The sequence below is a fragment of the Thermohalobaculum sediminis genome, assembly GCF_023487995.1.
Classification (GTDB): Bacteria; Pseudomonadota; Alphaproteobacteria; order Rhodobacterales; family Rhodobacteraceae; genus Thermohalobaculum; species Thermohalobaculum sediminis.
Genome location: NZ_JAMFKN010000012.1, coordinates 1 through 55,793, shown reverse-complemented (window position 1 = coordinate 55,793; position 55,793 = coordinate 1). Strand labels below are relative to the sequence as shown.

Genomic DNA, 55,793 nt, shown 5'->3' with positions numbered 1-55,793 from the left:
GCCCGAGGAGATGGGGCGCGGCGCCGACGGGGCGATGACCGGCTTCGCCTATCCCGAGATGATGGTCGAGGTGTGCCGCAACCATTTCGCCGGCACGCCCGAACGCGGGCGCGACCTGTTCGACGCCTACCTGCCGCTCGCCCGGCTCGAACAGCAGCCCGGCATCGGGCTCGCGATCCGCAAATATGTGCTCGCGCGGCGCGGCGTGATCGCCGAGCCGGTGCTGCGTCGCCCCGGCGCGCGGCTGAGCGCCGCCGACATCGCCGAGGTCGAGACGCTGATCGCGCGGCAAGAGAGGCGGCTTGCCGAACTCGGGTGACGGTCCGTCCCGGCGGCGGGGCGCCCCTGTGACAGCGGGGCGATCCGGGGTTTTTGGCGTTGGCGGGGTCAGGGGCGCCGCCCTTGGGCGCAGTCGGTCCATCTGCCGCATCGGGCGGCGCTGCCGCGAGGCGGGCCCGGTGCTATGCTGGGCAGGCTGTGCAGAGTATGGAGCGCGAGATGCCGAACCCCTCATCCGGGATGCCGATCGCCGACGACCCCGCCGGAATGCCGATGGAGGCACCCGCCGAGCCCTTTCCGTGGCAGAGCCCCAAGGACCCCTGCGACGACTGCGAGGCGCTCGAGCGCGTGATGGCGACCATGGCACGGCCCAGCTACCGGCTGGCCGATCACGATGTCGACTTCCTGCAGGCCGACGACACCCGCGGTGCGCGCCTGCAACTCGACTATCTCAAGGCCGAGCAGGGTCTCGCCGCGCATGGCATCGCGCACACCATCGTGGTGTTCGGCAGCGCGCGCATCCCCGAGCCGCGCGCGGCGCGGCGCCGGCTCGACGCGGCACGCGAGGCGCTCGATCTCGCGCCCGACGACCCGGCCGCGCGCCGTGCCGTGGCGCTGGCCGAGCGGATCGCCGACAACAGCCGCTACTACGACGTCGCGCGCGAGTTCGCGGCGCTTGTCGGCCGCCTCGACGGGCGCCCCCATGGCGAGCGCATCGCGATGATGACGGGCGGAGGGCCAGGGCTGATGGAGGCCGCGAACCGGGGCGCCTTCCAGGTCGGGATGCAGTCGGTCGGGCTCAACATCAGCCTGCCCTACGAGCAGTATCCCAACCCCTACATCACGCCGGACCTGTGCTTCCAGTTCCACTATTTCGGGATGCGAAAGCTGCACTTCCTGTACCGCGCCTGCGCGCTGGTGGCGTTCCCCGGCGGCTTCGGCACCTTCGACGAGGTGTTCGAGACGCTGACGCTGATCCAGACGCGCAAGATCGCGCCCCTGCCGGTCGTTCTCGTCGGTCGCGCCTTCTGGTCGCGGGCGGTCGACTTCGACTTCCTGGTGGCCGAGGGGATGATCGCGGGCGAGGATCTCGAACTCTTTTCGGTGGTCGAGACCGCCGAGGAAATCCAGGCCCGGATCGCCGCGTGGCACGAGGCGCGCGGCGCGCCGCTGTTTCCCTGAACGGGGCGCGGCGGCCAGCGAAGGAGGCGGGGGCGATGGAGATCGCGTTTCACGGCGCCGCGCGGCAGGTCACGGGGTCATGCCACCTGGTGACCTGCGCGGGCACGCGGATCCTGATCGACTGCGGCATCTTCCAGGGGGGGCACGAGCTCGACGAGGACAACGCCGCGCCCTTCGGCTTCGAGCCCCCGACGGTCGATTTCCTGCTGCTGACCCACGCGCATCTCGATCACTGCGGACGCTTGCCGCTGCTTGTGCGGCGCGGCTTCGACGGCGAGGTGATCGCGACGGCGCCGACGCGCGAGCTGGCGCGGCTGGTGCTGCTCGATGCCGGAAAGCTGCAGGAGGAGGAGGCGAAGCGCTGGCGCAAGCGCGGGCGGGCGGCTCCCACCGCCGACGGTCCGCTCTACGACACGCTCGACGTGCTGAACGCCTTCGACCGCTTCGGCCGGACCGCGCGCTATGGCACCCGCATCCAGCTGCGCGAGGGGATCGCCGCGACCTTCTTCGACGCGGGCCACATCCTCGGCTCGGCCTCGATCCTGCTGGAGCTGACCGAGCGGGGGCAGACGCGCCGGGTGCTGTTCTCGGGCGATCTGGGCGGGCGCGAAAGCCCGCTGTTCCTGTCGCCCGAGCCGCCGGGGCCCGTCGATGCCGTGGTGATGGAGACGACCTATGGCGACCGCGACCACCGCTCGCGCGCGGCGTCGGTGGCCGAGCTCTACGGCGCGATCCGCGCCACGCTCGAGCGCGGCGGCAACGTCGTGATCCCGTCCTTCGCGATGGAGCGCGCGCAGGAGATCCTGTTCCATCTCGGCGAGGGCAAGCGCCATGGGAAGGTGCCCAAGACCTTGCAGGTGTTCCTCGACTCGCCGATGGCGATCTCGGCCACCGAGATCTTCCGCCGCCACCCCGATGCCTACCGCCACGAGATCGCGCAGATCTTTGCCGCCGGGCACGACCCGTTCGAGCTGCCGGGCTTGCACCTCGTTTCCGAGGCGGGCGAGTCTGCGGCCCTCAACCAGATCCGATCGGGCGCGCTGATCCTGGCCGGGTCGGGCATGTGCACCGGGGGCCGCATCCGTCATCACCTGCGGCACAACCTGCCGCATGCCGATTGCAGCGTCGTCTTCGTGGGCTTCGCCGCCGAGGGCACGCTGGCGCGGCGCATCATCGACGGGGCGCAGAAGGTGAGGATCTTCGGCGACGAGGTGCCGGTGCGGGCCCGGATCCACACCATCAACGGCTTCTCGGCGCATGCCGACGCGAGCGAGCTGCGCGCCTGGCACGCCCGCCTGGGCGGGCCGGGGACAACCTTCCTCGTGCATGGCGAGCCGTCCTCGATGACCGCGCTGGCCGAGGGGCTGGGCACCGGCGCGGTGGTCATGCCCGCGATGCACGAGGCCTTCGAGATCTGACCCCCCGCGCGTAGCGCGCGCGGCGCCACGGAGGGGCTCCGCGCGCGCCTCAGCGGAAGACGCGCATCCAGCCGAGGCCGTCGCCCGTCGCGCCGCGCGGGCGGTATTCGGCGCCGAAGAAGCCGTCATGGCCAAGCGCCGCGATCGCCGGCAGCAGGCGATCATAGGCGATCTCGCCCTCGTCGGGCGCGCCGCGGTCCGGGACGCCCGCGAACTGCACATGCCCGGTCACCGGCGCGAGGCGCTGGAAAAGGCGCGTGAGATCGCCGTGGAGGATCTGCAGGTGATAGCAGTCGAACATCAGCCGCACCTCGGGCCGGCCCAGGGCCGCGATGATCCCGGCCGCCTGGTCCGCGCCGGCGAGGAAGTAGCCGGGCGCGTCGCGCGGGTTGAGCGGCTCGATTAGAACGCCCATCCGTTCGCGCCGGGCACGCTCGGCGGCATGGGCGAGGGTGTCGAGATAGGCGTCATGCGCGGCGGGACCCGCGGCCACGCCCGCCATGACATGGACGTGGCGCGCGCCGATCGCGGCGCCATAGTCGAAGGCCTGCCCGCTCGCCGCCCGCGCCTCGGCCTCGCGGCCGGGCAGGGCGCCAAGCCCGTTCTCGCCGCGCGCGGGATCGCCGCGCGGCGTGTTCAGCGACAGCACCGGCAGCCCCGTCTCGTCCAGCGCGCCCCGCACCTCGGCCGCGGGCACGTCATAGGGCCAGTGCAACTCGACCGCGTCGAAGCCCGCCGCCGCCGCAGCGCGGATCGCGTCCGGCAGCCGCAGGTCGGTCCAGAGAAAGCCGAGATTGGCGGACAGCCGGATCATGCGTCCCACTCCAGTCCAAAGGTCGCGACGAGGTCGCGGATCTGGGCCTCGTTCAGCCCGACCGCACCGGTCGAGCGGGTCAGGAGGGCAAGGCGCGCGGTCTCCTCGAGCTCCTCGATCGCGTTCACCGCCGCCTCGAGGTCCGCGCCCGCGACCACCGGCCCGTGATTGGCCAGCACCACCGCCGAGCGCCGTCCGGCGAGGCTGCGCACCGCCTCGCCCATCGCCGGGTCGCCGGGACGGAAATAGGGCAGCAGCCGGACGCGGCCCAGCCGCATGACCGAATAGGCCGTGAGCGGCGGCAGCAGCCAGTCGGGGTCCGTGCCCGGCAGCATCGACCAGGCGACCGCGTGGGTCGAATGCAGATGCGCCACCGCCCCCGCCTTGTCGCCGCGCGTCTCGTAGAAGGCCGCGTGCAGCGCCATCTCCTTGGTCGGCGCATCGCCATCGAGCAGGCGCCCATGCCGGTCCAGCCGGCTCAGCCGCGCCGGGTCAAGACGGCCGAGGCTCGCTCCCGTGGGCGTGACCAGCAGCCCCCCATCCGGCAGCCGCGCCGACAGGTTGCCCGAGGCGCCGCAGATCAGCCCGCGCCCGAACAGCGAGGCGCCAAGCGCGCAGATCTGCTCGCGCAGCCTCGCCTCGGCGCTCATGCGGCCTCCAGCATGCGGGCGGCCTTCTCGAAGAAGTCCTCGGCGCCGAAATTGCCGGACTTGAGCGCGAGCGCCAGCCCGCCGGCCCTGAGGGCGGGGACGCCGGGGTCGATCTCGGGCCCGATCTCCAGCGCGTCGAGCCCCAGCCCCTCGACCACGGCGCCCGAGGTCTCGCCCCCCGCGGTGACGAGGCGGGTGACGCCCGCCGCGACGACCAGCGACGCCGTGCGCGCAAGCAGCGTCTCGAGCGCGGCCGCGACCGTCTCGCGCCCGAAGCTCTCCTGCGCCGCCCGCACGGCCGCGGGATCGGCCGAGGAATAGGCGAGCGGCAGCCCGTCCGGGTGCGACAGCAGGAAGCGGGCCACCGTCTCGGGCGTCGTCTCGCCCGCCATCACCCGCTCGGCACGGATCTCCATTGCCGGGTGGTGGCGCGCGTGGCGGGCGACCTGCGCGCGCGTGGCGGCCGAGCACGAGCCCGACAGGATCGCGCAGGGGCCGCCGATGCCGTGCCAGGCCATGCCGGCGCCCGCGATCAGCCCCTCGCGCCGGAAATTCGCAGGCAGGCCCAGCGCGACACCCGAGCCGCCGGTGATCAGGGCAAGGTCGCGTGCGGCCTCGCCGATCGCCATCAGGTCCGAGTCCCGGATCGCATCGACCACGACCAGCACGCGGCCCGCGGCGCGCTGCCCCGCCAGCGCGGCGCTGATCGCATCCGCGCCCGCCAGCACCGAGGCCGCCCCGACATGGCCCACGGGGTGGACCGTCTGCGGCGCGAGCCAGCGCCGGATGTCGGGGTCGGTCATCGGCGTCAGCGGATGGCTCTCCATGCCCGACTCGCTCAGCAGGCGGTCATTGACGAACAGATGCCCCTGGTAGACCGAGCGTCCGGCGGCGGGGAATGCCGGGCAGACGATCGCGCAGTCGGTGCCCAGTGCCGCGATCAGCGCGTCGGCCACCGGGCCGATGTTCCCCTCGGGCCGCGAATCGAAGGTCGAGCAGTACTTGAAGAAGAACTGCCTGCACCCTTGCGCGCGCAGCCATTCCAGCGCCGCCAGAGATTGCGCGACCGCCTGGGCCGGCGGGATCGTGCGCGACTTCAGCGCGACCACGCCTGCCTCGACGCCCGGCGCCGCCGGCCCCGACGGGACGCCGCAGTACTGCACGGCGCGCATGCCACCCTTGGCCAGCGTGTTGGCGAGATCCGACGAGCCGGTGAAATCGTCGCCGATGCAGCCCAGCAGCATCACCCCCCTCCCGGCAGTTCGAGGCCCGCGTTCCGGGCATAGACCTTGGCGACCGCGGCGTCGTCCTCGGCGCCATGGCCCGCCCCCGAGGCCGCGAGGAACTGTTGCAGCGCCGCCGAGGCGACCGGCGCCGAGAAGCGCGCGGCGCGCGCAATGTCCGACACGATGCCAAGGTCCTTCACGAAGATGTCGACCGCCGAATGGGGCGTGTAGTCGCCGCGCGCGATGTGCGGCCCGCGGTTCTCGAACATCCACGAGGTGCCCGCGCATTTCGAGATGACCTCGACCGTTCGCGCCGGGTCGAGGCCCAGCTTCATGCCGAAGGTGATGGCCTCGGCTGCGGCCGCGATGTGGACGCCGGCCAGAAGCTGGTTGACCGCCTTCATCGCCGAGCCCGCGCCGGCCTCGTCGCCCAGCTCGAACACCGTCTCGGCCATCGCGTCGAGCGCGGGCCGCGCTGCCGCGAAGGCGGCCTCCGTGCCCGAGGCCATGACGCCGAGCCGCCCCGCCGCCGCCCGTGCCGCGCCACCCGAGATCGGGGCGTCGAGGTAGTGGATGCCGCGCGCCGCCAGCCGCGACGCGCTCGCCCGCGCGTGGTCGGGCGGGACGGTCGTGCAGTTGACCACCACGGCGCCCGGCTTCATCCCCGCGGCGATGCCGCCCTCGCCGAACAGGACCGCGTCGGACTGCGCGGCGTTGACCACGACGATCACGACCGCATCGGCCGCGGCGATGGCCGCCTCGCGCGGCCCGCCGGCGCCGCCGCGCTCGCGCAGCGCCGCCTCCCGCGCGGGGCTGATGTCGACGCCAAGCGTCGGAATGCCCGCGCGGATGAGCGAGCAGGCCATGCCGAAGCCCATCGAGCCAAGACCGACCAGAACAGCTTCCATGCGGCAATCCCTCCCATGCGTGGTGGCGCGGCCGGGCGGCCCCGGCGCGTCGAATGATTGTGTTAGCGCTATCACTTGTCAATCGATTTATGTTTACGCTAACATATCGGTCACTCCGCCAACCGTGCCGGTTGCGGTTCCTGCAGGAAGGGCAAGGGCTTGAGAGGGTGAGCAGTCCCACACTCGCCGATGTCGCGCGCCTCGCCGGGGTCAGCGAGATGACGGTCTCGCGCGCGATCAGCGGCCGGGGCTACGTCTCGGACGAGACGCGCCGGCAGGTCGAGGCCGCGGCGGCGGCAGTCGGCTACACGCCGAACCGCCTCGCCGGCGCATTGGCGAGCGAGCGCACCCCCCTCGTCGCCGTCGTCCTGCCGACGCTGTTCAACGCGGTCTTTCCCGAGGTCCTCGCCGGCATCGGGCAGGGGCTCGAGCCCGGTGGCATGACGCCCGTCTTCGGCGTGACCGAGTATTGTGCCGAGACCGAGGAACGGGTGGTGCGCGAACTGCTGAGCTGGCGCCCCGCGGGGATGATCGTGACCGGGCTCGAGCACAGCGATGGCACGCGCCGCCTTCTGGCCGGCTGCGGCGCGCGGGTGGCCGAGATCATGGACACCGACGGCACGCCGGTCGCCGCGTGCTTCGGCCTCTCGCACCGGGCCGTGGGCGCCGAGATGGCGCGGCATCTGCTGGCAAGGGGCTACCGCCGCTTCGGCTATGCCGGGGCCTTCCTCGACCACGACCTGCGCGCCCGAAAGCGCCGCGACGGCTTCATTGAGGCGGTCCGCGACGCGGGGGCGCGGGTGGTGCGCGAGCTTGCCCCGGCCGAGCGCTCCTCGATGCTGCTGGGCCGGCGGCTGACGGCCGATCTGCTGGCCTGCGGCGAGCGGATCGACGCGATCTTCTTCTCGAACGATGACATGGCGGCGGGCGGGCTGATGCACTGCCTCGCGCACGGCGTCGAGGTGCCCGGCGGCGTCGCGCTCGCAGGCTTCAACGGCCTCGAACTGGGCGAGGCGCTGCCCATCCCGCTCACCACCTTCCGCTCGCCCCGCTTCGAGATCGGCCGCGCCGCCGCCGCCTGGATCGCCGCTGCGGACGACGTGCCCGCGCCGCCCCGCGTGACCCTCGACGGAGAGATCGTGCCGGGCGGCACAAGCTGAGCGGCACACTTGGCGGGGTGCAGGGCGCTCGATCTGTTGCGGTATCTGCAGTCGGGCTCCCGGCCCCTGCGTGTTCCCAAACCCGCTGCGCCCTTGTAAGGTTCTTCGGAATTGCGACGGGACGCGCATAATTCCCTCCAGCGACGGGCGAGAGCATTCGATGTCGATATTGTCGCCCTATCTTTCCCGCGCGAGACAGGCTGTGGTCTCGAGGCATGTCAGGGGAAGCGTTCTCGATATCGGCTGCCAGCATGGGCAGCTCTACGACATGCTGAGGCCGCAGATCTCGCGCTACGCCGGCGTCGATCTCGATGCAGACGCCATCCAGACCGCGCGGCAGAAGCACCGGGACTGCGACTTTCGCGTCATCAACATCGATGATGAACCGCTGGGCTTCGAGAGCGAGTTCGATACCGTCGTCATGATGGCCGTGATCGAGCACATCTTCAACCTCAAGTCCGTGGGTCAATCGCTGGCCCGCGCCCTCAAGCCGGGAGGGGTCGTGCTCGTGACGACACCAACCCCGTTCGGCAACGACATCGTGCATCCCGTAGGCGTTGCGCTGGGCCTGTTCAGCAGGGCCGCGGGCGATGATCACATCGCCATCTTCAACCGCAGGCGGCTCGAGATCTTCGCGCACGAGATAGGGCTTGTGCTGAAGTCGCACCGGACGTTCCAGTTCGGCTGCAATCAGCTGGCGATCCTTCAGAAACCGTGACGCGCGCACGCGGCCCGCGGGTTCCGACGCCCGGAGGAACGGCGCGCGGGCAGGGCCGTGCGCGCGATGCCGCGTCACGGCGCCAGCAGCGCGTCCGCCAGTCCGTGCCATGTGCACCGCGCACGAAGTTCCGCGATCCCCGGATGCATCGCCGCCGCGGCATCGCGCGAGGCGCGCCGCGCGATCGTCTCGGCCAGGGCTTCGGCACTTCCGGCAGTGAACAGCCACCCGGTCACGCCATCGTCGACCGAGGCGGCAAGGCCGGGAACGTCGCTCGCGATGACTGGCCGCTCGTACCATTGCGCAAGGGCGACGACGCCGGACCCCGTTGCAGTCCGGTAGGGCGCGACGACGGCATCACAGCGTGCGAAGTACTCGGCGGCCTCCTCGTCCGGGACGTAGCGCGGCACCAGCTCCACGTGGTCGGCGAGGTCGAGGTCGGCAATAAGCCGGTCCGTGTCGGCGCGTCCGTTCCAGAACTCGCCGACGACGGCCAGCCTCACGTCCCGAAGCCCTGCGAGCTTGAGCGCCCTGAGGGCGATGTCCAGCCCCTTGTAGGGACGGACGATGCCGAAGAACAGAAGCTCGAGGCCGCGCTCGCGCGGCAGTGTCCCTTTCGGCTTCGGATACGTGTCGTACAACGGATGCGGAAACGTTCTCGCCGGAGTGCCCGGCGCCAGCCGCGAGAGGTCCGCGAGGATCGATGCGTTGTGCGTCACGAAGCGGCTGGCCTGAGCAAGCTGAAAGCGCGTTAGGGCCGTCTTCCATGCCGCCTTTTCATGGTCCTCGGCGTTGTGGACGATCATCGCGACGGGAACGCCGGCACGGCGCAGAAGGCGCGCTACGCTGCCAAGGGCGGGCGCGACGAAGCAGGTCCAGGCCGGCAGGATGACGAGGTCGGGCCTCTTTAGGATGATATCTCGCGCGACCCGGTGCCAGTTGAACGGGTTGAGCGCATCGAGCTGGAATGCAACGTCGATCCCCGCCGGAGCTTGCCCCTGCGGGTCCCGCTCGTCGCTTCCGGGGTAGAGCAGCGCCGGATACTGGCGCGCGAACGACACGACGGAGAGCTCGACTCCCGTTCGGGCGGCCAGTGCCGAGGCGAGCGCCGTGGTATGCCGGGCGATGCCGCTGCGATAGGGACTAACCGGGCCGACGACGACGACCTTCATTGGTTTGTCGGATGGGTGAGCCGCCGGGGGCGGGGAGGGATCGGTGCACGCGTCTGGTCGCATCGGGTTCCCCGGCTCGGTTGGCGCGCGGGACCCGGTACTGGGTGCCGCATGGGCACTCCGGCACGACGTCGGATCCAGGTCGCGCAGGCGACGATCAGGGCTTGAACTATCCAATCCCGGCTCGCGACCGCGCAACCCTCTTGCGCGAGGCGCAGGCCGCGGCCCGTCGCCGGACGCGCGAAATCCCGCCCGACTTTGCGATGGAAAGCGGCTGGAAATCCGTCGAGGAACAGGGCAGACCCGAGGAAGCGGAAACCAGGACCGGCGGGACCCGAGTGCCACACGAACCCGGCTACATGACGCCCGACGCGGTCGGGCAGGCGGCGCCCGTGCGTTCCGACACGCCCACTGTCTCGATCGGCCTTCCCGTCTTCAACGGCGAGGCGACGATCGGGGTGGCGATTGCGGCGATCCTCGGCCAGTCCTTCGCCGACATCGAACTCGTCATCTCGGACAACGCCTCGACCGACGCGACGTTGGCGATCTGCGAGGCGGTGGCGCGGCGCGACCTGCGTGTGCGGGTGCTGCGCCAGCCGCGCAACCTCGGGCCGGTCGCGAACTTCGAGGCCGTGCTGCGGGCCGCGCGGGGGCCGTATTTCATGTTCGCCGCCGCCGACGACCGGGTGGCGCCGCACGCCGTGGCCGAGATGCTCGCCATGATCGAGGCCGCGCCGGGGGCGGCCGCCTGCGCGCCGCGCGCGCTCATCGAGTTCGCCGGCGGGCGAACGCGCGAGGCGCGGGGCTCGGGCGCCATCACTGGGCCAGCTTGCCTGCGTCTCGCGCGATTCCTGTTGCGGCCCTCGGACAATACCCGCTTCTACGGGCTCTACCGCACCGGGGTGATGCGCGCGGCCTACATCCCCGGGCGGGCGTTCCACGGCTTCGACTGGGTCGTCTCGGCCCTGACGCTGGCGATGGGCGGGCATCTGCGGTCCGCCTCGATCGTGCTGCGCCGCGAGGGGGCGGCGCCGGGAAAGTATCACCGGCACCTGTTCGCGCAGGAGCGGTCCTGGCTGCACCGCCTGCTGCCGGTCGCGCGCATGTCGGCCGAGTTGCTCGCGCGGCTCGGCCCGCGGCACCGGGTCTGCGTGCTGCCGTCGCTGATCGTCGTCAACCTGCACCAGAGCCTGTTCCTTGTGCTCTCGATGCTGCGCGGAAGGCTGCGGCCGTGAGGATGCCGCGGGGGATGGCACGGTGCTGAAGGCGCTGGGCAACACGGGGGCGAACCTCGTCGGCGGGCTGGTCGTGATGGCCGCGGTACTCGGCTTCAACGCCCTCTACCTGCGGATGGCGCCGGCCGAGGTGTTCGGCGTCATCTCGCTTCTGCTCACCGTCACGCTGATCCTGCCGGCACTCGACTTCGGGGCAGGCCGGACTGCCGGGCGGCTGATCGCCGGGGCACTCGCCATGGGCGCGGAGGCGCCGGGTCTGCGCCGGTCAATCCTGACGCTGCAACTGTGCAGCGCTGCCGTCGGGCTGGGGCTGGGCGCGGCGCTGGCGGGCGCGGCGCCGGCGATCGCGGCGCATTGGCTCGACGCCGGCAGTCTCCCGGCCGGGGGGCTCGCTTCGGCGCTCGGGCTGATCGCCGTCCTGATCCCGCTGATGATGGTGCGCAACTTCGCCTATGCCTGTCTCAACGGCATGCAGCGGCAGGTACTGTCGAACGCCCTGCTGATGAGCTTCGTGCTGGCGGGCGGCGTGGCGGGCGTCCTGGCCCTGCATCTCGATGCCGGGTCGCTGCCCAGCTTCCTCGCGGCCCAGATCGCGGTGCATTCGGCCGAGGCGGTCGTGGCGGTCGCGACCGCATGGCGGCTGATGCCCGGCGCCGGGGCGCCGCGGCCCGACTGGAGCGTCCTGCGGCGGACATGGCGCTTCGCGGGCGGCGATGCGGGCGCGACGATGATCGGGGCGGCGCTTGCGCATGGCGACCGGATCCTCTTGAGCGCGCTGCTGCCGCTGCCGGATTACGGGCCCTATGCGCTGGTCTCGACCGTGGCGGCGGGGTTGGGCCGGCTGACGGGCCCTTTCGCGGCGGCGTTTCTGCCGCATTTCGTCGGGCTGACCGCGGCGGGCCGGCGCGAGGCGCTGCGCGCCGACTATCTGGTCGCGACGCAGCTTCTGGGCTGCGCGATCATTCCGGTCGCTGCGTCGATGATCGCCTTCTCGCCCGAGATCGTGGCCACGGTCCTCGGTGAGGCGGCTGGCAGCACTGCGCTGCCCTGGGTCCTGTCCATGCTGGTCGCGGCGACGGTGCTGAACAACCTGATGCACCTGCCGCACGGGGTTCAGCTTGCCGCCGGCGACTCGGTCACGGCGCTCAGGTTCACGGCGGCGGGAGGGCTGGCCTATTTGGCGATGATGCTGCTGGTGATCGAGCGGATGGGCATCCTCGCGCCGGCGCTGTCGCTGCTCGTCGTGCAAGGGGTCAGCTTCGTGTTCTTCACGCGGGTGACGCATCGGCTGCTCGGCATTCCCGCCGGGCGCTGGATGCTGCGGGCGATGCTGCGTCCGGCGCTGGGGGCCGCGCCTGCGATCGTGGCGGGTGCGGTGCTTCTGCCGCCGGGCATCGGGCTTGGCGCGGGCGCTGCATGGGTTGCCGGGACCGCAATCGCCGGCTGCGCCGGCGCGCTCGCGGTCTCGCCCGGCGCGCGGCGCGCCATCGCGCGGTTCCGCGGCCGGGCCGGGGAGAGCGCCTGACCCGAAAGTCCGAGGACGCGGGGGCCGCTGATGTTCCGTCGCTCACGCCCTGCGTGTGTCCAATTGTTTCACTCCCGCCTTGCTGGCATACTCCCCCGGGTGGGGGAACTTGCTGACGTATGTCATTTCGCATCGAGGAGGGGGAAGATGCTTTCCAGAATATCACGCCGCGTCTGCGTGCTGGGGCTCGTGCTGGCGATGGGGGCCTGTGAGCCACGGACACAAGACGGGCCGACGCTGATGGCGTTGACGGGCTCAGATCCCTTCGGATCCATCGACATGAAGCTGAAGATCAGCGGCATGCAGGCTAAGGAGGCGGTCTCAACGGAACAGAGTCTCGCGGAAGTGCTTGATGCTCTCGATGCGCCGCCGAATAACAATCTCGGCCGCCGAATCAAGGTGCTTCAGAATGCTCCAACGGCCAAGATGCGGGGTCTTGGAGGCGTGCAGGCACGCGCGCTGCTGGATGCTGCCGATGCGGCGCTCGACAAGGACGGCAACTTTGCCGGCCCGCCGGAGGTCGTCACCGTCAAGGGCCAGATCCAGTCAGCGCAAAATGGTGAGCCAGGGTTTCTCTACAAGTCCGGCGAGCCAATGCACATCTGGGTTCAGATGGTGACAACCTCGACGCGAACCAAGGGAAAGAACCCAAAATCCAAGATCAGTGCCGAGATGTTCCGAGTCGAGATCCCGTTCGATCAGATGGAGGTGGAGCCGAAGACCGGCCCAAAGGGCAATCTTTTCCCCGAGTTTGCAAAACTTGCGTTCAATGTTAGTGAGGACATGATCGAAAGCGATCTGGACTTCAAGCTCTGGGCGGTCGGCGCGCACGTCCGTGTCACGGATTATTGGATTGATGATAACGTCAACCCGAACACAGGGCCCGTCTATGCGCCGGGGCGGAAGTACACTGCAAGCAACGCAACCAATGCGCCAAAATACGTCAAAGAAATCTTTGCCGCGGACTCGGAGGCTTGCTTCGACATGATGTTCGCCAAAGACCCGAGTCTTCCATATGACCAGGATGGGGCATTGCAAGATGGTCAGCTTCCGGCGGGATCAGAGCCCCCCTACTACTGCCTCGGCCGGTGCAAGAACCCGCCGATCGTGAACACGCGCTGAGGCGATGGGCCGGGCACGCGGCTCGCGCCCGGCTCAGAGCTCGAGCTCGGTGCCGCCCTGCTGGGTGGCGGCGAGCAGCGCGTTGCGGATGGCCTCGATCGGGCGGTCGTAGAAGCGGATGCTGGTGCCGATCCGGCCTTCCTCGATCGCCTCGAGGGCGGCGAGACCCTCAGTTAGCCGGCCCGTCCTGTGACAGGCATCGGCCAGCAGCGCCTGGCCGTAGCCCAGGATCTGGCGCGATCCCGTGGCGCGGTACTTTTCGAGCCCCGCCTTCAGCCGCTCGATCCCCAGCGCACTGTCGCCGGTCATCGCCATCGCCCAGCCGAAGACGATCTCGGACCAGGCCTCCCAGTAGATGAACCCGTCGCGGCGGCTGAGCTGGCGCGCCCGCGTGGCCAGTTCCAGCGCCGCGTGCGGGTCGCCCAGCGACTGTTGCGCCGAAGCGAGGATCGAGAAGCCGTAGGCCGCGCTGAAATCATGCCCCGAGACCTCGGAGAGCGCATGCGCCCGCTCTATCGCCGCCCGTGCCCTTTCCACCGCGCCGGCGGTGCCGTCGCTGGTCAGCGCCAGCGTCCAGGCCTGCATCGCGCGGTCCACCACCTCGGGGTCGGCGACGTAGTAGCGGCGCAGCGCCTCCATCTCGACGCCGCGCCGAAGCTGGACGGCCTTTTCGAAATGCTCGAGCGCGCCGTCGAAGCTGCCAAGCATGAAGCAGCTCATGCCCAGCGCGTGATGGCTCAGCACCGCGAAGGCGGGCGCGGCGATCCGCGCTGTCAGGGTAAGCATCTTGCGGGCGAAGTCGTGCGCCATCTCGGCCCGCCCGGCGATCAGGTGCTCGCCGCAGAGCCCGTGCAGGATGGTGAAAAGCCGCGTCTCGTCGCCGTGCTCGGCCACGAGGTCGTGCAGCCGGTCGAGGTTGTCGGTGATGTCCTCGGACCCCCAGGCCCGGGCCTCGAGCGGCACGCACAGGGCCTCGCGCAGCCGGATCTCGGTCGCGACGCGCCGCGCCGGGTCGGCATCGGCCGCGTTCTCGCGCAGCGCGGCCGTCAGGTGCGCGATCGCCTCGGAATTGGCCGATCGCGCGATGGCGCGATGGGCCGCGCGCTCCCACAGCGCGATCGCCCGCAGCGGCTCGCCGGCGCGCGCGCAGTGCTGCGCGACCATCTCGGGCCTGCGGTCGACCAGCTCGGGGAAATGGTCCTCCAGCACCTGCGCGATGCGGCCATGCAGCGCGCGCCTGCGGCTCTTGAGCATGCTCTCATAGGCGATGTCCTGCACCAGCGCGTGCTTGAAGGTGTAGTGCGCATCGGGCGGCTGCCCGCGCCGCGTCAGCAGCTCGGCATCGACGAGTTGCTTCAGTGCCTCGGCCAGCACGTTCTCGGGCAGGCCGGTGACGCTCGAGATCGCGCGGTGGCTGAAGGTTCGCCCGATCGCGGCGCCCACCGGCATCACCTTGTCCGCGAGCGGCAGCCGGTCGATCCGCGCCATCAGCGAGTCGCGCAGGGTCGAGGGCAGGGCGAGCGGGTCGACATGGCCCTTGCCGATGCCGGGTCCGCCCTCACGGTCCACACCCACGGCGTCGAGGGCGGCCTTGGTCAGCTCCTCGATGAACAGCGGCACGCCATCGGTCTTCTCGACGATCGCCTCGAGCGGAGCCTTGGCCGCGCCTCGCCCCTGCATCAGGCTTGCGACGATGGCGGCGGATTCGCGCGGCCCCAGCCGGTTGATCTCGATCTGCGTGACATTGGGCAGGCCGCTCCAGCGCGAGACGAAGTCGCGCCGGAAGGTGCAGATCATCAGCACGCGATGGCCCTCGATGCGCTCGACCAGCAGGTCGAGCAGCTCCTGCGTCGTCGGGTCGATCCAGTGCAGATCCTCGAACACCACCAGCACCGGGCGCCGCCCGGCCAGCCGGAACAGGCGGTCGACCAGCGCCCGGATCGTCGCCTCGCGGATCTGCGCGGCGTTCAGCCCCGCAAGCGGCGGCGCCGTCTCGTCATGCGGCAGCGACAGCAGCCGCGCGAAGATCGGCAGGTCGGGGACCGATCCGTCGGGCTCGGCAAGCAGCGTTTCGAGCTTGTGAAGCTTCTCCTCGCCGCTGTCGCTGCCGCGGAAGCGCGCGGCGTATTCCAGATGCGCCGCGACGGGGTAGAGCGGGGTGCCGGTGTAGAGCGCCGAACACTGGTACATCAGCCGCAGGTGAGGCTCGGCCGCCGCCCGCCCCGCCAGCTCGCGCGCGAGGCGCGACTTGCCGATGCCGGCCTCGCCCGACAGCAGAACGACGTTGCCGCGCCCCTCGAGCGCGCGCGCCCAGCGCCGGCGCATCAGGCCCAGTTCCTCGTCGCGGTTGACGAACAGGGTCTGCTTGCCCCGCTGTTGTGACTCGAAGCGCGCGGCGGCCGTGCGCACCTCGCGCAGCCGGTAAGTCTGCACCGGCTCGCGGAAGCCCTTGAGCGCATGGGTTCCCGCGTCCTCGCAGACGAAGGCGTTGCCCAGCAGCCGGTGCGTGTCGGCGCTGACAATCACGCTGCCCGGCTCGGCTAGGGCCTGCAGGCGGGCGGCGAGGTTGGGGGTCTCGCCCACCGCCGCGCGGATGGACTCGAGCCCCTCGTACACGAGGCCGCCGATCAGCACCTCGCCGGTCGCGATGCCGATGCGCGCGGCCAGGGGCCCCGCGCGTTCGTGCGGGATCTGCGGCACCTCGCGCAGCACCGCGAGCGCCGCGAGCGCCGCGCGCTCGGGGTCGTCCTCCTGTGCGGTGGGATAGCCGAAATAGGCCAGCACTCCATCACCCGCGAAATGCGCGACATAGCCGCCATGGCTCGCGACGATCTGAGCGCAGACGTCGTGATAGCTGCGGATCAGGTTCTTGTAGTCCTCGAGGTCGAGCTCGGCCGACAACGCGGTCGAGCCGACGAGGTCGATGAACGCGACCGTCAGGTGGCGAAGCTGTCCCGCCGCGGTGACGTCCGAGAAACCCGGCGGCGTGTCCTCGGCGGGCGGTGCCTCCGGCTCGGCGTCGGCGGGGCCGAGCGCCGCGATCGCGCGCATCAGCCGCTTTCGGTCGCCGAGCGGGATGTCGAGCTTTTCGAGGTCGGCCTCGCTCAGGTCCGGCAGGATGTCGGGCGTGATGCGCTGCCGCTCGAAACGTTCGGCGTACTCGTCGAGTCCGAGAGCGGCCAGCCATGCACCGATCGACCCCGCCACGTCCCCAGCCCCTGAAATCTCCCTATCCCAACGCGGTCAACCCTAACACGAAATTCCCGCGCCGCCAGAGCAGCATCGCGCCCGCGCCGCGCGGCGCCCATCGCCCGCCTCGCGGGAAAACCGACACGGGGGCGTCGCAATCTGAAGCGTCGCGGCGGGGCGCTCCGGGCCACTCTGCGCCGGATGTGGCCGGTCCGCCCGGGGCCCGCGCGGGGCGCGGGCAGGGGCCCGGCCGAAGGCCCTGGGTGCGACCTTGGAAGACGCGAGCTTCGATTACGTGATTGTCGGTGCCGGCTCGGCCGGCTGCGTGCTGGCCGAGCGGCTGTCCGCCGGCGGGCACCACAGCGTGCTGGTGCTCGAGGCCGGCGGCAGCGACCTGCGCTTCTTCGTGCAGATGCCGCTGGGCTACGGCAAGCTGTTCTACGACCCCGCCGTCAACTGGCTCTACCGCGCCGAGCCGGACCCCGGCCTTGCCGGTCAGCGCGATCACTGGCCGCGCGGCAAGATCCTTGGGGGGTCTAGCGCGATCAACGCCATGGTCTACATCCGCGGCCACGCTTCGGACTACGAGGACTGGAAGGCCGCCGGGAATCCGGGCTGGGGCTGGGACGAGGTGCTGCCGGCCTTCCGCGCCATCGAGCACAACGAGGCCGGCGCCGACGAATGGCGCGGGCAGGGCGGGCCACTGTTCGTCTCGGCCAACCGGCGCGACCTGCACCCTCTGTGCGAGGTCTTCATCCGCGCGACCGAGGCCGCGGGCCTGCCGCGCAACCCCGATTTCAACGGCGCCCGGCAGGAGGGGGTGGGCACCTACCAGCTCACGGTGAAGGGCGGCCGGCGCAACTCGGCCGCGCGCGCCTTCCTGCGCCCGGCGATGAAGCGGGCGAACCTGCGGGTGCTGACCCATGCGCAGGCCACGCGCGTGCTGTGGCAAGGGCGCCGGGCGGTGGGGGTCGAGTACCGCCATCGCGGCGCTCTGCGCCGCGTGCGGGCGCGGGCCGAGGTGATCCTTGCGGGCGGCGCGATCAACTCGCCGCAGCTGCTTATGCTCTCGGGCGTGGGGCCGGGCGCGGCGCTGGGCGGGATGGGCATCCCCGTGGTGGCGGACAACGCCAATGTCGGCGCGCACCTCGCGGATCACCAAGGGCTCAACTACACCTACCGGATGCGGGTCCCCACCTACAACGACCTGCTGCGGCCGTGGTGGGGCAAGCTGGCGGCGGGGCTGCGCTACCTTCTGACCGGCCGCGGCCCCCTGTCGATCTCGATCAACCACGGCGGCGGCTTCTTCCGCACCTCGCCCGATCTCGCGCGGCCGAACATGCAGCTCTACATGCAGGCCTTCTCGACGCTGATCCCGCGCGAGGGCGAGCGGCCGATCCTGACGCCCGACCCCTTCCCGGGCATGTCGCTGGGACTGTCGAACTGCCGGCCGACCAGCCGCGGGCGCATCACCCTTGCAAGCCCCGACCCCTTCGCGCATCCCCGCATCGAGGCCAACGCCTACGGCACCCGCCACGACATCGACGAGATGCTTGCGGCGGTCAAGTTCCTGCGCCGGATCGCGGCGGCCGAGCCGCTGGCCCCGCTGATCGCCGAAGAGCTCCGCCCCGGCCCGCAGATCGCTTCGGACGAGGACCTGATCGCCGACATCCGCGCCCGCAGCGGCACCGTCTATCACCCCTCCTGCACCTGCCGGATGGGGCCGGACCCCGCGTCGAGCGTGGTCGGGCCCGACCTTCGCGTGCATGGCGTCGAGGGGCTCAGGGTCTGCGACGCCTCGGCCTTCCCCAGCCTGATTGGCGGCAACACCAACGCGCCCGCGATGATGATGGGTTGGAAGGGAGCCGAGCTGATCCTGCGCGACGCCGCCCGCTGAGGCCCCGCCCCGCGCGCGGGGCGCGGCCCGGCGCCGGCGCGGCAGGATGCTTGCCAAGCGCCGCCCCGCATGCCTAACCTTGGCCCCGGCGGAGGGGAGTGTCTGCATGGCCCGACCGGATGGACGCGGATTGCTGCGAATGGCGGCGGTGGTTTTTCTCGCGTTCCTGGCCATCGTGCTTTCCGGCGCCTTCACCGGGCAGCCCTTCTTTCCTGACATCGCCGAGATGCTGACGCTATTCCTCGCCTGCGGCCTCTTCGTCGCGGGCGTTCTGCAGCGTGAGGGAGCCGCGCGAGACGATCACATCGACCAGGGGCAAAGCCCCGGCAAGGGAGGAGAAACGGCATGATCGACGACAAGGACGCGACCGAGGTGCAATCCGAGGAGCGGCGCAACTTCCTCAAGCTCGCCGGCACCGGCGCCTTCACCGCCGCAGTGGTCGCGGGCGCGGGCGGCGTGCTGCATTCAGGCCAGGCGGTCGCGCAGACCGCCAAGGAAGAGCGAGAGCGCGAGCAGGCGGCGAAATACGTGATGAACCTCGCCACCGAGTATCCCATCGGCACGACGCGCAGCTATCCGATGATGCAGCTCGACGTGAAGGAGAACATCCAGAACGCCACCGACGGCAAGGTCTATGTCAAGCTCTCGCCCGGCGGGCAGCTCGGCATCGGCAGCGCACTCGCGCAGAAGGTGCAGGCGGGCACGGTGCAGGCGGGGCAGTTCTCGCTGTCGAACTTCGCGCCATTCGCGCCCACGGTCGATCTGATCAACCTGCCGTATCTGTGCGGCGCCAACCAGCGCTTCGTGAACCTCGTGACCTCGGATGTCTGGAAGGCCGAGGTCAACAGCCGGGTCGAGGAGCGTGGCTTCCGACCGCTGTTCTATTTCTGCATCGACCCGCGGGTCGTCGCGATCCGCAAGGGCGCGAGCGGCCCCGTCATCAAGCCGGGCGATCTCGCCGGCATGAAGTTCCGGGTTCCCGGCTCGGCGATGCTGCAGCAGTTCTACCGCCTTGTCGGCGCGAACCCCACGCCGGTCGCGTGGGGCGAGACGCCCTCGGCAATCAAGCAGGGCGTGGCGGACGCGCTCGACCCCGCGGTGGGCGCGCTTTATGCCTTCGGCTTCAAGGACATCCTCAGCCACGTGACATTCACGCAGGCGGTGCCCGACAGCCAGTGCTATTCCTGCAACCTCGAATGGTTCAAAACGCTGGACGGGGACGTGCAGGAGGCGATCGACTGGGCGTCCGAGATGTCGTTCCACCAGAATCTCGCCAAGGTGCCCTCGTCGCGCACCTTCGCCATGGCAGAGATGCGCAAGTCGGGGGTCGAGTTCCACTCGCTCACGGCCGACCAGCTTGGCGAATGGCGCGAGGCGGCGGGCTTCCAGCGCAGCGAGTGGGACAGCTTCAAGGTCGATCTCGCGGGCTCGATGGAGAATTTCGCGAAGCTGGTCGAGGCGGCCGAGACCCGCAGCCGGTTCTACGTCCACGACGCCTGAATCCCCGTCCTGACACCGGGCGCGCGCGCCGCGCCCGGCCCTTGCCGCAGCGGGGCCAGCCATGTTCGCAACACTCGATCGCAACGTCGAGCGCTGGGCGCTTCTCGTCTTCTACGTGATGCTGGTCGCCACCATGGCGATCGAGGTGCTGCGGCGCGAGTTGCTCGCCTACTCGTCGGTCTGGGGCGAGGAAATCGTGCGCTATGCCTTCATCTACCTCGCCTGGATCGGCGCGGCGGCGGCGGTGCGCGAGCGGGCGCATATCCGCATTGACGTGATCTATGCCTTCCTCGGCCCGCGGGCGCGGGCGGCGCTCTACATCCTCGGCGACCTGGTCATGCTGGGCGTCGCGCTGATCGCGGTCTACTGGTCGTTCGAGACGGTCCGCGTCTCGTGGCGCTTCGGCTCGGTCAGCGCGGGGCTCAGGGTCTCGATGGTCTGGTTCCTGCTGGCGGTGCCGGTCGGTTTCTCGCTGATGATCTTCCGCCTCGCGCAGTCGCTGAGGCGCGACTTCCGCGATCTCGCCCGGGGCCGCGCGCCCTACGAGGGCGAGCGGCTGTTCGACTGAGGCAGGGCGCATGTGGCAGCTTCACCAGGAAACCTCTCTGGGCTGGGACTTCTACGGCCCGGTGATCCTGTTCGCGGTGCTGATCGCGCTGGGCGTGCCGGTCTGGGCGGCGATCGGGCTGTCGGCCGTGGCGATGCTGCTGGCCTCCGAGGTGCTGCCGCTCTCGCTGTTCGGCGAGGCGCTGTTCGACGGCATCGACGCCTTCGCGCTCACCGCGATCCCGCTGTTCATCCTCACCGGCGACGTGCTGGTGCGCACCGGGCTGTCGCGCAAGTTCCTCGACGTGGCCGAGGCGCTGACCTCGTGGACGCGGGGCGGCTTCGGCTCGGCCACGGTGCTGGTCTGCGGCATGTTCTCGGCCATCTCGGGCTCGGACGCGGCGGGGGCCGCGGCGGTCGGGCGGATGACCATCGACCGGCTGGTCGAGAGCGGCTATCCCCGGCCTTACGCCTGCGCGCTGGTGGCCTCGGGCGCCTGCACCGGCATCCTGATCCCGCCCTCGATCGCCTATATCATCATCGGGCTGGTGCTGGGCATCTCGGCGGCGACGCTGTTCCAGGCGGCGCTGATCCCGGGGCTGATGATCCTCGGTGCCATCCTCGTGACCAACATCCTCGTCAACCGCCGCCACGCCTATGAAAGCGGCGGAGGGATCTCTTGGGCCGAATGGCTGGGAAATGTCGGGCGCGCGCTGGCGCGGGGCTGGTATGCCTTCATCGTGCCGGGGATCATCTTCTACGGCATCTTCTCGGGCCGGCTCACGCCGACCGAGGCGGGCGCGACCGCGGTCACCGTGACCATCGCCATGGGCTTCCTCCTCGGCACGCTGAAGCTTGCGGATTTCCCGGCGATGCTGGTCAGTTCCGCCAAGGTCAGCGGCGTGATCCTGCCGATTATCGCCATGTCGCTGCCGCTGGCGCAGACCATGGCGGCGCTGGGCGTGCCGCAGGGCTTCGTCGCGTCGGTCACGGGGCTCACCGACGACCCGGCGATGCTGGTGCTGCTGATGATCCTGATCCTGATCGCGGCGGGCTGCGTGATGGAGACGACGCCCAACATCGTCATCCTCGCGCCGATCCTGAAGCCGCTGGCCGACGAGATCGGGATGAACGAGATCCAGTTCTGCGTCATGATGATCACCGCGCTGGGCGTAGGCTTCATCACGCCACCGCTGGGGCTCAACCTGTTCGTCGTCGCGGGGCTGACGGGCGAGTCGATCCTGCGCATCGCCTGGCGCGCCGTGCCCTTCGTGCTGACGATGCTGATCGTGACGCTGCTGATCGCCTATGTGCCCGAAGTCTCGACGACGCTCCTGCCCGAGATCTACCGATAGGAGGCCCGCGATGATCCATGCCTGTCAGGCGAGCGCCGGGCGCGCGTCCCGCGATGGCGCCCACCGCGTGGTCGCCGTGGCGCAAGCCCCCCTGGGCGCGACCGCGCGCCGTGGCTGAGGCCGACCCGCTCTTCTCGGTGGCGGGCCGCGTGGCCTGCGTGACCGGCGCGAGCAGCGGGCTGGGGCGCGCGGCGGCCTCGATGCTGGCCGCGCGCGGCGCGCACGTCGTTGGCCTCGCCCGGCGCGACGAGGCGCTGGCCGCCTGGCGCGCCGCCACGCCGGGCAAGACGGCGGCGGTGATGGCCGATCTCGGCGCCTGCGAGGATTTCGCGGGCCTTGCCGCGCGCATCGCGGCGCCCTTCGGCCCGCCTTCGATCCTCGTCAACGCCGCCGGCGTCAACACGCGCGAGCCGGCCGATGCGGTCACGCGCGCCGGCTGGCAGAAGACCATGGCACTCAACCTCGACGCGCCCTTCTTCCTCGCGCAGGCGCTGGTGCCGGGGATGCGGGCCGCGGGCTGGGGCAGGGTGGTCAACTTCGCCTCGCTGCAATCGCGCCGCGCCTTTCCGGGCGGCATCGCCTACGGCGCCTCGAAGGGCGGGGTCGAGCAGCTCACCCGCGCGATGGCCGAGGCCTGGTCGAGCGACGGCATCACCGCGAACGCGCTGGCGCCCGGCTTCTTCCCGACGGAACTGACCGCGCCGGTCTTCGCCGACCCCGAGCGCGCCGCGCGCAACGCCGCGCAGACCTGCATCGGGCGCAACGGCACGATGGCCGACCTCGAGGGGCCGCTGCTGTTCCTGTGCTCGGCCGCGTCGGACTACGTGACCGGCCAGACCCTGTTCGTCGACGGAGGGTTCACCGCGAAATGAAGGCGCTGGTCTACACAGCCCCCCGCAGCCTCGCCCTGCGCGAGGTGCCCGACCCCGAACCCCGGCCCGGCGAGGCGCTGATCCGCGTCGAGGCCGTGGGCATCTGCGGCTCGGACATGCACGCCTTCGAGGGCCATGACGAACGCCGCCCGCCGCCCCTGATCCTGGGCCACGAGGCCGCGGGAGTGATCGTGGCGGGCCCGCAGGCCGGGCGGCGCGTGACCGTCAACCCGCTGGTCACCTGCGGCGCCTGCCCGGCCTGCCGCGCGGGGCGCGAGAACCTGTGCCCCTCGCGCCAGATCATCTCGATGCCACCGCGCGAGGGCGCGTTCGCCGAGCTTCTGGCCATGCCGGAGCAGAACCTTGTGACTGTCCCCGACGGTGTGCCGCTGGCCCGGGCCGCGCTGGCCGAGCCGCTGGCCTGTGGCTGGCACGCCGTCCGGCTGGGCGCGCGGGCGCTGGGGGTGCCGTTGGCGCAGGCGCGCTGCGCCGTGCTGGGGGGCGGCGCCATCGGGCTCGGCGCCGCGCTCGCCGCGCTCGCGCAAGGCGCGCCGGGTCCGATCCCGCTGGCCGAGCCGAACCGCCTGCGCCATGCCGCGATCTCCGCCGCGGGCGCGGTCGTGCCGCATGTGCCGGGCGAGGGCGGGCCGGGAGCGGGCGAAGCCGACCTCGTGATCGACGCCGTGGGCTACCCCGCCACGCGCGCCGAGGCCTGCCGGCTGGCGCGCCCCGGCGGCGTGATCGTCCATATCGGGCTCGGTTCCGCCGAGGGCGGGCTCGACATCCGCCGTATGACGTTGCAGGAGATCACCTTCATCGGCACCTACACCTACACGAAGGCCGATTTTCGCGAGACCGCCGAAGCCATCTTCGGCGGCCGCCTCGGCCCGCTCGACTGGGCCGAGGGCCGCGCTCTCGCGGCCGGCCCCGCCGCCTTCGCAGAGATCGCGGCCGGCCGTGCCGCGGCGCCGAAGATCGTGCTCATGCCGGGTGCGGATTGACGGCCGCAGGGGCGGGAGCCCGGCCCTGGCGCCTAACCGCGGGTCGAGCCCGGGGCAGCGGCTGAGCCGAACGGTCGCGACGATGCCGCCCCGACCGTCTGCCCCGCCCGCTCAGGCTCCCGGCTGCCTGGTCTTGCGCAGGTACGGCAGCACCCGCTCGAAACTCCCGAACTTCTCGGTCGCCTCGGCGTCGGACACGGCCGCGGTGATGATCACGTCCTCGCCCTGCTTCCAGTCCGCGGGGGTCGCCACCTTGTGCTTCGCCGTGAGCTGGATCGAGTCGATGGCGCGCAGGATCTCGGCGAAGTTGCGCCCCGTGGTCATCGGGTAGGTGAGCGAGAGCTTCACCTTCTTGTCCGGCCCGATCACGAAGACCGAGCGCACGGTGGCGTTGTCGGCCGGCGTGCGCCCCTCGGCGGTGCCGGTCTCGGAGGCCGGCAGCATGTCGTAGAGCTTGGCGACCTTCAGCTCGGTGTCGCCAATCAGCGGGTAGTCCACCCGTCCGCCGGTCGCCGCCTCGATGTCGGCTTTCCACTTCACGTGGCTTTCGACCGGGTCGACCGAGATGCCGATGACCTTCACGCCGCGCCGGGTGAACTCGTCCTTCATCTTCCCCATGGCTCCCAGCTCGGTGGTGCAGACCGGCGTGAAGTCCTTGGGGTGGCTGAACAGCACCGCCCAGCCGTCGCCGATCCAGTCATGGAAGCGGATCGGCCCTTCGGTCGTATCGGCGGTGAAGTCCGGGGCGGTGTCGTTGATGCGGAGGCTCATTTCACGAACTCCTGCGGGATTTTCGATAGATCCACGGAAGCGGCCGGACCATAGCGCGCCTCGCCGATGCATGCCACCGCTCACTTGGAGTACCCATCCCGACCCGAGCCAGGCGGCGGCAGGTCGCTCTCGAAGACCGGCCGGGCCTCGATCGTCAACGTGGCCTCGCGCGGCTCGCCGTCGCGGAGGTAGCTGATCGTCACGGCCTCGCCGATCGCCAGGGCCTGGACGGCGGCGACCGCATCCTCGAGGGTGACCAGGCGCCGGCCGTTGACCCCGGTGATCACGTCGCCCCCCAGGATGATCTCGCTCGCGCCCCACATCAGCGGCATCGTGCCGCCGCGCAGCCCCGCGCGGTCGGCGGCACTGCCGGGCTCGACGGTCTCGACGAGGAAGCCGCCGCGCCGGCCGATCGGCGACTGTCCCATCAGGTTCTGGATCAGCGGCGAGACCATCTGGCCATAGAGCCCGTGCCAAGGCCGGCGCACCTCGCCGGTCTCGATAAGCTCGGGCAGCACCCTGGCGATCTCGGACACCGGCAGGGCGTAGCCGATGTCCTCGGCCGCCGGGTGCAGGCTCTTGAGCGTGACGAGCCCGATCAGCCGCCCGCAGCGGTCCAGCAGCGGACCGCCGGAATTGCCGGGGCTGACCGGCGCGTCGGTCTGGATGTAGCGCGTCATCCAGGACGAGGTGTTGAGCGGCAGGAACCGGTCGATGCCCGAAACCATCCCCGCGGTGATCGACTGCCCCAGCCCCAGCGGGTAGCCGACCACGTAGGCCGTGTCGCCGGGCACGGGGTCCGCGGGAGCCATGGGCAGGGCCTCGGCGCTGAAAATCAGCCCCGGCGCCCGCAGGACCGCGAGGTCGAGCACCGCGTCGCGGCCGGCCAGTTCGGCGGGCCAGGCGTTTCCCTCGTGGATCGCCACGATCTCGCTCGCCCCGGCCACGACGTGCAGATTGGTCAGCACGAGGCCCTCGCCCAGCACGATGCCCGTGCCGCTGCCGAAGCGGACCCGGTCCATCACCCGCATCGGGTCGATGCCGACGCCGACGACGCGCACGACGCGGCTTGCGCTCTCGCGGTGGATGCTCTGGGGCTCGAGCGCGCAGTCCGCGCCCCCGGCGGGCGTCTGGGCCCCGGCGCCCTGCCACACAGTGGCCGCGATCAGCGCGGCGGCGATCGTCGTGGTCCTTGCAAACATCCCGGCGCCTCCAGCCCGGCTGCGGCGCGCGGCGCCGCCCGTCCCCTGCATGAGACAACGGGCGGGACCGCGCCGCCTTGATCCCGCGCAAGCCGCAAGCCCACGCGCCCTGCGCGCCTTGCCAGTGGCTGGGCGGGCGGATATAGGGGCGCAGACCTCATCCACCGCAGGACATTTCCATGCCGAAGATCAACGGGAACGAGATCCGCCCCGGCAACATCATCGAGCACGATGGCGGCCTCTGGATCGCCGTCCGCACGAGCCACGTCAAGCCCGGCAAGGGCGGCGCCTTCGCCCAGGTCGAGCTCAAGAACATCCGCGACGGGCGCAAGCTGAACGAGCGATTCCGCTCGGCCGACAAGGTCGAGCGCGTCCGCCTCGAGCAGAAGGACAAGCAGTTCCTCTACGAGAACGACGGCATGCTGGTGTTCATGGACGCCGAGACCTACGAACAGACCGAGCTGCCGGCCGACATCCTCGGCGACCGCCGCCCCTTCCTGCAGGACGGCATGACCGTGGTGGTCGAGTATTACGAGGAGGAGGCGCTTTCGGCCACGCTGCCCGAGAAGGTGACCTGCGAGATCGTCGAGACCGAGCCCGTCGTGAAGGGCCAGACGGCCGCCAACTCGTTCAAGCCCGCCATGCTCGACAACGGCGTGCGCGTGATGGTGCCGCCCTTCGTCGGCACCGGCGAGAAGATCGTGGTCAACACCGAAACCTTCGAATACGTCGAGCGCGCCTGAGCGCCCGGCGAGCCGCCCGGAGAGACCCATGTCGACCGCCTCGCCCACGCTCAACGTGATGATCAAGGCTGCCCGCAAGGCGGCCCGGCGCCTCGTGCGCGACTTCGGCGAGGTCGAGAACCTGCAGGTCTCGATGAAGGGGGCGGGGGATTTCGTCTCGGCCGCCGACCGCAAGGCCGAGGAGACGATCCGCGAGGAGCTGATGACCGCCCGGCCGAGCTATGGCTGGGTGGGCGAGGAATCCGAGCCTGTCGAGGGCAAGGACCCGACCCGGCGCTGGATCGTCGACCCGTTGGACGGCACGACCAACTTCTTGCACGGCCTGCCGCACTGGTCGATCTCGATTGCGCTCGAGCACAAGGGCGAGATCGTCGCGGGCGTGGTCTACGACCCGGCCAAGGACGAGATGTTCGTGGCCGAGAAGGGCGCGGGCGCCTGGCTCAACGACCGGCGCATCCGCGTCTCGGCGCGGCGCGAGATGGTGACGCTGCTGCTTGCGACCGGCGTGCCCTTCGGCGCGAAGCGGACGCTCAATCTGACCATGCGGGATCTCGCGGCCCTGATGCCGCGTTGTTCCGGCGTGCGGCGGATGGGCTCGGCCGCGCTCGACCTCGCCTATGTCGCGGCGGGGCGCTATGACGGGTTCTGGGAGCGCGAGCTGCAGTCCTGGGACATGGCCGCCGGCATCCTGCTGGTGCGCGAGGCCGGGGGCATGGTCGGAACGATCAAGCCGGGCGGCAACCCGCTCGAGACGGGCGTGATCCTCGCCACCAATGCCGAGGTGTTCGAGCCGGTGAGGAAGCTGCTCGACCCCGACTGACGGCGCGTCGCGCCTGCGGGCAGCAGGTGGACGGAACGGGAGACGGATGATGCGCAACCCTGTCGGTGCCGCCCTCGCGCTTGCCTTGGCCCTTGCCGTCGCGGCCTGCACGCCCGGACCGAAACTCGACCCTGAAACCTTCCCCGGCGGCGTGCTGCGGGTGAACACCGCCGGCGTGCCCGAGGACATCATGCTGTTCGTGAACCCCGACGGCAGCCTGGCGGGTGCCGAGGGCGCGGCGAGCGTCGATGGCTGGTCGGCAAGCCGCTCCGCCGTCGCCTTCACCGCGGCGCCGCGCGAGGGCAAGCCCCCGCTTGCCTTCGCTATGCCCGCCGCCGCCTTCGGCCCCGATTACGCGGGGCAGGCCCGGGTCACCGGCACCTGCACCGCCGACTGCACCCGCGAGGCGACCGCCTGGTGGGCCAGCGGCAAGGAGCGGGTGACACTGCCGAAGTGAGGCGCCTCAGCCGGGGCGCGATTTCAGCTCGACCTCGACGAAGCGCAGCTCGCCCTCGCCCTTCCAGATCACGTCGTGCTCGACGCCTGCCGCGCGGAAGTAGCTCACGCCGGGCTGCATCAGGAACTGGGTGCGCTGGCCGCCGGGGCCCAGGATCTCGACCGGGCCGCCGGTGACCGGGGTGATCACGTAGTCGAAGCCATGCCGGTGCCAGCCAGTCGCCGCCCCCGGCGCGAAGGCCCATTCGGTGACGCGCACCTGCTCGTTGTCGACGTGGACGGTGGGCACGGCCTCGGTCATCGCTCGTCTCCTTCGGTTCCGGTCTGCTCCCACCGACGCGCCGCGCTGGATGGGGAGTTACGGGAAACTTATTATAATCAATGGAATGAGTGGCCTTTCAAACGTGAAAAGCCACCCCGTTTCAGGTTCAGAGACCCAGCGCGAGCTTGGGGCTGAGCACGTCGATCTCCAGCGCCTGGCCCACGGCGAAGTTCGTGAGCTTCCCCTTGTGGGTGTTGAGCCCGGCCATCAGGTGCGGGTCGTCCCGGCAGGCCGCGGCCCAGCCCTTGTTCGCCAGCGCGATCAGGAAGGGCAGGGTCGCATTGCCGAGCGCGATGGTGGACGAGCGCGCGACCGCGCCGGGCATGTTCGCCACGCAGTAATGCACGATGCCGTCCACGATGTAGATCGGGTCGTCGTGGGTGGTGGCGCGCGAGGTCTCGAAGCAGCCGCCCTGGTCGATGGCCACGTCCACCACCACCGCGCCCGGCTTCATGTCCGAGAGCTGCTTGCGGGTCACCAGCTTGGGCGCGGCGGCGCCGGGGATCAGCACGGCGCCCACCACCATGTCGGCCTGTGCCACCAGCTCCTCGGTGTTCGCCTTCGAGGCATAGCGCGTCCCGATGCGGCCGCCGAACACGTCGTCGAGATAACGCAGCCGGTCGAGCGAGCGGTCGAGCACGGTCACATGCGCGCCCATCCCCGCGGCCACCCGCGCGGCGTGGGTGCCGACGACGCCGCCGCCGATCACCACAACCTCGGCCGGGCCCACGCCCGGCACGCCGCCCAGCAGCACGCCGCGCCCGCCATTGGCCTTCTGCAGCGCCCAGGCGCCGACCTGCGGGGCGAGCCGCCCGGCGACCTCGGACATCGGCGCGAGCAGCGGCAGGCCGCCCCGCGAGTCGGTCACCGTCTCGTAGGCGATGGCGGTGACGCCCGAGGCCAGGAGGTCGCGGGTCTGCTCGGGATCGGGCGCGAGGTGGAGATAGGTGAACAGCACCTGCCCCTCGCGCAACTGCGCGCGCTCGGCGGCCTGCGGCTCCTTGACCTTGACGATCATCTCGGCGCGCTCGAACACCTCGGCGGCGGTCGCGACGATCCGTGCGCCGGCGGCCTCGTAGAGCGTGTCGCCGAAGCCCGCGCCGGCGCCGGCGCCGGTCTCGATGATCACCTCGTGGCCATTGGCCACCGCCTCGCGCGCCGCGGCGGGCGTCATGCCCACGCGGTACTCCTGGTTCTTGATTTCCTTCGGGCAGCCGATCAGCACGGTCCCAGTCCCCTTGTTCGTTGTTCTCGCTCGCCCGGACGACGGCACGCGTCCACGCACCACGACCTTAACCCGCCCCGGCGCCGGGCGTTAGGGCCAGCCTGAGCCAATGCGACGGGTCAGTGGCGTTCCGGACGCGGCGGGCGGCAGTATCGGAAACGGCCGACAAGCCTCTGGCGCGACGCGGAAATGCGGCTATGCTTGGCGCCGCAGGCCACGGCGGGGATGGTCGGAGGGCGAGGGCAGTTCATGGCAGTGGTCGACCACAGGGAAGTCCAGTTCTCGCGGCCAGTGCGCCAGATCTTCCTGATGCTTTCGGTGCTGGGTCTCGTCGCGGTCGCGGGTTTCTTCCTGTTCCGCGAGATCGAGCAGGTCTTCTTCGCCAACCCGTATCTGAACGGCGTCATCATCGGCATCTTCGTGATCGGCGTGATGGCGACCTTCTGGCAGGTGGGCCAGCTGATCGCGGCGATGCGCTGGGTGCGCTCGGTGCAGGCGGGCTACAAGGGGATCGAGCTCACGCGCCCGCCGTCGCTGCTGATCGCGATGGCGCCGCTGGTGCGCGAGGGGGGGATGCAGAAGCGCATCGCCACCAGCTCGACGCGCTCGATCCTCGACTCGGTGGCCGCGCGGCTCGACGAGGCACGCGACATCACGCGCTATATTGCCAACCTGCTGATCTTCCTGGGACTTCTGGGCACGTTCTGGGGTCTGTCCAAGACCGTGCCGGCGGTGGTGGACACCATCCGCTCGCTGGCGCCCGACGCGGGCGAGGTGTCGGACGTCTCGGTCTTCGACCGGCTGATGACGGGGCTCGAGAGCCAGCTCGGCGGCATGGGCACGGCGTTTGCCTCGTCGCTGCTGGGGCTCGCGGGCTCGCTGGTCGTGGGCATGCTCGAGCTGTTCGCGGGACACGGGCAGAACCGCTTCTACCGCGAGCTGGAGGAATGGCTGGCGTCCTTCACGCGGCTCGGCCTGATTTCCGAGGGCGAGGGGCCGGAGGGGCCGCTGGTCGCGCTGCTCGAGCGGGTGGACGAGGGGCTGGAGAAGACCGTCGAGTTCGCCGCCCGCGCCGAGGCCGCGCGGATCGAGGCCGAGAACCGGCTGGGCCGCGCCGCCGACGTGGTCGCGCAGATGGCCGAGCAGATCGACCATGAGCGCAGCTCGGTCGCGCAGATGGTGGCCGAGATGCGCGAGGCGCGCGAGAACCAGTCGGGCCGCGACCACGCGGTGCTGGCGGTCCTGAAGCGCATCGACCAGGGCCAGTCGCAGTCGGCATCGAGCCAGGCGGGAATGGTGCAACTTCTGGACCGGGCGCTGGAGAGCCGGCGGCAGGTGCTGGACAGCGAGACGCGCCAGCATCTGCGCAATCTCGACCACCAGATGCGGCAATTGCTGGATGAACTGGCATTGGGCCGGCAACAGTCGGTCGACGCGATCCGGGCCGAGCTGCGGCTGCTGATCCGGCTGATCGACGAGCGGACCGGCGGGCCGGGTGGAGCCGCCTGATGGCCCTGACCCGCCGCTCGGGAGCGCGCTTCGAGGCCACGATCTGGCCCGGATTCGTGGACGCGATGACCGCGCTCCTGCTGATCCTGATGTTTGTGCTGTCGATCTTCATGATCGTGCAGTTCAGCCTGCGCGAGACCGTCACCGGACAGACCGAGACGATCCGCACGCAGGAGGACGAGATCGCGCAGCAGGAGAGCGAGATCGACAGCCTCTCCTCCCAGCTTGCGGCGCTGGCGGACGTGCTCTCGCTGGAACGCGCAGGAAGGGCGGCGGCCGAGGCCGAGGCGGGCGAGCTGCGCTCGACGCTGACGGAGTCGCGGACCGAGGCCGACCGGCTGACCGCGGCGCTGGCCGCGATGACCGAGGCGCGGATGGCGGCCGAGGCGAAGGCGGCGGAGCTGTCCGGCGAGCTGTCGCAGACGGTGGACGCTCGCGACGCGCTTGCCGCCGCGCTTGCCGCCGCGCGGGGCGAGATCGACGCACAGGCCGAGGCCGCGCGGCTGGCCGCGGCCCGGCGCGAGGCGATGGAGGCGCTGATCGCCGATCTCGAGCGCGGCAAGGCCGAGGCCGAGCAGCAGGGCGCCCTGCGCGCCGACGAGATCGAGCGGCTGCGCGCGGCCGAGGCCGAGGTCCGCGCGCAGCTGAGCGCCGAGGAGCAGGCGCGCCTCGTGGAAGCCGCCGCCGCCGAGGCGCTGCGGCGCAGGCTCGAGAACTCCGAGGCCGAGCTCGACGCGATGACGCTGGCGCTCGAATCCGCGCGCAAGGAGGCGGAGGAGACGCTGACGCTGCTCGCCGCCGCCGAGGCCGCGAAGCGCAAGCTGGAGGCCGAGACCGGCGAGACCGCGAGCGCGCTAAGCCAGGCCGAGGCGCTGCGCCGCATCGCCGAGAGCGAACTGGCGCAGGCGGAAGCCCGCTCGGTCGAGGAGGCGCGCAAGGCTGAACTCCTGAACCAGCAGGTCCGCGCGCTGCGCGATCAGCTCGGCTCGTTGCAGGCGCTGCTGGACGACGCCGCCGATCGCGACCGGAGCCAGAAGGTGCAGATCGCCGAGCTGGGCCAGCGGCTGAACGCGGCGCTGGCGCAGAAGGTGTCCGAGCTGTCGCGCTTCCGTTCAGAGTTCTTCGGGCGGATGCGCGAGGTCCTTGGTGGGCGCGGCGACATCCGCATCGTCGGCGACCGCTTCGTGTTCCAGTCCGAGGTGCTGTTCGACGTCGGCTCGTCGGAACTCAACCCGGCGGGGATTGCCGAGCTTGCCAAGCTGGGGCAGGTGCTGCGCGAGGTGTCGCAGAACATCCCCGAGGGGCTCGACTGGATCCTGCGGGTGGACGGGCACACGGACGCGACGCCGATCCGCGGGCGCGGGTCGTTCGGCAACTGGGAACTGAGCCAGGCCCGGGCGCTGTCGGTCGTGCGCTACCTGGTCGAGCAGGAGGGCGTGCCGCCCGAGCGGCTGGCCGCCACCGGCTTCGGCGAATTCCAGCCGATCGCGGAAGGCGACAGCCCCGAGGCGCTGGCCCGCAACCGCCGAATCGAGTTCAAGTTCACCGAGCGTTGAGGCTTCAGAGCGCCCCACCGCCCAGGATCGCCAGCCACAGCGTGATGGTGACGATGCTGGCCGCGGTGCCGAGCAGCACGGTCGAGGCGGCAGTGCCCACCGCGCGGTCGTACATCGCGGCGAAGACATAGCCGTTGACCCCCGTTGGCATGGCGGCGATCACCACCGCGGCGCGCACGAACTCGTCCGGCAGGCCGAACACATGGCGGCTGAGCACAAAGGCGATGAAGGGGTGCAGCATGAGGCTCAGCGCCGCCGTCATGCCCGCCTCGCCCAGCTCGGCCCGCAGGCGGTAGCGCGTGAGCACGCCGCCCAGCGCGAACAGCGCGACCGGCAGGGCGGCGGCGGCGATCATGTTGATGGTGGCGGTCACGGGCTCGGGCAACGGCACCCCGGTGAGGTTGAGCACGAAGCCGAGCGCGATCCCGAGCGTGAGCTCGTTATGGAACATCGCGCGCGCGGTGCGGCGCAGCGCCAGGCTGACCGGCGCGCCGTCGCGGCGCGAGAACTCCATCGTGAGGATGCCGACGAGATAGCCGAAGGGTGCATGAAAGGCGATGATCGCGAAGGCGGGCGCCAGCGCCTCCTCGCCATAGGCGCGCGTCATCACCGGAACGCCCAGAAGGACCGTGTTCGAGAAGAAGGCCGAGAAGCCGACCGCGACCGACTCGCCCGGCCGCCGCCCCCAGATGCGCCGCGACAGCACGATCCCGCAGACGAAGGCCGCAAGCGAGCCGATGTAGAACGAGGCGAGATGCGCGAGCACCAGCACCGCGCCCAGATCGAGCCGATAGATCGCGCGGAACAGCAGCACCGGCACGGCGATGCCGGTGGCGAAGCGCACCAGTGCGTCGATGCCGGCATCGGGAAAGATCTTCGAGCGCACAGCAGCATATCCCGCGCCCACCACCAGGAAGACCGGCAGCACGATCAGGAAGAGGCTGAGGAGCGCGTGCATGGGCCATGCCTCTCGAGGGTGAGGCCCCGGCCGGGCAGGGCCTATGGCGCCGCCCCGCCGCGACCCCGGGAAGGCGCCCATGACCTGCGGCCATGGGCGGGGGCGTGTGGGTGTCGTCGTGCCCCGCCCCGGCGCTCAGCCGGTGGCGGGGAATTCCAGCACCAGCCCGTCATGGGCCGGCGTCACGTTGGCGGGCGTCTGGGCGTTCAGGGTCTCGTAGTCGAGATCGACATGCATGTTGGTCAGGATGGCGCGGCGGGGCGCTGCCTGCTCGATCCATGCGAGCGCGGTCTCGACATTGGCGTGGCTGACATGCGGCGTGTAGCGCAGCGCGTCGGTGATCCAGGTGTCGATGCCGCGCAGGGCCTCCCAGGCGGCGTCCGACATGGCCGAGATGTCGGGGGTGTAGGCCAGCGGCCCGACCCGGAAGCCCAGCGCCTCGATCTCGCCATGCGGCACCAGGAAGGGCTCGAGCGTCAGCGCGCCCCCCGCACCGGCGATGGTGACGGGCCCCTCGATGCGGCAGAGGTCAAGGATCGGCGGGTAGTTCGAGCCGGACGGCGTCTCGAACACATAGGCAAAGCGCGCGCGGATCATCGCCTCGGTCCGGGCGTCCATCCAGGCGGGCAGCCGCGAGCGGCGGTTGAACACCACCATGCGCAGATCGTCGATGCCGTGGCAGTGGTCGGCGTGGTCGTGGGTGAACACGACGGCGTCGAGGAGCCCGGCGCCGGCGCGCGCCAGCTGCTCGGCGATGTCGGGCCCCGCGTCGATCAGCACCGAGGTGGCGCCCTCCGCGTCCACCCGCTGCACGAGCAGCGCGCAGCGCCGCCGGCGGTTGCGCGGGTTCTCGGGGTCGCAGGCGCCCCAGTTCGGCCCGGCGGGGCCGATGCGCGGAACGCCCCCCGACGAGCCGCAGCCGAGAATGGTGAAGCGGAGCGTCGCACCCATCAGGCGGCAGCCTCTTCGCCCGAGCGGGCGGCCTTGGCGAACAGCCGGTCGAAATTCGCCGTCGTCCGCGCGGCGAACCCGGCCGCGTCCAACCCCAGGTGGGCTGCCATCGCGGCGGCGGTGTGCGCGACATAAGCGGGCTCGTTGCGCTTGCCGCGGTGCGGCGGGGGCGCGAGATAGGGGGCGTCGGTCTCGACCAGCAGGCGGTCGAGGGGCGCGGCGGCGAAGATCTCGCGCAGCGTGCCGGACTTGGGGAAGGCCGCGATGCCCGAGACGGAGAGGTAGAAGCCCAGATCGAGCGCGGCGCGGGCAAGCGCCTCGCCCGACGAGAAGCAGTGCATGACGCAGGCATAGGCGCCCGCCCGGTGCTCGTCGGACAGGATGCGGGCCATGTCCTCGTCGGCGTCGCGGGCATGGATGATCAGCGGCAGGCCGGTCCGGCGCGCGGCCTCGATGTGGATGCGCAGGCTTTCCTGCTGCGCGGCCGCGCTCTCGGCGGTGTAGTGGTAGTCGAGGCCGGTCTCGCCGATGCCGACGAATTTCGGGTGGCGGGCGAGGGCGACGAGCTGCTCGACGCTCGCCAGGGGCTCGGCGGCGGCGTTCATCGGGTGGGTGCCGGCGGCATAGAACACGCCATCGAACGCCTCGGCGATGGCGCGCACCTTGGGCTCGTGGCGGAGCCGCGTGCAGATCGTCACCATGCGGGTGACGCCCGCGGCCGCCGCGCGCGCCACGACGGCGGGCAGTTCCTCGGCGAAGTCGGGGAAGTCGAGATGGCAATGGCTGTCGACCAGCCGGGGCGCTGACATCGGGCTCGCGGGCTCCTCAGGCGGGGTTTCAGGCGGTGTCACGCGGCCGCGCGGGCGCGGGCCAGGGTCTCGTCGAGGTCGAGCAAGGTATCCATGATGGTCTGGGCGGGGTCAAGATTGACCGCGCGGGCATGCGCGGCGTTTGCGGCGATGCGGCTGGCCGCATCGGCCCAGAGGGCCGCCTGCGCGGGATGCTGCGCGACGCGGGCGGCGAGCGCGGCCTCGCCCCGCGCCACCTCGATGTCGATCGGCAGGCCGGCCGCGTGGCGCGCGAGCCGTCCGGCGACGATCAGGATCAGGTCGAGCGCGAGCGCGTAGCGCGCCTCGGCGCCCCGTGCGCCCAGCGTCTCGGCCAGCGCGATCATGGCGGCCCGGTCGACCCCGGAGCCCCCCGCGAGGCTGGCAACGAGGCGCTGGCAGAGATCGAGCCCCTCACCCTCGATCAGCCGCAGCGCCGCGCCGACCGAGCCGCCGGCGAGCGCGGCAAGCGCCCCATGCTCGGCCTCGTCGACCGGAGCGCCCGCGGCCGCGAGCGCCAGTGCGAGGTCGGACGGCGCGAGCGGCCCAAGGTCGAGCGTGCGGCAGCGCGAGCGGATCGTGGGCAAGAGCGCGGCTGGCGAATGCGAGACCATGAGGAAGGCAGTGCGGGCAGGGGGCTCCTCGAGCATCTTCAGGATCGCGTTCTGCGCCTGCACGTTCATCTCGTCGGCGGCGTCCACGATCACCGCGCGCCAGCCGCCATCGGCCGCGCTGAGCCCGAGGAAGCGGCGCAGGTCGCGCACCTCGTCCACGCGGATGACTGTGTTCGGCCGCCCCCGGTCGTTGAGGCCGCGGCGAAGCACGGCAAGGCGCGGCTCGGCACCCGCCCGGATGCGCGTCATCACCGGGCATCCGTCCGGGATGTCGAGCGTTTCGGGGACCGCCGCGCCACCTGCCGTGGCGTCGCCGAACAGCCCGCCTGCGGGTTCGTCGGCGGGGGCCGCGATCAGCGCGCGGGCGATGCGGTAGGCGAGCGTCGCCTTGCCCACCCCGCGCGGGCCGCGCAGCAGCCAGGCGTGATGCAGCCGCCCGGCGCGCCAGGCCTCGAGGAAGCTCCGCTCGGCGGGGGCCTGTCCGACCAGCCGGGGACTCTCGCGCGGATGCGGGTATCCCGCGACCCGGTCTGGCTCGGGCGGCGTGTCGGTCATGGCGCGGGCGCCCCGGCAAGCGGCGCAACCTCGGCCCATATCCGCGCGGCGACCTCGTCGGGTGCTGCGTCCGCGCCGATCACGCGGCAGCGTTCGGGCGCACCTGCGGCGATCTCGCGGAAGGCGGCGGCGAGGCGCGCCTGGAAGGCCGCGCCCTTGCGTTCGAAACGGTCCTCCCGCGGGCCGGGGGCGCCGACCGCCCGGCTTGCCGCCCGCGCGATGGCGGCGTCCGGCGGAAGGTCGAGCACCAGCGTGAGGTCGGGCTCGATCCCGATTGCGAGCGCGTGGAGCCGATCCACCAGATCGCGCCCCGCCGCGCCGGCGACGCCCTGGTAGGCGCGGGTCGAATCGGCGAAGCGGTCGCAGACGACGATTGCCCCGCGCGCCAGCGCCGGGCGGATCACGCGCTCGACATGGTCGCGCCGGGCGGCGGTGAACAGCAGGATCTCGGTCTCGGGCGACCACCGGGCGGGATCGCCCTCGACCAGCAGGCGGCGGATTTCCTCGGCGCCCGGCGCGCCGCCGGGCTCGCGCGTCACGACGACCTCGCGCCCCAGAGCCCGCAGGCGCTCGGCGAGGAGGCGGGCCTGCGTCGACTTGCCCGTGCCGTCGATCCCCTCGAGGGTGACGAACAGGCCGCGCCCGCCGCGATCGGCCGTGCCGGCGCGCATCCGCCCCTCAGCCTTGCGCGGCGCCAAGGGCGCGGCGCATCAGCAGGGCCGCCGCCGCCTCGATGCGGCTCAGGAAGCCGCCGGGCGCCACGCTTTCGGCGGCGACCAGCGGCACCGCCTGCACGGGCATGTCGGGGATGGCGATCTCGATCCGGCCGACCGGCGTCCCCGCCTCGATCGGCGCGGGCACCGGGCCGTCGTAATGGACGGTGAGGCGCGCGCCCTCGATCGCGCCGAGCGGCGCCGTCACCACGACATCGCGGGCGGGCGCGAGGGGGACGCGCTTGCGCTGGCCGATCCAGACCTCGGCCTCGGCCACCGGCGTGCCGGCGGCGAACAGCGTGCGCGTGTCGAAGGCGCGGAAGGCCCAGTTCATCAGTCGCTCGGTCTCTCGCTGGCGCTGGGCCATGCTCTCGAGCCCGGTCACGACCAGCATCAGCCGCCGCTCTCCCCGCTTGGCAGAGGCGACGAGGCCATAGCCCGCCTCCTCGGTATGGCCGGTCTTGAGCCCGTCGGCGCCGATGCCGGCGGCAAGCAGCGGGTTGCGGTTCTTCTGGGCGATGCCGTCCCAGGTGAACTCGGTCTCGGCGAACATCGGGTAGAACTGCGGGAAGTCCTCGATGATCCGTATGCCCAGCAGCGCGAGGTCATGCGCGCTCATGTAGTGCTCGGGGTCGGGCCAGCCGGTCGCGTTCGCGAAATGCGACGCGGTGAGGCCGAGTTCGGGCGCGCGCTTGTTCATCAGCGCGGCGAAGGCGGTCTCGCTCCCGGCCAGCGCCTCGGCCAGCGCGACTGCGGCGTCGTTGCCCGACTGCACGATCACGCCGCGCAGCAGGTCCTCGATGCGGACGACCTCGCCCTCGCGGATGAACATCTTCGAGCCGCCGAACGAGGCAGCATGCGCCGAGGTGCGGAACGAGTCGTCGGGCGAGAGCCGGCCCGCCTCGATCGCCTCGAAGACCATGTAGAGCGTCATCAGCTTGGACATTGAGGCCGGCGGCAGCGGCTCGTCGGCGTTCTTGTCGAGCAGCACGGCGCCCGAGGTCATGTCGATCAGCACCGCGGCGCGGGCGGGCGTGGTCTGGGTCTCGGCCCGCGCCGCCGACGCGAGTCCGACCAGCATCGCCGCCACCGCCATGAAGATCCGGGCCGCGGTCATCGCCTGTTTCATCGTCCGCTCTCCTCGTCCTGCCCGCATCGCCGCGGTGCCCGCCGCGCCGGGTCTCATTCGCTCACCAGGCGGGCGTCGCGGATGCCCATGTCCTCGATCATTCTCAGGGCCCTATCACGTTCGGCCTCGCTGCCAAAGGGGCCGGCGAGCACCCGCGTCAGCGCCCGGTTCTGTCGCTGCAGCGGAATGCCCTCGGCGGGGATGTCGGCGTTCGCCAGCCGCGCGATCAGGCGGGTGCTGTTCTCGGGCACGCCGAAGATGCCCACCTGGATGAATCCCCCGGCCGCGGGATCAGCGCCGTCCTCCGACCAGGCCGGGCCGGCATCGTCCGCCGCGACCGACGCCGCGTCCCGCACGCCGGCGCGGTCGGATGCGGGCGCGGCGGGGACGTCGGTCTCCGGGCCATCGCTGCGCGCATCATTTGCCGGGGATTCCTGGGGTTTGGTATCGGCTGGGGGCTCGGCGACCGGCGTGGCGACATCCGGCATGGCGTCGCTGCCGGGATCGGTCGGCGGGGGCGCAGGCGGGGCAGGGGTGTCGACCCCCACGGGCGGCTGCGCGGTTCCGGTCTCGGCCTGCTCGCGCCGGGCTTCGGGGCTTGCCTGCGCGTCCGCGTCGCTTCCGGTCGCCGCATCCGGCCCCGGTGCCGCTGCCTCCGGCGTGTCCGACGTCGCGACGTCGTCGCCGGGGACGTCGATCTCGAGCGCCACGACCGGGACGGGCTCGCCTTGCGTTTCCGGCAGGTCGGGCCGGCGCAGCGCCACGATCACGAGGTCGGCAGGGCGGTTCACCCGCATTTCCAGCGCCTGAGCCGCCTCGGACGAGACCTGGAGCGGCGCATCCGGGGACATGCCCTCGCGGCTGTAGAGCGCGCCGTCCGCAGCCTGCCCGTTCGAGAGGTTGAAGATGCGCGCCCTCATCGTCCGGGGCGCCGCCGAATGCGCGACCCAGATGCCGGCGAGCGTCCGCGCGCCGTTCCAGCGCGCCTCGGACTGGGCGGCGAACTGGTCCGGCGCGAGTTCGAGGCGGCTGTCGAGCCGTCCGTCGAACGTGCCTGCATAGAGCGCCGGATCGACCTGGGGCAGGGCGGGCGGCTGCTCCGGCGTGGCGCTCCCGCCCAGAGACACGGCGGTGGCTTTGGTGGGCTCGGGCGTCCCGGGCGTCGCCGGGGACTCCGTCAAGGCGGCGAGGTCGCCCCCCTGCGCCGGCTCCACGGCCGCCGGCTCCTCCGGGAGGCGGGCCGCGTCCGGATTGGGCGGAACGGGGCCATCAGGATTATCGGTGGCAGCAAGCTCCGCGTCCGGGCCTTCGTCGCTCGCCATCGCGGCGATGGCGTCGCCATCCTCCGGCAAGGCAGGCACGGCGGAGAGGTCGGGCGCGGGCCCTCCGGCGCTCGCCTCGGCCGTTTGGGGGGGCGGGGTGCTGGCGGGTGCGCTCTCGGATCGAGATTGCTCGGCGGCCGCGGCAAGCGCGCTGTCGATCGCCTGATCGGCATCTGACGCGGGTGCGGCCTGCGCGGGTCGTGGTCCCCCGCCCGCGCCGGATCCGGCGCCGGGCGCATCCGGCGGCGGCACGCACCCCGCAAGCCCCGCCGACAGGATGGCGGGTATCAGCCGCCGCATCGCACCCGCCGAGTCCGACGCCCGAACCGCCATTCCGGATTTTCCCGCCTGCCTCTCCGTTTTGCCGCCAGTCTAGCCAACGCCCCCTCGCTTTGAAAGGATCCCGCCGGCCTTGGCAGCCTCTTGCCCGGCCCGGCGGGGAGAGGTTAAGTCGCTCGACGTATGGAAGGGTGGCAGAGCGGTCGATTGCGGCGGTCTTGAAAACCGTTGAACCGAGAGGTTCCGTGGGTTCGAATCCCACCCCTTCCGCCACATAAATAATATAAATATTTGATTTTAAAAGAAAAAATTATAAATCATAAGGATCGATCCACACTTCGATCCACGTCGCAGATCAGCATCGCCCACTCCCGTAGCGATTCCCGCTGACCGACCCACTATCTGCGAATGATCGGGCCACTTGTCGTGAGGAGAATTTTGTTCTTTTCGTTCTTGAAGCGACGGCAACCGGTCACGCTAGGCTTCCGGCTGGTACGAAGTCTGCAGATCTTCGCCGCCGTTTATGCCTCCGTCCACAATCACTCCAACCGGGAACGCAGCCTTTCCCGCAGGGACGTCTTCAAGCCGAGCCGCGCCGCGCCGCCGCACTTGCCGAGTGGCGTCAACTCGGCGTTGCTTGAAAGACCTCTTCCCCGGCAGAATTGAGACTGGTTCGCATTCGTCTGCCAGCACCGCCTAGCCACTTTTGGGCTTCCGACGGCCATGCATCGATAGCACTGTTCCGTCCATGAAACCGAACGCCACTGTCAATATGGCACGACCGAAGCGGAACGCATCGCATAGCTGACGGCGACCTCTGCCTGTCCGTCGGCGTAGCGAACGTCCTGCACCGACTGGTCGGACTCCATGACTCCGGTGACCCAGACGGGGTCATAGAGGCCCCTGATTTCGACGCCGTCGGGATGGACCACGTGGATCAGCTGGTTGGCGGGCGGCGGGGGCGTGTGGATGCAGGCGCCGACCGTGGGAACGAGCAGGAACTCCACTGCCTTGCCGTCCTTCATCTCGAGCGGCAGGACATATCCGGGAATGCGGATCTCCTGACCGATCAGCGCCTCGTTCACCGCGGTGGCGGCAAGTCGGCGCGGCATTGTCAAATTAAACTGATCTGATAGCCTGACGCTGGCTTGGAGAGGTTGGCTGGCGGCGTTCTGGAAAGCTTTTTGCTTTACAGCTAGGCGTTTCATGGTCCTCTCGCACAAGCGAGGGAGGGGAAAGATGGCCCCCGCCGGTTAATCTGACAGTGCCCGAACATCTCATCGAGATGCCATCGCCAGCGGCTCGAGCGCATGCCCTCGATCCGTCGCTTTCGGATTTCCGCCGCGAACATCGGCCCGAACCTCTGCCACCAGAACCGGATCGTCTCGTGGCTGATGTCGATGCCGCGCTCGTGCAGCAGGTCTTCAACATTCCGCAGCGACAGCGGGAAGCGGACGTAGAGCATGACCGCCAGGCGGATGATCTCGGGTGACGTTTTGAAGTAGCGGAAGGGGTTGGGTTTGCTCATGCCACGAGGGCAGGGAGGCGGCTATTCCGCCTCAAGCCAAGTTCCTTTGACATTGCCGCTCCGACAGCTCCTCGGGCGGCGTGGAAAGGGCACCGACGGCATGTCGGCCGGGTGCCATCACCATCCGGGTGCATTCACGAGTTAGATCGCGCTCTCGCGGGCGAGATCGACATAGATCGTCTGAAGTCGGCGGGTCAGAGATCCCGGACGGCCGTCGCCGAATGTCGCCGCGTCGATCGACAGAACCGGGCAGACATAGGTCGAGGCGCCGGTGAGGAAGGCCTCTTCCGCCGCCTTTGCCTCGGCGAGCGTGAAGAGCCGTTCATCGACCGCGAGGCCATGCTCGGCGACGAGCGCGATCAGCGCCTTACGGGTGCATCCGTGCAGGATGGAGTCCGACAGGGGGCGCGTGACCAGCCGGCCGTCGCGGACGAAGAAGAAGCTCGTCGCGGCACCCTCGGTCACGATCCCGTCCTCGTGGAGCAGGGCCTCTTGGCCACCGGCATCGCGCGCGGCCATCTTGGCGAAGACGCTGCCCATAAGCCCCACGGTCTTGATGTCGCGCCTCCGCCAGCGCTGATCGGGGGCCGAGACCATATGAATGCCGTTCTCGATCTCGGCGCGGAAGGCTTCGGACTTGTGCTGGGCGAAGCCGAAGACGGTGGGTGCCTCCTCCCCGCTGGGCAGAAAGTCGCGGTCGCCAGAGCTGCCACGGGTGAACTGCATGTAGACGAGGCCCTCGGTCACACCTTCGGCCGCGACGAGGCGGCGCATCACATCGAGGATGCCGTCGTGGTCGAGCGGACAGGTCATCCCCATTTCGCTGAGAGAGCGGTCTAGCCGCGCCATGTGGCCCGGAAAGTCGATCAGCTTGCCGTCGATCACCCCGCAGACCTCGTAGATCGCATCGGCGAAGAGAAGGCCGCGGTCGAAGACCGAGACCTTCGCTTCGGCCGCGTGCAGGAACCTCCCGTTGAGATAGACGGTCTCAGGCATCGTCGAGGCCCATCTGCGCGCGCGATGGCACGACCGGTTCGCCCGCGCCCACCCTGTCCGTGATAAGCGCATAGGCCTCCGGCCGGCGGTGGCGCGCGAAGTTGAAGATCTCGGTCCGGGCATAGGCTGCCAGCTTCATGTCGCAGCGTGCGGTGATGAGTTCGTCTTCCAGCGTCGCGGCCATGGCGACGACCTCGCCAAGGGGCGATACGATCATCGACTGGCCGATCATCGGGTAGCCGCCCTCGACCCCGCATTTCGCCGCCGCGGCGACCCAGGTAGCGTTCTGATAGGCGCCCGCGCGCAGCGAAAGCTCGTTGTGCATGTTGGCCTGCGCCGCAGCCTGGTAGGGCTCGCCGAGGCCGGTCGGCGTGTTGTAGCCGAGGGCAATCAGTTCCACCCCCTGCAATCCCATGACGCGGTATGTCTCGGGCCAGCGGCGGTCGTTGCAGATGCACATGCCGATCTTCGCGCCCATGGTCTCGAAGACCGGGAAGCCGAGGTCGCCCACATGGAAGTATCGCTTCTCGAGATGCTCGCCGAGGCGGCTCGGGTCGGGCTCGGCATGGCCCGGAAGGTGGACCTTGCGATACTTGCCGACGATCCGACCTGTCCCGTCGACAAGGATCGCGGTGTTGAAGCGGCGGTTTCCGGCCTTCTCGGCATAGCCGAGGTAGAAGCCGATCCCGGCCGCCGCCGCGGCATCGAACAGAGGCCGGGTCTCGGGGCCCGGCATGGCGTCCTCGAACCAGGCGTCGAGCGCAGGCTCGCCCGGCTCGTAGACCCAGCGGGGGAAGAAGGTGGTGAGCGCAAGCTCGGGGAAGACCACGAACCGGCAGCCGCGCGCCTTCGCCTCGGCGAGGAGCGCGAGCATCCGCCTCACGACCGCAGCGCGGCTGTCGATCTTCTGGATCGGCCCCATCTGGGCCACGCCGGTCACGAGCGCTTCCATCAGCGAGCCCTTTCGTCGGGATGACGCGCCTGCCAGTGGCGCGCGATGTCGTCGCGCCGGGCGATCCAGACACGGTCGTGGCCCGCGATGTGGTCGAGGATCCGGTGCAGCGCCCCGATCCGCCCCGGCCGCCCGATCAGGCGCGCGTGGAGCCCGACCGACATCATCGCCGGCCGCTCGCCCCCCTCGGCATAGAGCTGGTCGAAAGTGTCGCAGACATAGCGCGTGAACTGTTCCCCCAGCACGTAGCCACCTCCGTCGCGGGCAAAGCGGCTGTCGTTCGTGTCGAGCGAGTAGGGGATCATCAGAAGCCTCGGATGGTCGGGCGACCAGTAGGGCAGGTCGTCGTTGTAGACGTCCGAGGAATAGAGGAACCCCGCCTCGGCCGCGAGCGCGTAGGTGTTGATCGAGGGAAGGCCCGCGTAATAGCCGAGCGGCCGCTCGCCGGTCAGGCGTTCGACCTGGGCGATGGATTTCGCGATCATCGCGGCCTCCTCGGCGCGCGAGAGCTTTGCATAGTCGATCCACCGCCAGCCGTGGGGATGGAGGTCGAAGCCCGCGTCGATCATGGCTTGCAGGGGCTGCGGCGTCAGCTCTCCCGCCCGGCCGACGAGGTTGACGGTGGCGGGCAGCCCGCGCTCCATGAAGGCCCGCAGGAGGCGCCAATAGCCGACCCGCGATCCGTATTCGTAGGAATGCTCGATATTGAGGTCGCGCCCGCCGATCACCGGAGGCACGACGACGTCCGAGATCCGCGTCTCGGATTGCGCGTCGCCCTCGAGGATCGAGCGCTCGCCGCCCTCCTCGAAATTGATGCAGAAGTTGACCGCGACCCTCGCTCCGCCCGGCCAGTCCGCCGGCGGTGGCGCGTCCGCGTAGCCGATGAGGTCGCGCGTCGGCCCGGTCACGGCTGCTCCTCGCGGTCGAGGATCGCGACATTCAGCCAGCGGATCTCGGTCTCGCCCCGCATGCCGGCCTTGGTCGCCGGGTCGTTCGCGAAGAAGGCCTCGGCATCCGCGCGCGTCGGGAGGTCGAGCAGCAGCACGCTGCCGGTCTTGGTATTCCCGTCATCCGTGCGCAGGCTGCCCGCGCAGAGGATCACGTCGGTGTTGGCGAGCTCGTAGGCCCAGTGCGCGTCCATGACCGCCTGGTCCGCCCGGATGCGCGGGCCATATTCGTTGTCGTTGCTGACGATCAGCCAGGCCATTCGTCTTTCCCTCTCAGTGCACCCGCACGCTCTCGATGCCGTCCGCCTCGACCGCCGAGGAGACGAAGCTCGCGAGCGTCCTTTCCTCGTCATAGTTCCAAGGCGTCCCGCGGTGGAGCGTCGCGCGCTGGTCCCAGACGAGAACGTCGCCCGGCCGCCAGTCATGGGAATAGATGGCGTCGCGCGCCGTCAAGGCGGCCATGAGCTCGTCGATCAGCGCGGCTCCCTCGGCCTGGTCCATCCCCGCGACGCCCGCGACATGGGCGCCGAAGAGCAGTGCCTCGCGCCCGTTGACCGGGTTGGTCCAGACCGCGCGCCAGGGCGTGTCGGGGTATTTCGTGTAATGCGGCAGCGCGCCGAGCCGCGGGTCGACGAGGCTGCGCGAATGCGAGAAGCGATGGATGAAGACCTTGTCGCGCACCCGCTCGCGCAGCGCCTGCGGGAGCCGTTCCCACCCCGCCCGGGTCGAGACGACCTCGGTCGCGCCCCCGCCCGAGGGCGGGATGACATAGCCCACCAGCACGTTCGAGATCGCGGGCGTCGGCAGGAAGGTGCTGTCCGCATGCCAGAGGAAGTTGGCCTTGAGATCGAGAAGTCGCATCTCCGGGTCGCCGACCAGCGCGCCGGTCGCCGACCGGTTCGAGACCATCGGCCGCTCGACCGGCGTGCCTATGACCGCGCCGCGCAGGTCCTCGAGCGGGCCGAAGAGCTCGGCGACCCGGCGATGGCTCGCCTCGTCGAGTTCTTGCCCGCGGAAGAGGAGGAGCGAGTGCTCCTCGAAGAGCGCGCGGATTGCGCCGAACGCCTCGCGGTCGAGTGTCGCGAGATCGACGCCGTGGACCTCGACACCGAAATCGGGATGCAGAGCAATGGTGGAGAACATGGGCGGCCTCTTCACGAGATCGGAGACCTTCTCCCCGATCGGATCTCATGACGCTATCGCTTGACCGCGCCTGAAACCAATTTCAATAATTCACCGATAACTTGAAAGTTCTGCATCAATATGCCGGCGCTCTCTCTTGCCCATCTGCAGATGCTTGTCGCCATCCGCGAGGCGAGGACGCTGAGCGCGGCCGCCGAGAGGCTGGGCCTCACGCAATCGGCTCTGACCCACCGGCTGCGCGAGGCGGAGCGGCGTCTGGGCGTCATCCTCTTCGCGAAGGTTGGCCGGCAGTTGCGCCCGTCTGCCGCGGCCGAGATCCTCACCGAGACGGCCGAGCACGTGATCGACCGGATCGAGCTTGCCGAGCGCGCCGCCGCGGCATCGTCGCAGGGCGTCCGTCACATCGTGCGTCTCGCGGTCTGCGACTACAACGCCTATCACTGGCTGCCGGGCTTCCTCGCGGTCTTCACGGTGCAGCACCCGGATATCGAGATCGAGATCGAGCCCGGCACCATGGCGTCGACGCTTCGCCAGCTTGCCGAGGGGCGGCTCGACATCGCGCTCGTCCCTGCAGCGCGGGACGCGTCGCCCGCCGACGCGATCGCGCTCTTCGACGACGACCTCGCCGCGATCGTCTGGCCGGGCCATCGGTTCGACGGTCGGGCGAGCGTGAGGGCCGCGGATTTCGACGCCGAGACCTACCTCACCTATTCGCTCGAGGCGCGCGCCGGCTTCGAGTCGGAGCGGCTCTGGTCCGCCGATGGCACGATGCCGGTGCGCAAGCGAAACCTCGGCTCGGTCGATGCGGTCTGCGAACTCATCAAGGCCCGCGCGGGCGTGTCGATCCTCAGCCGGTGGGGCGTGACCCGCGAGCTCGCGGCGGGCTCGCTCGTCGCAACGCCGCTGGCCGGGCAGGGCATCCCGATCCGATGGTCGGCGCGCATCGCATCCGGGCTCGCTGCCGACGCGCCGGTGCGGCGTGTCGCGGAAGCGATGCCGGCATGGTTCGAGCGGGCAAGCTCATGACGGCCGGAGCCCCGGCGGGCCGTGGCCTCGGATCGGCACGGGCACTGTCATGTGTGGACGTATATGGACCCCGCCTCATTGCAACGGTTTGGCTGGTTGTGGTCGGGTGTCACGATTTCTGACGTATATCCGGCCTCTCTGAGCGGCCCGATAGATCGTCGCCGCAAGCCCCGATGGGTTTCCGCGCGCTCCGTCCTCAATGCCTCCGAGACATCGGCTTTCGCCGTGCCGGTCCACACATCAGGCTCACGAAGCGACGGGCCGTGACCCTTTCTCCATCCCCTGCCAGTTTGCTGCAATGTCTCTGGGGGCGAGCCCTCCCTTTTCTATATTCTCGGTGCAGTCATCAGGCCGCCAGGGCCGTCCGGGCGGGCTGGTACGCGTTGCCGCTCGCCAGGACCGACCATACGATCCTGGCGTTCTTGTTGGCGAGCGCGACGGCCACGACGTTCGGATGCCGCCGCTCGCGCATCCGCCCGATCCATTGGCTCCGCGCATCCTGTTTGCTGCCGGCCTTTCCGAGGACGGCCCGGGCGCCGTGGATCATCAGCGTCCGGATGTAGCGGTCGCCGCGCTTGGAGATCCCCAGCAGCCTCGCCTTGCCGCCGCTCGATCTCTGCCGCGGGACGAGCCCGAGCCAAGCCGCGAACTCTCGGCCGTTCTTGAAGCAGGTCCGATCTCCTACCGACGCGACCAGCGCGGTCGCCGTGACCGGGCCGATGCCCTCGATCCTGCCGATGCGCCGGCACATCTCGTCCGTGCGGAAGAACTCCCTGAGCCGCCGGTTGTAGGAGGCAATGCGCCGGTCGAGGTCGGCGAGCTCCTCGCGTATTTCGCGTACGAGGTCGCGCATCAGAGCACCGAGACCAGCGTCGTCGCCATTGACGATTTTCGTGAGGGCGCTCCTCAGGCGGGAAATGTCGCGCGCGATCGCGATGCCGTGCTCGGCCAGCAGCCCGCGGATCTGGTTCACCAGCCGCGTCCGGTCGGACACCAGGCGCTGGCGGATGCGATGCACCGCCTGCAGCGCGAGCTGGTCGCCCGACTTCTGCGGTACGAACCGCATGGACGGTCGGCCGACCGCCTCGCAGATTGCCTCGGCATCGTTGCGGTCGCTCTTGTTCGATTTCACGTAGGTCGTCACGAACTGCGGAGACATGAGGCGCACCTCATGCCCGAGATCGGACAGCACTTTGGCCCAGTAGTGAGCGCCGCTGCAGGCCTCCATGCCCACGAGACACGGAGGCAGATCGGCGAAGAACGTGGCGACCGCGTCGCGGCGCAACGTCTTGCGCAGAACGACCTGCTCCTCAGCATCAACGCCATGAACCTCGTAGACGTACTTCGCCAGGTCGAGACCAATCCGAACGATCTGCATGAATTCCTCCTTCTTCGCAGCCGACGTTCGAAAGCTCCCCTCCGGTGGCGGCGGGGTCCATACCATTGGCTCCGGTTGTGCAAGGGTTCGGTTGAGTGAGTGTCGATCGCAGCGGGGAGCGGTCATGTGTCCGGCCTGTTCACGCGGCGCACTCGACCGCTGGCCCTAATGAAGTCCGCGTGCAGGGTCCCAATCAGACCACCGAGCTTCGACGCCCTGACAGCACCTCGGGGTGTCCCGGCAGCGGTCCCGTTCGATCATCATCACTCACGTCTGTCCTTGCATCCTGTCGCGGCGGCCTGCGGTGCCGCGTTTCCTAGTCTAATCTCAGGCCGCGGTCGGGGCCTTGTAGCTTTCACCCCGGATCAGCAGCGCCCATGCGGTCCGAGCGGTCTTGTTGGCGATCGCGACGGTGACGAGCCGGGGTGGCTTGCGTTCGAGGAGCGATCGCACCCAGGCGCCGGTTCGGGTGTTGATGGTTGGCGCTCTTCGTGTCACCGAGGTGGCGCCGACGACGAGCAGGCGGCGCAGATAGCCATTGCCCATCTTGGAGACCGGTCCCAGTCGCTCCTTGCCGCCCGATGAGTTCTGTCGGGGGACGAGCCCGAGCCAGGCCGCGAACTGTCGGCCGGACCGAAAGACGGAAGGATCAGGCACGCTGGCGGCGAGCGCCGTGGCGGTGATAACGCCGACGACGGGGATCGTCTCGAGCCGCTGGCTTGCGAAGCTCTTTCGGTGCCAGCTCATCAGCTGTCGCTCGAGGTTGCTGATCTCTTCGGCCAGGCTCTCAAGCTGAGCCCCTAAGGCCAGAAGGGCGGATCGGGCGACCTCCGGGAGACACAGATCATCCGGATCGCTCAGGCGCCGCACAAGCTCGGCCACCTTCCGCGGACCCTGCGCGGCGATGATCCCGAACTCGGCCAGGTGAGCACGGATGGCATTGAGGATCATGGTTCTCTGGCGCATCAGCAGATCGCGTGACCGGTGCAGGGCCAGGATACTCTGCTGCTCCTCGGTCTTCACCGGCACGAAGCGCATGTTCGGACGGGTCACGGCTTCACAGATCGCCTCGGCATCCGCCGCGTCGTTCTTCTGCCGCTTCACGTAGGGCTTCACGTAAGCCGGCGGAATTAGCCGGACCTCGTGGCCAAGCGCCGCAATTTCCCGCGCCCAGAAGTGTGACGTCGGACAGGATTCTATGCCGATCAGGCAGGGCTCAAGCTGGCCCAGAACGGCGAGCAGCGCGCCTCGCCGAACCTTCTTCTGCAGCACAATGGTGCCATTCCGATCAACGCCATGTAGCTGGAAGACAGACTTGGCCAGATCGATCCCGAGTGTTGTAATCTCCATGTGGTCGCCTCCTTCCTTTGTTGGCGTTCACACAGCACCAACTTGGCACAATGCGATGCCGGCGGGGTGGAGCCGTCCACACCATCAGACCAATGCGAACCAGTCTCAGATTGGCTGTCAACGTCGGCCTTCAGGCTGCGCCGAGCTTGCGCCACTCCTCGAGTGCGGCGGTTCTGTTGACCTTGAACATGTGCCGGCTTGAAAGGCTGCGTTCCTGATTGAAGTGGTTCGAGACGGAGGCGTGGACAGCGGCGAGCTTCTGCAAACTTCGTATCCGCCGGAAGCGGAGGATCGCTCGTTCCCGTCGTCGAAGTGGCAGGTGTGAGTTCTCAACACGGTTGTTCAACCAGCGCCCGGTAGACTGAATATCCGACCCACCAAGCTCGCGCAGCGCTGCGCGGCACGACGGCAGGCGATCGGTAACGATCTCATCCGGCCGGCCGTATCTGCGCATCAATTTCCGGAGGAATTTCAATGCCGCCATCTTGTTCCGACGTTTCGTGACGACGGCCTCGAGAACCTCGCCCTCATGGTCGACAGCCCGCCAACGGTAATGCCGCTCTCCGCTGATCTTCACGAACACCTCGTCCACGTGCCAGCGCCAGTTCGAGAAAGCACGCATCCGGTCGGCGCGCTTTCGCCGGATCTTGGCCGCGAAGATTGGGCCGAACCGATGCCACCAGAAACGGATTGTCTCGTGGCTCACGTCGACGCCGCGCTCATGCAGAAAGTCTTCGACGTTCCGCAGCGAGAGCGGGAAGCGAATATACATCATCACGGCCAGGCGTATGATCTCCGGGCTGCTTTGGAAGCCCTTGAACGGGTTCGATTTGCTCATCCCGGGACGCTATGAACCCGCCCCGTCTGGCTCAAGCCGGAAGTTTCTGACAGTGTCCACTTTGCGCGAAAGCGCCGTTAACTTGCCAATACCTCATGGCCCATCCGCGTCAGTTCGCGCGCCTAGTGATGAGCGCCGCCGCAAGCCTCGAGCGCCACCAGACATCTGGGCTGATGCTCAAAGAACTCCAGCACTTTCCCGCGCGTAATTCGGCGGCTGAACAGCTGCTGACCTTGCGCGTCTGCCCCATGCGCCTGAAAGACATTCTTCGCGATATCCAGACCAATTACAGTAACCTCGCTCACGGACGCCTCCTCTCATAGGTGCTCAACAACACCTACCCTGGCACATCGATGCCGCCGGGGGGCGTCCACCCCATCATCATGATCGCCAGGCGGAAGATTTCGGGTGACGTCTTGAAGTAGCGAAATGGATTGGGTGTGGTCATGCCACGAGGGTAGGGAGGCCGGCATCCCGCCTCAAGCCGAGTTCTTCTAACAGGCCCATCCGGCTTGCTCTGACCAATTCGCCCTCCACGAGCCTCCGCCGCTCGCACCCTCAGAACCACCACTCAAGAGTCAGTTCCACGAAGTCGGTGTCGTTTGCGGGGCCGGTCGCTCGGATGAAATCACCGGCGAAGAAGTGTGTGTACTTCGCTGTGAAGGCCAGGTCTTCGACGATCTCGTAGCTTGATTTCATGGATATGGCAGACCCAACAAAGCGCTCGCCGCTGCCGTTCGGCGCCCGAACGATCTGCCCGCCCGGCGAGTAGACGCCGTCCTTGGTCTTCATCCGCCAGAAGAAGTTCACATCGGTTGTCAGAGACCATCTGTCGGTCGGATGGATGATCAGAAATGGGCGGAAGTTGAAGAAATTGCGCGGCCCCAGGATGGGAGCCTCGGAGAAGAGGTCGCCCCTCGGGAAGAGCGGGTTGAAGGTCCCGAGATCGGGATCGGACGGGTCCGCATCGCCACTGGCTATGTTGGCGCTCAGGGCAACGCGGGGTCGCCACGGGACATCCGCGAGTCTAAATCCAGTGTCCGAAGCGACGAACCATGCGGCGATGTCGCCCCGGCCGAAGGATCCGAACTGGTAGACGGCCTCCCAGTCCCAGTCCCACGCACCGATTGCGCCCCAGAAGCGGGCGCCAACTGTGTGACGCTCCTCCTCCGCCGTGCCCTGCACGTAGGCCGCCGCATCATCGTGAAAGCCGAGATAGTAAAGATCGAGCGCGCCAGCAGGGAGGCGTTCGGAGGCTCCGGTCGCATAGACGCCCCACAGGATCTGATCGTCGTTCCATGCGTCGTCGAATACTCCCGGCCGAGTCGCGCGTGGCGAGCCGGCGAAGCCATCGATGCGCCAATCAGGAACCTCGAGGATCGTGCGAGCCGCATCGAAGGTGCGGCGCACGTTTTGCCCATCACGCGCGTCGATGAGTCGGCTCGCACCGTAGCGGAGTTCCTGCCGGCCGATGCGTAGGGTCAGGTCCGACGCGTCGGTTGGCGCGACGGAAAGATCGACCAATCCGTTCTGCAGCGCGAGCCGGTTTTCATCGACGGGGCTCGGCCCGCCTTCGCGCCCCGTCTCGAGGCCGCTCGAAAGCTCGCCGAAGATCCGGAGATGGGGTCCGAGGTGCAGGTCGCCGTGAATCGTGTAACGTTGCAGCCAGACACCCGCCTCGTCTTGCGGACCGGCGCCGAACAGCGGGTCCTGAGTGTATTCGTAGCGCTGGCGGACGCCGCCGCCGAGGCTGAGAAACATCCGCCCCGCGTCATCGAAGGAGATGAACTTGATCGCGCCGAGAAGACCATCACGGTTCGCCGGGTCTCGGAAGCACGCGATATCGTCGTCGTAGCGCAGCTTGCCCACCGCGACATGGCACGCCTCGCCAGCATGGGCAGCAGACAACGCGAGCGGCGGCGCTGCAAGCATGCAGCAAAGCGTGAGCGGGCTCGTTGCATGCATGCACCGGAAGATCACGCGTCTGGCGCGCCAAATCCGATCGGAAATGCGCCTGATCTCGGCCGCGAAGATTGGCCCGAAGCGATGCCACCAGAACCGGATCGTCTCGTGGCTGACATCGATGCCGCGCTCATGCAGGAGGTCATCGACGTTCCTGAGCGAGAGAGGGAACCGGATATACACCATCACGGCCATGGGGATGATCGCTGGGCTGCTTTGGAAGCCCTTGAACGGGTTCAATTTGCTCATCCCGAAACGCTACGAACACGCCCGGCCCAGCTCAAGGACGATCCTTCTGACAGGGCCGATCGGATAACGGGCCCGAGTGCCCCGTCGAGCAGCTCGTTGCGCTTCTCGGGCGCCAAGGATGAAAAGCCGACGACATTCACGGAAGGGCGAGGCGAGAGCAGTCATGTGAGCGACAAGACGGGTTGGCCGCTCCGCTCGCGATCTGGTTGACGATGGTCCGCTTACGCGCTCGGCACGTCACGGCCCGAAGGCTCAGATGTCCTCGTTGCGTCTTGGACGATAGCCCTGATTCTTCAACCTCGGGGTGATGATCGAGCAGACCACCAGTTGTCGCCGCTATGTTCGTTGCGGCTCCTAAAGCGTGGACTTGAGCATAGAGGGCCTAGCTATGGGGAGTTGGCGAACGCCTGCGCCCAAAATCATGAGCGATAAGTGCCTTGCTCGGCATGCTGTCCGGCCACACCCTCGCACAATTCGAACGTGTGTTGGTAATCCGCCGCAATTGTGTGTCATTCTGAATCAGTTCGAGATGGGTATCCCGGACCGAGTATGTAGCGTAGAGGTTCCGTATGCGTCACGCAGAGATGCGCGAGATTGACCGCGCCGTGTCGAGTGCCTTTGAGATGGTGAAGGATTTCGCCAGTTCCGATGTGGGGAGAAGGCTTTCCCCGACCCAGCTTGTCAGTGTCATTGCCATCGCATCTGCCGAAGAGGCGGACCGTCTCGGCATGCCCAGACGGTTCACGACGGCGAAGCTTCGAGAGGTCGCCGATGCACTCGATCACGGATGATTCTCTCCGCATCCGATGATCAGTACGGCTCCCGGATCGCCACCCCACTGCTGCGGGAGCCGCTCCCATTTCGGAATAGAAGCCCAGGATAAGAACCCGGCCACTTAGCGGGCCGCGATTGGAGGCCAGCCAGTGCCATGTCCCAACGACAGAAATGCGCATCGGTAATCGCAGGATCGGAGGGACGTCAGGACTACGCGTTGACCTCGAACAAGTCGGGCAGACGGTAAAAGGTGCATTCGGTCATTAGCAAGGTTAGAGACCGCGCCCGGCGGGATGGAGCGCCATGAGTAGGAGGACGGCCGATGCAACCCACCGGAGCAACTGGGCGGCACTACATGGTCGGAGGCGGGATCGCCGCCCTGTCGGCGGCCGTGCTTCTGGTCCGCGACGGCGGTGTGCCGGGTGACCGGATCACGATCGTCGAACATCGGGGTACGGCGGGGGGCAGCCTTGACGGGTCCGGGGATGCCGAGATGGGCTATCTTACCCGGGGCGGGCGCATGTTCGAGCCGAACTTCGTCTGCACCCTGGACCTGCTGTCCGGGATCCCGGCGCCCGATGATTCCGCGTTCTCGGTCAGGGACGACATCATGGCCTTCAACCGCATGGTACCAGGCCGGGCAGAGTGCCGCATCGTGCGCGACGGTCAAAAGGCCGAGGACCGCTACAGCCTCGGCCTCGGCGCGGAAGAGATCGTGGCGCTCAACCGCCTCCTCCTGATGCCCGAAGGGCGGCTCGAGGGGCGCAGCATCGAGGACTGGTTCGCCCGCGACTTCTTCGGCACGAACTTCTGGATCATGTGGTCTACCATGTTCTCGTTTCAGCCTTGGCATTCGGTGGCCGAGATGCGGCGCTACATGCGGCGCTTCTTGCACCTGTTTCCGGGCCTTGCGAGGATCGAGGGCATCCTGCGAACGCGCTACAATCAGTACGACTCAATCGTCGCGCCGATCCTCGCGTGGCTCTTTGGGCACGGGGTGGAGGTGAGAACTGCCAGCAGCGTGGCCGATGTGACCATCGAGGGTGACAGGGACGGACGGCGGGTGACGCAACTACATCTGTCCACTGGCGATGTCATCAAGATCGCCCCCGAAGACCGGGTCTATCTGACCCTTGGCTCGATGACCGACGCCACCGTGACCGGCGACCGCGACGCCCCGCCGCCCTTGGAGGACACCCCGTCGCCCGGCTTCGACCTGTGGCGGCAGCTTGCCGCCCGCCACGAGGGGCTGGGACGGCCAGAGGCCTTTGCTGGTCATCCGGACCGGACCTCCTGGACCTCATTCACGGTCACGCTGGCCTCGCCGGCTTTCGTGACCTTCATGGAGGATTTCAGCAGCAACCGCACGGGTACCGGCGGTCTGGTCACCTTCGCGGACTCCGGCTGGCTCATGTCGATCGTAATGTTGCACCAACCGCATTTCCGTGGGCAATCCGCCGGTAGACCAGTGTTCTGGGGCTACGGCCTGCGTGGCGACCGACACGGCGACGTGATCGCCAAACCGATGGCGCAGGCGACCGGCGGGGACATCCTCAAGGAACTCGCCCATCAGCTTCGGCTGACAGAGGAACAGCACGCGGAGTTCTTCGGCGAAGCAAAAGTCATCCCCTGCCGGATGCCATTCATCACCAGCCAGTTCATGCCGCGGCAGACGGGCGATCGGCCGCCGGTGATCCCGCGCGGCGCCGAGAACTTCGCCGTGATCGGCCAGTTCTGCGAGCTGTCGCGCGACTGCGTCTTCACGGTGGAGTATTCCGTGCGCTCGGCCTGGACGGCGGTGCACCGGCTGACCGGATCGGTTGCAGCCCCGCCGCCCGTTGTGCGCAGCGACCGCGACCCTGGCGCACTCCTCAGGGCGGCCATGGTCCTGTTCTCAAGCTAGCCAGTGGCGCGCAGAGGCAGACGGCCATACATCACGACCGCCAGGCGGATGATCTCGGGGCACGTCTTGAAGTACCGGAAGGGGTGGTGTCTGCTCATTCGGCGAGGGTAGGGTGCCTGGTCTCGCCCCTCAAGCCGGGTTTCCTTGACAGAGCCAAAAATGATTGCCGGAAGTTGTCGATCCCGCTTGCTTTGCCAACGCAGTTAGTAACGGCGCGGCCCTCTTGGAATGGCTGGCGGCTTGAGGTTGCACTCTGCGGCAGCGGAATTTACCAGCGGCAGCTGAGACATGACAAAGGCAATGGCGGCAGGTGGGAAGCGATCAGACGCTGCCGTCAGTGAATTGTCGAGCGAGCGACAGCCTCTTGCAGTGGGACGACAGTCCTTGATGTCGGCCGAACCACTTTCGCCTCCCCAGCAACACGCGGATGGTTCGCCCGACTTCGCGATGCCTTCAAGGAGCATGGCGCCTTCGACGCCTCCATCTGACTCGCGAATTGCTGGAACGATCAAAGAGTCCGCCTCGCCATTAAAGTCGCTGTCGATGACCTCCCAGAATCTATTGGCAAACCTAAGCGCCTCGTCACCTCTGGGTGCAATACTCATCGGACCGATTAGGAAGGCGAAGTAATCGACCCGGCCATCACCATTTCGATCAAACACATAGCCCCAGTCGAGCGTAAGCAGATCAAAGCCAGGCGGGGGATTTTTCTTGTCGACGAAACGAGGCCTCAGCCAGATCCGGCGGCGCACGTCGCCAGTACTGTCGCTTGTCATAATCGCCAAAGCCGCGTCGCCTTTCCTGAAGCCTGCAAACGCTAGATATCCGGACGCGCCGGTGGGTGCGTGCCGAACTTTCGCCTCGCAGAGTTTCTTAAGGCTCTGTTCAGATGGCGCATGATCGGACTGGTCGATGACGCCTCGGTGAAATGCGAAGAGTTCGCTTCGCATTGAGCCTCCCCAGACGATTTGGTCCACCTCTATGATGAAGCAGAGGAGGATCGAGAATGGCGAACAAGCACCACAA

The 55,793-nt window shown here is 69.3% G+C and carries 52 protein-coding genes, 1 tRNA gene and 4 pseudogenes (1 of these 57 running past the window's edge); 25 read left to right on the top strand and 32 right to left on the bottom strand.

Annotated features, from left to right (window positions below):
* The 3 genes from M1105_RS18845 to M1105_RS18835 all read left to right on the top strand — a co-directional run.
* On the top strand, nt 1-319 hold the final stretch of the coding sequence (locus tag M1105_RS18845) for a dihydrodipicolinate synthase family protein (protein WP_249581928.1). Its footprint begins 608 nt before the window's first position; the window shows 319 of its 927 coding nt (coding positions 609-927); its start codon lies off the left edge, out of view; it ends in the stop codon at nt 317-319.
* 179 nt (nt 320-498) lie between these two features.
* A complete protein-coding gene (locus M1105_RS18840; protein ID WP_249581927.1) occupies nt 499-1,461 on the top strand; it encodes an LOG family protein in 963 nt (320 codons plus the stop codon).
* 35 nt (nt 1,462-1,496) lie between these two features.
* Nucleotides 1,497-2,879 carry an MBL fold metallo-hydrolase RNA specificity domain-containing protein gene (locus M1105_RS18835; RefSeq protein ID WP_249581926.1) on the top strand — a complete coding sequence of 461 codons (1,383 nt, stop codon included), beginning with the start codon at nt 1,497-1,499 and terminating at the stop codon, nt 2,877-2,879.
* 49 nt (nt 2,880-2,928) lie between these two features.
* On the opposite strand, the gene M1105_RS18830 is transcribed toward M1105_RS18835, so the two are convergent.
* From M1105_RS18830 to ltnD, 4 genes are read right to left on the bottom strand one after another with little or no spacing between them, the layout of a single operon-like run.
* Entirely contained in the window at nt 2,929-3,693 is a 765-nt protein-coding gene (locus M1105_RS18830; RefSeq protein WP_264759729.1) for a hydroxypyruvate isomerase family protein, read from the bottom strand.
* The gene (gene otnC, locus M1105_RS18825; RefSeq protein ID WP_249581925.1) at nt 3,690-4,343 is read right to left on the bottom strand and encodes a 3-oxo-tetronate 4-phosphate decarboxylase; all 654 of its coding nucleotides are present in this window, start codon (nt 4,341-4,343) and stop codon (nt 3,690-3,692) included. The genes M1105_RS18830 and otnC overlap by 4 nt, the downstream gene beginning before the upstream one ends.
* Entirely contained in the window at nt 4,340-5,587 is a 1,248-nt protein-coding gene (gene otnK / locus M1105_RS18820; RefSeq protein ID WP_249581924.1) for a 3-oxo-tetronate kinase, read from the bottom strand. Before otnK ends, otnC begins: the two co-directional genes overlap by 4 nt.
* The gene (gene ltnD, locus M1105_RS18815) at nt 5,587-6,477 is read right to left on the bottom strand and encodes an L-threonate dehydrogenase (protein WP_249581923.1); all 891 of its coding nucleotides are present in this window, start codon (nt 6,475-6,477) and stop codon (nt 5,587-5,589) included. Before ltnD ends, otnK begins: the two co-directional genes overlap by 1 nt.
* Nucleotides 6,478-6,644: 167 nt before the next feature.
* Here ltnD and M1105_RS18810 point away from each other — a divergent pair, with 167 nt between their 5' ends.
* Entirely contained in the window at nt 6,645-7,637 is a 993-nt protein-coding gene (locus M1105_RS18810) for a LacI family DNA-binding transcriptional regulator (RefSeq protein WP_249581922.1), read from the top strand.
* A gap of 202 nt (nt 7,638-7,839) precedes the next feature.
* Nucleotides 7,840-8,355 carry a class I SAM-dependent methyltransferase gene (locus M1105_RS18805; protein ID WP_249581921.1) on the top strand — a complete coding sequence of 172 codons (516 nt, stop codon included), beginning with the start codon at nt 7,840-7,842 and terminating at the stop codon, nt 8,353-8,355.
* A 74-nt stretch (nt 8,356-8,429) separates the two neighbouring features.
* Here the strand turns inward: M1105_RS18805 and M1105_RS18800 are convergent, their stop codons facing one another.
* On the bottom strand, nt 8,430-9,527 hold the full coding sequence (locus M1105_RS18800) for a glycosyltransferase (RefSeq protein ID WP_249581920.1): 1,098 nt from the start codon (nt 9,525-9,527) through the stop codon (nt 8,430-8,432).
* Between the two features lie 338 nt (nt 9,528-9,865).
* Here M1105_RS18800 and M1105_RS18795 point away from each other — a divergent pair, with 338 nt between their 5' ends.
* From M1105_RS18795 to M1105_RS18785, 3 genes are all read left to right on the top strand, one after another.
* A complete protein-coding gene (locus M1105_RS18795) occupies nt 9,866-10,762 on the top strand; it encodes a glycosyltransferase family 2 protein (protein WP_249581919.1) in 897 nt (298 codons plus the stop codon).
* A gap of 22 nt (nt 10,763-10,784) precedes the next feature.
* Nucleotides 10,785-12,287: a lipopolysaccharide biosynthesis protein gene (locus tag M1105_RS18790; protein ID WP_249581918.1), complete on the top strand. Its 1,503-nt coding sequence runs from the start codon at nt 10,785-10,787 to the stop codon at nt 12,285-12,287.
* 147 nt (nt 12,288-12,434) lie between these two features.
* On the top strand, nt 12,435-13,409 hold the full coding sequence (locus tag M1105_RS18785) for a hypothetical protein (RefSeq protein ID WP_249581917.1): 975 nt from the start codon (nt 12,435-12,437) through the stop codon (nt 13,407-13,409).
* 33 nt (nt 13,410-13,442) lie between these two features.
* On the opposite strand, the gene M1105_RS18780 is transcribed toward M1105_RS18785, so the two are convergent.
* Nucleotides 13,443-16,616 (bottom strand): ATP-binding protein, encoded by a 3,174-nt coding sequence (locus M1105_RS18780; RefSeq protein ID WP_249581916.1) that lies wholly within the window; start codon nt 16,614-16,616, stop codon nt 13,443-13,445.
* Between the two features lie 253 nt (nt 16,617-16,869).
* Between M1105_RS18780 and M1105_RS18775 the strand changes: the two genes are divergently transcribed.
* From M1105_RS18775 to M1105_RS18745, 7 genes are all read left to right on the top strand, one after another.
* On the top strand, nt 16,870-18,495 hold the full coding sequence (locus tag M1105_RS18775) for a GMC family oxidoreductase (protein WP_249581915.1): 1,626 nt from the start codon (nt 16,870-16,872) through the stop codon (nt 18,493-18,495).
* A gap of 106 nt (nt 18,496-18,601) precedes the next feature.
* Nucleotides 18,602-18,844, top strand: a complete 243-nt coding sequence (locus M1105_RS18770) for a hypothetical protein (protein ID WP_249581914.1) — start codon at nt 18,602-18,604, stop codon at nt 18,842-18,844.
* Nucleotides 18,841-19,995 carry a TRAP transporter substrate-binding protein gene (locus tag M1105_RS18765; protein ID WP_249581913.1) on the top strand — a complete coding sequence of 385 codons (1,155 nt, stop codon included), beginning with the start codon at nt 18,841-18,843 and terminating at the stop codon, nt 19,993-19,995. Before M1105_RS18770 ends, M1105_RS18765 begins: the two co-directional genes overlap by 4 nt.
* Nucleotides 19,996-20,056: 61 nt before the next feature.
* Nucleotides 20,057-20,563, top strand: coding sequence for a TRAP transporter small permease (locus tag M1105_RS18760; protein ID WP_249581912.1), 507 nt, complete (start codon nt 20,057-20,059; stop codon nt 20,561-20,563).
* A 10-nt stretch (nt 20,564-20,573) separates the two neighbouring features.
* Complete coding sequence (locus M1105_RS18755; protein WP_249581911.1) at nt 20,574-21,896, top strand: TRAP transporter large permease; 1,323 nt, start codon at nt 20,574-20,576, stop codon at nt 21,894-21,896.
* 110 nt (nt 21,897-22,006) lie between these two features.
* On the top strand, nt 22,007-22,768 hold the full coding sequence (locus M1105_RS18750) for an SDR family NAD(P)-dependent oxidoreductase (RefSeq protein ID WP_249581910.1): 762 nt from the start codon (nt 22,007-22,009) through the stop codon (nt 22,766-22,768).
* A complete protein-coding gene (locus M1105_RS18745) occupies nt 22,765-23,769 on the top strand; it encodes a zinc-dependent alcohol dehydrogenase (RefSeq protein WP_249581909.1) in 1,005 nt (334 codons plus the stop codon). The genes M1105_RS18750 and M1105_RS18745 overlap by 4 nt, the downstream gene beginning before the upstream one ends.
* Before the next feature lie 111 nt (nt 23,770-23,880).
* Here M1105_RS18745 and M1105_RS18740 read toward each other — a convergent pair whose 3' ends face one another.
* Nucleotides 23,881-24,540, bottom strand: a complete 660-nt coding sequence (locus M1105_RS18740) for a peroxiredoxin (protein ID WP_249581908.1) — start codon at nt 24,538-24,540, stop codon at nt 23,881-23,883.
* A gap of 80 nt (nt 24,541-24,620) precedes the next feature.
* A complete protein-coding gene (locus M1105_RS18735) occupies nt 24,621-25,742 on the bottom strand; it encodes a S1C family serine protease (RefSeq protein WP_249581907.1) in 1,122 nt (373 codons plus the stop codon).
* Between the two features lie 179 nt (nt 25,743-25,921).
* Here M1105_RS18735 and efp point away from each other — a divergent pair, with 179 nt between their 5' ends.
* From efp to M1105_RS18720, 3 genes are read left to right on the top strand one after another with little or no spacing between them, the layout of a single operon-like run.
* Nucleotides 25,922-26,485 (top strand): elongation factor P, encoded by a 564-nt coding sequence (gene efp / locus M1105_RS18730; RefSeq protein WP_249581906.1) that lies wholly within the window; start codon nt 25,922-25,924, stop codon nt 26,483-26,485.
* 28 nt (nt 26,486-26,513) lie between these two features.
* Nucleotides 26,514-27,305: an inositol monophosphatase family protein gene (locus M1105_RS18725; protein ID WP_249581905.1), complete on the top strand. Its 792-nt coding sequence runs from the start codon at nt 26,514-26,516 to the stop codon at nt 27,303-27,305.
* 49 nt (nt 27,306-27,354) lie between these two features.
* On the top strand, nt 27,355-27,762 hold the full coding sequence (locus M1105_RS18720; protein ID WP_249581904.1) for a hypothetical protein: 408 nt from the start codon (nt 27,355-27,357) through the stop codon (nt 27,760-27,762).
* A gap of 6 nt (nt 27,763-27,768) precedes the next feature.
* Here the strand turns inward: M1105_RS18720 and M1105_RS18715 are convergent, their stop codons facing one another.
* Together M1105_RS18715 and ald are read right to left on the bottom strand one after the other, a co-directional pair.
* A complete protein-coding gene (locus tag M1105_RS18715; protein ID WP_249581903.1) occupies nt 27,769-28,062 on the bottom strand; it encodes a cupin domain-containing protein in 294 nt (97 codons plus the stop codon).
* A 127-nt stretch (nt 28,063-28,189) separates the two neighbouring features.
* Nucleotides 28,190-29,308: an alanine dehydrogenase gene (gene ald / locus M1105_RS18710; protein ID WP_249581902.1), complete on the bottom strand. Its 1,119-nt coding sequence runs from the start codon at nt 29,306-29,308 to the stop codon at nt 28,190-28,192.
* Between the two features lie 249 nt (nt 29,309-29,557).
* Between ald and M1105_RS18705 the strand changes: the two genes are divergently transcribed.
* Together M1105_RS18705 and M1105_RS18700 are read left to right on the top strand one after the other, a co-directional pair.
* Nucleotides 29,558-30,817, top strand: coding sequence for a biopolymer transporter ExbB (locus tag M1105_RS18705; RefSeq protein WP_249581901.1), 1,260 nt, complete (start codon nt 29,558-29,560; stop codon nt 30,815-30,817).
* Nucleotides 30,817-32,373 carry a peptidoglycan -binding protein gene (locus M1105_RS18700; protein ID WP_249581900.1) on the top strand — a complete coding sequence of 519 codons (1,557 nt, stop codon included), beginning with the start codon at nt 30,817-30,819 and terminating at the stop codon, nt 32,371-32,373. Before M1105_RS18705 ends, M1105_RS18700 begins: the two co-directional genes overlap by 1 nt.
* A gap of 4 nt (nt 32,374-32,377) precedes the next feature.
* Here M1105_RS18700 and M1105_RS18695 read toward each other — a convergent pair whose 3' ends face one another.
* The 7 genes from M1105_RS18695 to M1105_RS18665 all read right to left on the bottom strand — a co-directional run bounded on the left by M1105_RS18695 (nt 32,378) and on the right by M1105_RS18665 (nt 39,775).
* Complete coding sequence (locus M1105_RS18695; protein ID WP_249581899.1) at nt 32,378-33,331, bottom strand: AEC family transporter; 954 nt, start codon at nt 33,329-33,331, stop codon at nt 32,378-32,380.
* 135 nt (nt 33,332-33,466) lie between these two features.
* Nucleotides 33,467-34,282: an MBL fold metallo-hydrolase gene (locus M1105_RS18690; protein WP_249581898.1), complete on the bottom strand. Its 816-nt coding sequence runs from the start codon at nt 34,280-34,282 to the stop codon at nt 33,467-33,469.
* On the bottom strand, nt 34,282-35,091 hold the full coding sequence (locus M1105_RS18685) for a TatD family hydrolase (protein WP_249581897.1): 810 nt from the start codon (nt 35,089-35,091) through the stop codon (nt 34,282-34,284). The genes M1105_RS18690 and M1105_RS18685 overlap by 1 nt, the downstream gene beginning before the upstream one ends.
* Nucleotides 35,092-35,129: 38 nt before the next feature.
* Nucleotides 35,130-36,278, bottom strand: a complete 1,149-nt coding sequence (locus M1105_RS18680; RefSeq protein WP_249581896.1) for a DNA polymerase III subunit delta' — start codon at nt 36,276-36,278, stop codon at nt 35,130-35,132.
* Complete coding sequence (gene tmk / locus M1105_RS18675) at nt 36,275-36,949, bottom strand: dTMP kinase (protein WP_249581895.1); 675 nt, start codon at nt 36,947-36,949, stop codon at nt 36,275-36,277. Before tmk ends, M1105_RS18680 begins: the two co-directional genes overlap by 4 nt.
* A gap of 7 nt (nt 36,950-36,956) precedes the next feature.
* Complete coding sequence (locus tag M1105_RS18670) at nt 36,957-38,120, bottom strand: D-alanyl-D-alanine carboxypeptidase family protein (protein WP_249581894.1); 1,164 nt, start codon at nt 38,118-38,120, stop codon at nt 36,957-36,959.
* Nucleotides 38,121-38,173: 53 nt separating this feature from the next.
* On the bottom strand, nt 38,174-39,775 hold the full coding sequence (locus tag M1105_RS18665) for an SPOR domain-containing protein (RefSeq protein ID WP_249581893.1): 1,602 nt from the start codon (nt 39,773-39,775) through the stop codon (nt 38,174-38,176).
* Between the two features lie 131 nt (nt 39,776-39,906).
* On the opposite strand from M1105_RS18665, the gene M1105_RS18660 reads away from it, so the two are divergent.
* Both M1105_RS18660 and M1105_RS21035 read left to right on the top strand, forming a co-directional pair.
* Nucleotides 39,907-39,994, top strand: a tRNA-Ser gene (locus M1105_RS18660).
* A 210-nt stretch (nt 39,995-40,204) separates the two neighbouring features.
* Nucleotides 40,205-40,362: pseudogene (locus M1105_RS21035) on the top strand (IS6 family transposase); the annotation flags it as partial.
* A gap of 126 nt (nt 40,363-40,488) precedes the next feature.
* Here the strand turns inward: M1105_RS21035 and M1105_RS18650 are convergent.
* From M1105_RS18650 to M1105_RS18620, 7 genes and pseudogenes are all read right to left on the bottom strand, one after another.
* Nucleotides 40,489-40,929, bottom strand: coding sequence for a DUF3299 domain-containing protein (locus M1105_RS18650; protein ID WP_249581892.1), 441 nt, complete (start codon nt 40,927-40,929; stop codon nt 40,489-40,491).
* Between the two features lie 181 nt (nt 40,930-41,110).
* Nucleotides 41,111-41,249: pseudogene (locus M1105_RS18645) on the bottom strand (IS6 family transposase); the annotation flags it as partial.
* Between the two features lie 141 nt (nt 41,250-41,390).
* Nucleotides 41,391-42,245: a D-amino-acid transaminase gene (locus tag M1105_RS18640; RefSeq protein WP_249581891.1), complete on the bottom strand. Its 855-nt coding sequence runs from the start codon at nt 42,243-42,245 to the stop codon at nt 41,391-41,393.
* Entirely contained in the window at nt 42,238-43,197 is a 960-nt protein-coding gene (locus M1105_RS18635; protein WP_249581890.1) for an N-carbamoyl-D-amino-acid hydrolase, read from the bottom strand. Before M1105_RS18635 ends, M1105_RS18640 begins: the two co-directional genes overlap by 8 nt.
* Nucleotides 43,197-44,105, bottom strand: coding sequence for a polysaccharide deacetylase family protein (locus M1105_RS18630; RefSeq protein WP_249581889.1), 909 nt, complete (start codon nt 44,103-44,105; stop codon nt 43,197-43,199). The genes M1105_RS18635 and M1105_RS18630 overlap by 1 nt, the downstream gene beginning before the upstream one ends.
* Nucleotides 44,102-44,404 carry a YciI family protein gene (locus M1105_RS18625; RefSeq protein ID WP_249581888.1) on the bottom strand — a complete coding sequence of 101 codons (303 nt, stop codon included), beginning with the start codon at nt 44,402-44,404 and terminating at the stop codon, nt 44,102-44,104. Before M1105_RS18625 ends, M1105_RS18630 begins: the two co-directional genes overlap by 4 nt.
* Nucleotides 44,405-44,417: 13 nt before the next feature.
* The gene (locus tag M1105_RS18620) at nt 44,418-45,287 is read right to left on the bottom strand and encodes a TauD/TfdA dioxygenase family protein (protein WP_249581887.1); all 870 of its coding nucleotides are present in this window, start codon (nt 45,285-45,287) and stop codon (nt 44,418-44,420) included.
* A gap of 120 nt (nt 45,288-45,407) precedes the next feature.
* On the opposite strand from M1105_RS18620, the gene M1105_RS18615 reads away from it, so the two are divergent.
* Nucleotides 45,408-46,313: a LysR family transcriptional regulator gene (locus M1105_RS18615; protein ID WP_406600644.1), complete on the top strand. Its 906-nt coding sequence runs from the start codon at nt 45,408-45,410 to the stop codon at nt 46,311-46,313.
* Between the two features lie 346 nt (nt 46,314-46,659).
* Here M1105_RS18615 and M1105_RS18610 read toward each other — a convergent pair whose 3' ends face one another.
* The 6 genes and pseudogenes from M1105_RS18610 to M1105_RS18585 form a co-directional block, all read right to left on the bottom strand.
* Nucleotides 46,660-47,691 carry an IS110 family RNA-guided transposase gene (locus M1105_RS18610; protein WP_249581885.1) on the bottom strand — a complete coding sequence of 344 codons (1,032 nt, stop codon included), beginning with the start codon at nt 47,689-47,691 and terminating at the stop codon, nt 46,660-46,662.
* 327 nt (nt 47,692-48,018) lie between these two features.
* A complete protein-coding gene (locus M1105_RS18605; protein WP_249581884.1) occupies nt 48,019-49,041 on the bottom strand; it encodes an IS110 family RNA-guided transposase in 1,023 nt (340 codons plus the stop codon).
* 130 nt (nt 49,042-49,171) lie between these two features.
* Nucleotides 49,172-49,879 carry an IS6 family transposase gene (locus tag M1105_RS18600; RefSeq protein ID WP_249581883.1) on the bottom strand — a complete coding sequence of 236 codons (708 nt, stop codon included), beginning with the start codon at nt 49,877-49,879 and terminating at the stop codon, nt 49,172-49,174.
* A gap of 122 nt (nt 49,880-50,001) precedes the next feature.
* Nucleotides 50,002-50,184 carry a hypothetical protein gene (locus M1105_RS18595; protein WP_249581882.1) on the bottom strand — a complete coding sequence of 61 codons (183 nt, stop codon included), beginning with the start codon at nt 50,182-50,184 and terminating at the stop codon, nt 50,002-50,004.
* Between the two features lie 253 nt (nt 50,185-50,437).
* The gene (locus M1105_RS18590; RefSeq protein WP_249581943.1) at nt 50,438-51,640 is read right to left on the bottom strand and encodes an alginate export family protein; all 1,203 of its coding nucleotides are present in this window, start codon (nt 51,638-51,640) and stop codon (nt 50,438-50,440) included.
* Nucleotides 51,641-51,889: 249 nt separating this feature from the next.
* Nucleotides 51,890-52,090: pseudogene (locus tag M1105_RS18585) on the bottom strand (IS6 family transposase); the annotation flags it as partial.
* Between the two features lie 569 nt (nt 52,091-52,659).
* Here M1105_RS18585 and M1105_RS18580 point away from each other — a divergent pair.
* Both M1105_RS18580 and M1105_RS18575 read left to right on the top strand, forming a co-directional pair.
* Entirely contained in the window at nt 52,660-52,881 is a 222-nt protein-coding gene (locus M1105_RS18580) for a hypothetical protein (RefSeq protein ID WP_249581881.1), read from the top strand.
* A gap of 305 nt (nt 52,882-53,186) precedes the next feature.
* Nucleotides 53,187-54,767: an oleate hydratase gene (locus M1105_RS18575; protein WP_249581880.1), complete on the top strand. Its 1,581-nt coding sequence runs from the start codon at nt 53,187-53,189 to the stop codon at nt 54,765-54,767.
* 11 nt (nt 54,768-54,778) lie between these two features.
* Here M1105_RS18575 and M1105_RS18570 read toward each other — a convergent pair.
* Nucleotides 54,779-54,865: pseudogene (locus M1105_RS18570) on the bottom strand (IS6 family transposase); the annotation flags it as partial.
* A 105-nt stretch (nt 54,866-54,970) separates the two neighbouring features.
* On the bottom strand, nt 54,971-55,793 hold an 823-nt coding region (locus M1105_RS18565; protein ID WP_249581879.1), incomplete at its 5' end, for a hypothetical protein.

Bases quoted from the DNA above. Each gene is read 5' to 3' on its own strand.
- M1105_RS18745 (WP_249581909.1), top strand. From the start codon at position 22,765: ATGAAGGCGCTGGTCTACACAGCCCCCCGCAGCCTCGCCCTGCGCGAG.
- M1105_RS18800 (WP_249581920.1), bottom strand. From the start codon at position 9,527: ATGAAGGTCGTCGTCGTCGGCCCGGTTAGTCCCTATCGCAGCGGCATC.
- M1105_RS18620 (WP_249581887.1), bottom strand. From the start codon at position 45,287: ATGTTCTCCACCATTGCTCTGCATCCCGATTTCGGTGTCGAGGTCCAC.
- M1105_RS18590 (WP_249581943.1), bottom strand. From the start codon at position 51,640: ATGTTTCTCAGCCTCGGCGGCGGCGTCCGCCAGCGCTACGAATACACT.
- M1105_RS18725 (WP_249581905.1), top strand. From the start codon at position 26,514: ATGTCGACCGCCTCGCCCACGCTCAACGTGATGATCAAGGCTGCCCGC.
- M1105_RS18665 (WP_249581893.1), bottom strand. From the start codon at position 39,775: ATGGCGGTTCGGGCGTCGGACTCGGCGGGTGCGATGCGGCGGCTGATA.
- M1105_RS18705 (WP_249581901.1), top strand. From the start codon at position 29,558: ATGGCAGTGGTCGACCACAGGGAAGTCCAGTTCTCGCGGCCAGTGCGC.
- M1105_RS18830 (WP_264759729.1), bottom strand. From the start codon at position 3,693: ATGATCCGGCTGTCCGCCAATCTCGGCTTTCTCTGGACCGACCTGCGG.
- M1105_RS18720 (WP_249581904.1), top strand. From the start codon at position 27,355: ATGCGCAACCCTGTCGGTGCCGCCCTCGCGCTTGCCTTGGCCCTTGCC.
- M1105_RS18840 (WP_249581927.1), top strand. From the start codon at position 499: ATGCCGAACCCCTCATCCGGGATGCCGATCGCCGACGACCCCGCCGGA.
- M1105_RS18685 (WP_249581897.1), bottom strand. From the start codon at position 35,091: ATGTCAGCGCCCCGGCTGGTCGACAGCCATTGCCATCTCGACTTCCCC.
- M1105_RS18635 (WP_249581890.1), bottom strand. From the start codon at position 43,197: ATGGAAGCGCTCGTGACCGGCGTGGCCCAGATGGGGCCGATCCAGAAG.
- M1105_RS18785 (WP_249581917.1), top strand. From the start codon at position 12,435: ATGCTTTCCAGAATATCACGCCGCGTCTGCGTGCTGGGGCTCGTGCTG.
- M1105_RS18835 (WP_249581926.1), top strand. From the start codon at position 1,497: ATGGAGATCGCGTTTCACGGCGCCGCGCGGCAGGTCACGGGGTCATGC.
- M1105_RS18765 (WP_249581913.1), top strand. From the start codon at position 18,841: ATGATCGACGACAAGGACGCGACCGAGGTGCAATCCGAGGAGCGGCGC.
- M1105_RS18760 (WP_249581912.1), top strand. From the start codon at position 20,057: ATGTTCGCAACACTCGATCGCAACGTCGAGCGCTGGGCGCTTCTCGTC.
- M1105_RS18575 (WP_249581880.1), top strand. From the start codon at position 53,187: ATGCAACCCACCGGAGCAACTGGGCGGCACTACATGGTCGGAGGCGGG.
- M1105_RS18610 (WP_249581885.1), bottom strand. From the start codon at position 47,691: ATGCAGATCGTTCGGATTGGTCTCGACCTGGCGAAGTACGTCTACGAG.
- M1105_RS18695 (WP_249581899.1), bottom strand. From the start codon at position 33,331: ATGCACGCGCTCCTCAGCCTCTTCCTGATCGTGCTGCCGGTCTTCCTG.
- M1105_RS18600 (WP_249581883.1), bottom strand. From the start codon at position 49,879: ATGAGCAAATCGAACCCGTTCAAGGGCTTCCAAAGCAGCCCGGAGATC.
- M1105_RS18640 (WP_249581891.1), bottom strand. From the start codon at position 42,245: ATGCCTGAGACCGTCTATCTCAACGGGAGGTTCCTGCACGCGGCCGAA.
- M1105_RS18670 (WP_249581894.1), bottom strand. From the start codon at position 38,120: ATGAAACAGGCGATGACCGCGGCCCGGATCTTCATGGCGGTGGCGGCG.
- M1105_RS18690 (WP_249581898.1), bottom strand. From the start codon at position 34,282: ATGGGTGCGACGCTCCGCTTCACCATTCTCGGCTGCGGCTCGTCGGGG.
- M1105_RS18740 (WP_249581908.1), bottom strand. From the start codon at position 24,540: ATGAGCCTCCGCATCAACGACACCGCCCCGGACTTCACCGCCGATACG.
- M1105_RS18735 (WP_249581907.1), bottom strand. From the start codon at position 25,742: ATGTTTGCAAGGACCACGACGATCGCCGCCGCGCTGATCGCGGCCACT.
- M1105_RS18715 (WP_249581903.1), bottom strand. From the start codon at position 28,062: ATGACCGAGGCCGTGCCCACCGTCCACGTCGACAACGAGCAGGTGCGC.
- tmk (WP_249581895.1), bottom strand. From the start codon at position 36,949: ATGCGCGCCGGCACGGCCGATCGCGGCGGGCGCGGCCTGTTCGTCACC.
- M1105_RS18680 (WP_249581896.1), bottom strand. From the start codon at position 36,278: ATGACCGACACGCCGCCCGAGCCAGACCGGGTCGCGGGATACCCGCAT.
- efp (WP_249581906.1), top strand. From the start codon at position 25,922: ATGCCGAAGATCAACGGGAACGAGATCCGCCCCGGCAACATCATCGAG.
- M1105_RS18615 (WP_406600644.1), top strand. From the start codon at position 45,408: ATGCCGGCGCTCTCTCTTGCCCATCTGCAGATGCTTGTCGCCATCCGC.
- M1105_RS18650 (WP_249581892.1), bottom strand. From the start codon at position 40,929: ATGAAACGCCTAGCTGTAAAGCAAAAAGCTTTCCAGAACGCCGCCAGC.
- M1105_RS18580 (WP_249581881.1), top strand. From the start codon at position 52,660: ATGCGTCACGCAGAGATGCGCGAGATTGACCGCGCCGTGTCGAGTGCC.
- otnC (WP_249581925.1), bottom strand. From the start codon at position 4,343: ATGAGCGCCGAGGCGAGGCTGCGCGAGCAGATCTGCGCGCTTGGCGCC.
- otnK (WP_249581924.1), bottom strand. From the start codon at position 5,587: ATGCTGCTGGGCTGCATCGGCGACGATTTCACCGGCTCGTCGGATCTC.
- M1105_RS18770 (WP_249581914.1), top strand. From the start codon at position 18,602: ATGGCCCGACCGGATGGACGCGGATTGCTGCGAATGGCGGCGGTGGTT.
- M1105_RS18755 (WP_249581911.1), top strand. From the start codon at position 20,574: ATGTGGCAGCTTCACCAGGAAACCTCTCTGGGCTGGGACTTCTACGGC.
- M1105_RS18700 (WP_249581900.1), top strand. From the start codon at position 30,817: ATGGCCCTGACCCGCCGCTCGGGAGCGCGCTTCGAGGCCACGATCTGG.
- M1105_RS18625 (WP_249581888.1), bottom strand. From the start codon at position 44,404: ATGGCCTGGCTGATCGTCAGCAACGACAACGAATATGGCCCGCGCATC.
- M1105_RS18605 (WP_249581884.1), bottom strand. From the start codon at position 49,041: ATGGAGATTACAACACTCGGGATCGATCTGGCCAAGTCTGTCTTCCAG.
- ltnD (WP_249581923.1), bottom strand. From the start codon at position 6,477: ATGGAAGCTGTTCTGGTCGGTCTTGGCTCGATGGGCTTCGGCATGGCC.